Below are 57,671 nucleotides of genomic sequence, written 5' to 3'. Positions count from 1 at the left end.
AGAAGACTCCATCCCGTAGAGGTCGGAGCCGGACCCGGGTAATCGCCAGGCTCATGACGATTACCGGAACAATTCCGGCGGCGACGATCGCCAACGCGCCGGGAGCGGCCTCGGCCAACATTTCGTCGCTGGCGTATTGGTGGACATAAGTGGCCAGGGTTTCGAAATTGAAGGGGCGCAAGATCAAGGTCATCGGAAGTTCCTTCATGCAATCGACGAACACCAGCATCGCCGCGGTGAGCGCGCTGCCTCCGATCAACGGCAGGTGAACCCGGCGGAAAGTTTGCGCCGGAGTTTTACCCAAGGTTCGCGCCGCGCCGTCCATGTTGGGCGTGATTTTTCCCAACCCGGCCTCGAACGCGCCGAAAGAAAGAGATAGGAAACGCGTCGTGTAAGCGTAGATGACGGCGAGGGCCGTGCCGCTGAATATCAATCCGGTCGAAACGCCGAAGGCGCCGCGTGCGAAACTGTCCGCCGAAGCGTCGAGCCAACCGAGGGCGACGACGGTGCCCAGGGCGAGAACGGCGCCGGGAACGCCATAGCCTAGGACGGCCAATCGCGTCAACGCGGAGCTCCAGATCGACGTGTTCAGGCGCATCCCATAGGCCATCAGCGCGCCGAGCGCGACACACGCCAACGCCGCGCCGCCCGATAGGACGAGGCTGTTTAGCGCGGCGCGTAAAAAAGCGTTCCAGGCGATGGCGTCGATTTGCCCGAGGGCATAGCGTCCAAGCACGACGGCGGGAATGATGAAGCCCAAGATGACCGGCGTGGCGCAAAAGAGGCTGGCGCCCCAGGCCCGCCAACCGGATAGCGCGTATTCGGATGACATTTTCTTTTTTGTCGTGGCGCCGTGAAAGCGCCGCCGTCGCCGGCTGCGACGCTCCAAATACAGCAGCGTGGCGACGAACAGCAGAAGAAGACCGGCCAGTTGGGCGGCGCCCGACGGGCTGTTCATGTTCAGCCAAACATCGAAAATACCGGAGGTGAATGTCGCGACGGCGAAATAGTCTACAACACCGTAGTCGTTAAGTGTTTCCATCATCGCCAAACTGACGCCGACGACGATGGCCGGGCGCGCCAGGGGAAGCGCGACGCGGAAAAAACCGCTCCACGGGCCTCGACCCAGAGTGCGGGACGCTTCGAGGACGCAAAGCGATTGTTCGAGAAATGCGGCGCGCGCCAAAAGATAGACGTATGGATAAAGAACCAAGCTCATCGTCGCGATCGCGCCGCCCAGGGAGCGAATTTCAAAAAAAACATAGTCGGCGCGCGTCGTCCATCCGAATAGGGCGCGTAGGGTGCGCTGAACTGGACCCGAATATTCTAGAAGGTCGGTGTAGACATAGGCGACGATATACGCGGGGACCGCCATCGGCAGCAATAGGGCCCATTCGTAGATTCGTTTGAGGGGAAAAACGCACATGCTGGTTAACCAGGCCGCCGCTGTGCCGATAAGGCTCGTGCCCAAACCGACCGCAACCGTCAGGGTCAACGTGGTCCAAATATAGCGCGGCAGGACGGTGCTTGCGAGATGCGTCCAAATGCCCGCCGTTGGCGCGAGCCCCAAGGCGAGCACGGCCGCGATGGGCGTGATGGCGAGAAGGGCGGCGATACCCGTTGCGACGGCCCATGAAATGGGCCGCCGCGGAGGTTTCCAGGACGCCGCGTCGGAGGTGGAGGAAATTGGAGTCAAGACGGCATCCTTCCCACGCCCGTGCGCAAACCGTTCAATGATCGAAATCCACGAGATCCATCATTCGGGTGGCCCGATCGCGGTAGCGGACGATGTTGGTCAAGTTGGCGGTATCGGCCTTGAACCTTCCCCATGAGGCGACCAACGGATCCAAGGCGACGCCGGGTTTTAGGGGATATTCGAAATTTTGCGCCGCGTATATGCGTTGTGCCTGACTGTCACTGAGGAAAGAGATCAGGCGCAGCGCATTTTCTCTGTTTTTCGAGCTTTTGGTGAGGATCGCCGCGCTGATGTTGATATGCGCGCCTCGGCCCAGGGGGCTGTTTTCGGGCGTTCCCGCTTGAGGTTGGTTGGGGAAAACGATGTGAACGGCCTCGGCCCATTGTTTTTGCTCGGGATGTTTTTCGTTGGTGGCCATCTTGCCGAAATAGTAGCTGTTGCCGATGGCGACGTCGCATTCGCCTTCCTTGATCGCGCGAACTTGAGCGCGATCGTTGCCTTGAGGACGGCGCGCCAAATTGGCCTTAAGTCCTTTCAGCCAGCGAAGGGCTTTTTCCTCGCCGACGGCGGAAATTATCGAGGCGAGTAAGGAGACGTTGTACTCATGCTTGCCCGAGCGTGTGCACACACGTCCTTTGAAACGGGCCGTTGCGAGGTCCTCGTAAGTTCGTATTTCGCCGGGTTTGACGCGTGTCTTCGAAGCGTAAATGACGCGCGCGCGCGACGTCAGGCCGACCCAGTAGCCTTCGGGGTCACGATAGGCGGCGGGAATGTTCGCGGTGATGACGTTTTCGGGAATTGCGCGCGCCAGGCCGGCGTCCTTGATTTCTTGCGCGCGCGTGATGTCGGCGCTGAGAACGACGTCGGCGGGACTGTTGACGCCTTCGGCCTTCAAGCGCTGTACAAGCCCTTTCTTGGCGTAGGCCACGTTGACTTTAATGCCCGTTTGCGCGCTGAAAGCGTCGAGCAGGGGTTGCATCAAAAAAGGTTGACGATACGAGTACAAATTAACGATGGGCTCGTTGGCTAGGGCTAACCCCTGGAGCGTCGAGGCGCTTGCGATGAACGCGCAGCCGGCGAGAGCGCGGCGTAGGGAGCGAAGAGCGATCATGAGAAGATATCCTTTGTTATCCGGTTTCGTGTGTATTTGCGCAGACATTCCGATGAAGGTGGCGTCCGTGTGCCCGATGTTTGGCGCGTCCTTCGTTTCCGTAAGGGGGCATCCATTCGACATGCCATGAAAATAATAATTATTATTAACAACGTGAGAAGTCCAGGAGGATTTTGCCGCTAACGTGATTTTTTCCTCAATTTTTGCGCACCGCCTTTTTCCGCCGCTCTTGTGAATTCTTTAACGGGTTGACGTCACAGTGTATAATCTGGGCGCGCGTCGAGAGGGCGTGGAAGCCGAAGGAGGTCCTGTTGTCTTTTCGCTCCAATCTGCTCGCCCGCGCCGGCGCGGGCTTATTTGATATGAAGACGCCCTGCTGTTGTTGCAGCGCGGTGGCGTTCGGGTTTCGGATGGACGGCAGATGAAAATCACCAATGTCACCTCGACGAAAGGAGGCGCCCGTGCGCGGCGGAAAGCTTCGCCGTCCGGCCCTGCGTTCGCCGATCGCCTGCGCGAAACTTCGGAATCGGAAGAAAGTGCGCCGGTTCGCCAATCCGCCCAGGTTGACGGTGTCGAAAGTCTGCTGGCCGTTCAAGAGGTCGAGGACGCCCTGGAGGAAAAAACGCGCAAGGCCAAGGCGCGTAGATACGGCGACGATCTTCTCGAACGCTTGCAGAGGCTGCAGGACGATCTTTTGCGGGGGCGCATTTCCAAGGAAGACCTCGCAACCTTGGCGCAAAAAATTCGCCAGGGTCGAGTCCACGTCACCGATCCCCGCCTCAACGAAATACTCGACGAAATCGAATTGCGCGCCGAGGTCGAGGTCGCCAAATGGAGCCGATGGGGCCGAACGGGCGGCGCATAACCTCTCTTCGAATTTTAATCGCGACCGATCCAGACGGTGGCAGGCGGTCGTTTTATCCTTTTTCATAAAGGCGCCGTCCTCCCTATCGCATGGGTTTGGGCGTTTTTTTGCGACGGTTCAAAAAAGAATCGGACACGGGCCGGTATCTTCCAGGGCGTCGAGAGGGGGTGGTGGTGGACGGAACGTCGGAATTTTTCATAGCGCCGAGGTCAAGCGCCAACACGGATTTTCACACTCCTCTTTATGCGCGTGGCGCTCGAAAGAGATTCACCCCTTGCGGGGAAATTGGGGTTCACTTATATTCCGCCCAAATTTTCCGGCCCTGAATTTTCCGACGATGCGAGGAAAGAACGAGGATGTCGATCACTTTACCGCCCGATTACAAGCCGTCTCAAGACGAAGACTTCATGAGCGCAAAGATGCTGGAGTATTTCCGCAAAAAATTGATTGCCTGGCGCGCAGAGCTCCTCAACGAGTCCAACGAAACCATCCAGCACCTGCAACAGGGTGGAATCATCGAACCCGATATCGCCGACCGCGCCTCCGTCGAAACCGACCGGGCGTTGGAATTGCGCACACGCGACCGTGCGCGAAAATTGATTGCGAAGATCGACGAGGCGCTTGAACGGGTGGACAACGGGTCTTATGGGTATTGCATGGACACCGGCGAGCCGATCAGCATTTCCCGTCTCGAAGCGCGCCCGATCGCGACCTTGAGCATTGACGCCCAGGAACGTCATGAGCGAATGGAAAAAACCCACCGCGACGATTGACGAGGATCCCGTTCCAACGCCCATGTGGGCGTGGGATAAGCTAAAAAAAGGCCGGAGCTTTGCTCCGGCCTTGAGTTTTTCCGGCTATCGGGGATGTCCCCGAAAACACCGGAACGGGAATTTTCACGGGGCTTAGAAGGGGAACAGGATGTCCCACAATTGCATGCCCCAACGCGGTTGTTGAAGATTGCTGAGCGACCCCCGGCCGCCATAGGCGACGCGCATCTCGGCGATGCGGTCGTTGGTGATGGTGTTGTCCGATTCGATATCCTCGGGGCGCACGACGCCGCTCAGGCGCAGTTCGCGCAGTTCGGAATTGACCATCAATTCCTGACGTCCCAGGATCACCAGCGCGCCGTTGGGCAAAATTTGCGTCACCACGGCGGCGAAGGTTAGGTTGATTTTTTCGCTGCGGTCGATCTTGCCGTCGCCCGAGGTCGTATGGTTGTTGCCGGCGTTGAGCATGGCGGCGGGGTTGACCCCTTTGGGAAGAATTTGCGAAAACTTGCCTTCCAACCCCAGCAAATTGGTGACGTTGGCGCTTTCCTTGTCGTTGCGTGCGCGGGTCGTTTTGTTGGCCAGCGAGGCCTTGTCGTCCAACGACAGCTTGACGGTGAGGATGTCGCCGACTTTTTTCGCCCGATCGTCCTTGAAAAACGCCGTCGCCCCCGAACGCCACAGCGAGTTGGGGTTGTTGGGCAGGATTTCACCCTTGGGCATGGGCAAGCTAACCGGGCGATAGCCGGGCATCGCCTTGGGATTGGTGATTTGCGACAGCTTCGGCCCGTCGCCGACCTCGGAAAGACGGGTCAAGGTGTTGCATGCCTGAAGGGCGCCCAAGGCGGCGATGATGACCGTGGCCCGAACCAAAGGCGCAGCGCGGCGCGCGAGAGGGCTGGGAAAAATGCGTTTCATGGCGAAACTCCTATCTTAAAGCGATCGTCGGCGCCGGTGTGATGGTGACCGAAACGGTGCCGCTGGCGCTGACCGTGGCGTCGATTATGGTGTTGCTGTGCGTGTTGGCGACGCGGATGGCGTCGCCCAGGCTGCCCGCTTCGAGGGCGCGGCCCTTGGCCGTCAAGGTCATCGAATGCATGTGCAGGATCATGGTGACCAGACTGCCCTTGGGCACCAGAACGGGGCGGCGCACGTCGGTGCCGCGAACTGGAAGCCGGGCGCGAATGCCGCGCCGGGCGGCCATGCCGATCAGACCGCCGGCGTCGGTCAACACGTTGCGTTGCAGGCGGTTGGTTTCGACTTGAATCCAGGAAATGTCGTCTTTGCGTATGATGTCGCCCGGGCGAAGGCTGCGGTTTAAGACCGGAATATCGGCGACCCGGACCATGCGCCCGACGACGCGTACCCGAGGGGCGGAAGGATCGCCCGCGGGCGCCGAGACGAAGGCGCTGAAGCGGTTATTCATGGGATCGAAATTGAGGTCCTCGACGGCGACGCTGGGCGCGTCTTCCTGGGGAATATACAGTTTCAGGGCGCTGTTGGAAACTTCGAGCTTGAGATCGGGGTCGGCCCCGGCGCCGATTAGCGACGAAAGCAAATAATCCTCGATTTCGGAACGGGAGATGACGCGGCTCGCCCGTTCGACGATGACCCGGTCGCGCATGCTCATCGGACGCCAATGCACGCCATAGATCTGCGCCGCACGCGCCAGCCATTGAACATCGTAGATCGCCTTGCGGCCCGGATTGGGGGCATAGGCGATCACCTTGTCGGCGTTCGGGCCGGCATTGGTGAACAGATCGCCAACGCGGATGACATTGTCTTTGACGATGACGTTGTCGCGGATCAAGGCGGGCGCCGCGGGGACGGACGCAGGGCCGGACGGGGCGGTGGATGGAACGCCGACACCGGCCGTCTGCCCGAAGGCCGCGAGCGGTCCCAGGATGAAAAGCGCCGCACCCAAAATGACGGTGGAGATTTTCATCACGGTTCTCCTTAGCGTAGACTGGTCAAGGTGCCCATCATGTCGTCCGAGGTCTGAATCACCTTGGAGTTCATTTCATAGGCGCGCTGGGCGGAAATCAGATTGGAGATTTCCTCCACGGCATTGACGTTGGAGGTTTCCAGGAAACCCTGCAGGATCGAGCCATAACCCGACGACGCCGGAGTGCCGATGGTGGCATTGCCCGATGCCGGGGTTTCCAGGTACAGGTTCGAGCCGATCGCCTGAAGGCCCGGTTCGTTGGCGAAGTTGGCGGTTTGGATTTGGCCGACGTTTTGTAACGCGACTTGGCCTTCAATTTTGGCCAGAACCTCGCCCGAGGCGTTGATGCTGACATCGACCGCGTTGCTGGGCACCGTCAGGTTGGGTTGCAGCAGGTAGCCGTCGTGGGTGACGATCTGGCCCTGGGCGTTCAACTGGAAGGTGCCGTCCCGGGTGTAGGCGGTGTCGCCGTTGGGCATCTGGACCTGGAAAAAACCCTTGCCCTGAATGGCGAGGTCGAACGTGTTGTCGGTCGCCGTCAGGTTGCCTTGTTCGTGGATGCGGTAGACCGCCGCCAATTTCACGCCGAGGCCGATTTGCACCCCCGACGGAACGATGGTTCCGGCGTCCGACGAGGTCGAACCGGCGCGGCGCAGGTTTTGGTACAACAGATCCTGAAACTCGGTGCGTCGGCGCATGTACGCGGTGGTGTTCATGTTGGCCAGGTTGTTGGACACCACTTCGACGTTGCGTTGCTGGGCTTCCATGCCGGTGGCGGCGATACTTAAGGATCTCATCGGTTCCGTTCCTTGCTTCTGTCTTTCGCGTGCGGTCGAACCGCGCGTCACGAAGATGTTGGGTTAACGGCCGGGCGCTACGGCCATCGGCGCGTTACGCCACCTGCTGGTTGGCCATGTCCTGGATCATTTTGCGAATACGGTCGTCTTCGCGCGAGATCATCTTGTTGACACTTTCGTAGGCGCGTTGAACCTGGATCATGCGCGTCATTTCGACAATCGGCTGGACGTTCGATTGTTCCAGCATGCCCTGTTCGACCCGAGCCTGGGTGGCGGGGGTCGGCGGTTGCGTCGCACTGAACATTTGTCCGGGCTCGCGTTTCAGCATCCGAGGGTTGGCGAACGAAGCCAGGGCCAATTTTCCCAGAGGTCCGTTCTCCGTGGAGACCGAACCATCGGTGGCGATGGTGATATGGGCGTCTTGAGGGCTGAAGAAAATCGGCTGTCCGCCTTCCGCCAGCACGGGATCGCCTTGATTGGTGACCAGCTGTCCGCCGTTGTCGATGGTGAAGCTTCCGTTGCGGGTGTAGCGTTCTCCGGCGGCGGTGCGGATCGTGAAATAACCGTCGCCGTGGAGCGCAAGGTCCAAGGCGTTGCCGGTTTTTTGAAACGCGCCTTCGGAGAAATCGTTGTAGGTCGCGACATCACGCACAAAGGATAGTTTTCGTTCGCCGCGAAAGCCGTTGTCGCTCTGGTTGCGCTCCAGATGTTCGACAAACATCATTTTTTCGCTCTTGAACCCCGTGGTGTTCATATTGGCGATATTGTTGGCGATCGTGTCCAGCTTTCGGCGTAAGACGCTTTGGCTCGACAAAGCGATCATTGATGTCGTTTCCATGTTTCCCGTTCCCGATCTTGCGTCGTTTTTTCAGTGTTGTTTTTTTAGCGATTTTTTTGATCATCGGTTTTTCCGGTCGTAAAGTTTGATTAAGGCCGGATAATGTTCGATGACGGGTTCAAATATGCATAAGGCATGCCACAAATTTATGTGTTGAATATCATGATGTTGTGATGTTTTTGAAGATGAGGAATAGGAAGCGATCATTGGTGAGGGGCATCCTTTGCCCGGCAGCTTTTTCCGGGACGCCGGCGATCGGGTCTTTTTGCGCGCAGGACCTCAAGGGATTGAAAAAAAAGACTTCAACCAGTTATTAACCATCCGGCGATATCGTGGTCAGGGTCGGTTTGTCCGTGCATCCCCGTGCGGGTGCTGATAAAAATCGAAACACGCCTATATTTCATAGGCGCACGCTGGACGGGGGCGCACGCTGGACGGGGGGCGCATGCCAGATGGGCCTCCGCACGTACCGCGCTTTTGAACTTTTTCGGGTGAGACCATGGCCGACGACGAACTGGACGAAGACATCGAAGGCGACATTCCTGAGGATGATGAAGGCGAGCGCGACGGCGCGGAGGGGGCGCGTAAAAAAAAGCGCCTCCTGATTATTATCGTGGCGGTGCTCTTGTTGGTGATCGGGGGGGTGACGGCGGCGTATTTTACCGGCCTGTTGCAGCCGGTCATCGATATGCTGGGCGGATCGAAGACGCAATCGAAGCAAGACGCCCCGCCTAAGGTGGCCGGCGACGTGACGTTCATGGACCTCGATGAGATTTTGGTGAACCTCAACACCGGGGGACGAAAATCGACGTTCCTGAAAATCAGGGTCACCTTGGAATTGAACAACGCCAAGGATTTACCGCGCATTCAAGAGCTCATGCCCCGCGTGATCGACAATTTTCAGGTCTATCTGCGCGAGCTGCGGATTGAAGATTTAAAGGGATCGGAAGGCATGTATCGATTGCGCGAGGAATTGCTGAAAAGGGTCAACGCCGCGATTGCGCCGGCCAAGGTCAACGACGTTTTGTTTAAGGAAATGCTCGTTCAGTAGGGCTGCCTCGGGCAGTAGAGGCCCCTCGGGCAGTAGAGGCTCTCGGGGGTAAGTTCATGCCTCCTCTTTCTTTCCTCGCTGTGGGGCGAGAAAAGGTAAGGCCGCGGATGGAAAGATGGATATGGGTCGATATCGATGACAGCTCCGGGTGATGAAGAAGTCGATCAGGACGCCATGGCCGCCGCGTGGGAATCGGCTATGGGCGGTGACGACGGCGGTGACGGCGGCGGTGGCGACGGCGATGACGGCGACGATCTGGCCGCGGAATGGGCGGCGATGCTCGAAGGCGACAGCGGCGGCGATGGCGGCGGCGGCGGCGGCGGCGGGGCGTCAACCGCGCGGGAGTCGACGCGCGTCCTCAATCAGGATGAAATCGACTCTCTTCTTGGGTTTGACGACGATCTAGACGACACCGATCACCGTTCGGGTATTCAAGCGATCTTGAATAGCGCCCTGGTGTCCTATGAGCGTTTACCCATGCTTGAGGTCGTGTTCGACCGGCTGGTGCGCTTGATGTCCACCTCGCTGCGCAATTTTACCTCCGACAACGTCGAGGTGTCCCTCGACAACATCTCGTCCATCCGTTTCGGCGATTATCTCAATTCCATTCCCCTGCCGGCGATGCTCAGCGTGTTCAAGGCCGAGGAATGGGATAACTACGGCCTGTTGACGGTCGATTCTTCGCTGATTTACTCGATCGTCGATGTGTTGCTGGGCGGGCGGCGCGGCACCGCGGCGATGCGTATCGAAGGGCGGCCCTACACCACGATCGAGCGTTCCTTGGTCGAACGCATGGTCCATGTCATGCTCTCCGATTTATCGGGGTCGTTCGAACCGCTCTCTCCGGTGACGTTCCGTTTCGATCGACTGGAGACCAACCCGCGATTCGCCACCATTTCACGGCCCTCCAACGCCGCCATTGTCGCGCGATTGCGCATTGACATGGAAGACCGAGGGGGCCAAATGGAATTATTGCTCCCCTATGCGACGCTAGAGCCGGTTCGCGAATTGTTGTTGCAGATGTTCATGGGAGAGAAATTTGGCCGCGATTCGATTTGGGAAACCCACCTCGCCGAAGAACTGTGGATGACCGACGTCGAACTGGAGGCCGTTTTAGATACCCAGACCATGAGTCTGGGCGAGGTCTTTGATCTCAAGGTTGGATCGCACATCATGCTGGGGGCCGGACCGGAATCTTCGGTGGCCCTGCAATGCGGCGATGTGACGATGTATACCGGGAAAATGGGGCGCAAGGGTGATCAAATCGCCATACGTATCGAAGGACGATATGAAAAACCCAAGAGTTAGAAGACGTCCGTGCAATGGGCCGCTTGTCGGGGAAGAGCACCCGCCACGCCCCGATCCGGCCCACCGCTCCGGTGAGCGGTTTTTCGTCGTGGGCCGAAAATGAGGGTACTATGCCGTTTTCCTTGATATTGGATGTTACCGTGGCGGTTCTCCTGGTGGTGACGATCGGCTATGCGATCGTGTTGAATGGGAAACTGTCACGACTGCGCAATGATCGTGTCGAATTGGAGTCGCTGGGCGAAACGTTCTCGGCGTCCGTTTTGCGCACGGAACAGGGACTTCGTCGCCTGAAACAGACGGCCGAAGATTTGCAGGATAATATTACGAAGGCCGAGTCCCTGCGTGAGGATTTGGCGTATTTGATAGATCGCGGCGGCGTGGCGGCGGACCTTCTGGTGGAGCAGGTCCGCCAGTCTCGCGGCGCGCCAGGGGGTGAAAAGGTCGAAGGGGCTGAAAAGACCGCAAAAAGGGCGTCTTCCGGGGGGGGATTCGCCGTGCGTGAAGACGGCGGCGACGCTGCGTGGCGAAAACGAGATCGAGATCGAGACAAAGCGAGCGATAAAACGGACGACACGGCGAGAGAGGCAAGCTCCGATGCCGAACGGGAGTTGCTCAAGGCGTTGCGTTCCGTGCGTTAGGATGCGCGGAAATTATGGCCGTCGAGGAATCTCGATTGTCGGTTGTGGTTAAGGTTGCGAGGTGCGTGACATGTCGAAAATACGGTTTCTTCCGGTGATGATTTTTGCCGCGGCCCTTATGTTGACGGTGCGCGTAGGCAACATCTGGAACGATGTCGGCGGCCTCTTGAGCGGCGGCGTTAGCGTTACGCCCGCCGCGGCGCAAACCCCGGCGGGACAGCCCCCGGCGGGACAAAACGCGCCGCCCGCGCCGGCCACGCCCGGGGCGGGCGCGCCGCCGGTCGATCCCTTGGCTAAACCCTTGCCGGCGCCGGTCCGCGATAAGCAGGCGATCGCCGCGCGCATGCTCAGCGACGATCCCACGTTGCTGACTCAATCGGAAATTGATTTGTTACAAAAATTAGCGGCCCGGCGCGAAGCTTTGGACAAGCGCGCGCAGGAAATTCAGATGCGCGCGGGACTGCTGAAAGCCGCCGAAAAAAGGATTGATAAGAAAGTTACTGATTTCAAAATCTTGAAGTCTACGATTGAGGGCCTAATTAAGAAATACGACGAACAGCAAACAACCAAGCTGCAGAGTTTGGTTAAAATATACGAAAACATGAAGCCTAAGGACGCGGCGCGAATTTTCGAAAAGTTGGATATGGATACTCTATTGTTGGTCGCGGAGCGTATGAAGGAGCGGAAATTGGCGCCGGTTATGGCAAAAATGAACCCGGATAAGGCGCGCGAAGTCACGGTGCAGTTGGCGCGATTGCGCAATCTCCCCGTTCCGGGCCGCCCCCCGGGGGGGTGAGCCGACGGGGTTTTGAACCAAGATCGGACTCGGGCGAGGAATGATAAAGAATGATTAAGGCTTGCGAAGTTTAGCATGCTGAATTACCTAATGAATTAACATAAATTACGCGGCGTGACGATCGACGGGTATTGAGTGATTTTTTTTTTGAGACCGTAAGGACGGTCAATGACGGAGTGTTAGGATGGCTGTCGACAAAAATATGAATGTGCTTATCGTGGACGATTACAAGACGATGCTCCGCATTATCCGTAATCTTCTGCGCCAACTCGGCTTTGAAAACGTCGAGGAGGCGACGGATGGCACCATGGCCTTCGAAAAGATGAAGGACGGAAATTTCGGCCTTGTCATCTCTGACTGGAACATGGAGCCGATGACCGGTATTGAACTTCTGCGCAAGGTACGCGCCGATGACAAATTCAAGCATACGCCGTTTATCATGGTGACTGCGGAAAGCAAATCGGAGAACGTGATCGCGGCGAAGGAAGCCGGGGTTTCCAACTATATCGTGAAACCTTTCAACGCCGACACGCTGAAGTCGAAGATGGTCAGCGTTCTCGGAGAATTCTAGGGGGGAGCATGGCCGCGGGGAAAAAAAAGGCCAAGGCGAAGGATGCGTCCGGGGACGGCTCTCCGGATTTGGCGGCGCCGTCATCGGTCTCGACCGTCGGTCGTGGCGATGGGGTTTTTTTGAATATTGATGTCGAGCGTCAGAAAATCCTGTTCGATGAACTGGAGGACCTGGCCTTATATATCCGTACGGCAAAGCAGGAAATCGCCCGGCTGCGCCCCGACGAGGTCACGGAAGAATATCTTCCCGCCGCGACCGACGAACTGGACGCTATCGTTAAAGCCACCGCCGAGGCCACCAATACGATCATGGATGCGGTGGAGGTTGTCGAAAACGTGATGGGGGAAGTAGCCGACGACCCCTCCAAGCGCTTGATGGAAGCGACGACGCACATATACGAAGCGTGTAGCTTCCAAGACATCACGGGACAAAGAATTGGTAAGGTCGTCACCACCTTGAAGCATATCGAGGAAAAAATAGATGCCCTGGTCGAGGCTTTCGGCGATGAAATTAGCCTGATTAAGAAAAACATGCCGGAAGAGAAGAGCGCCGACGGACTCGTAACGGACAAAGATCTTCTCGAGGGCCCACAGCTTGGCGACGCCGCCAAAAGCCAGTCCGAGATCGATGATCTTTTGGCCGGCTTTGATTAGGTCATGGACGATTTTGACGCGAGCGCGCAACCCGACCCGGATAGCGGGGATAACACCGTCGCCCTTTTCCTCGGTCTTTATCTCGTCGTTCTCGCTTTCTTTATCCTGCTGGTCACCATCTCCACCCTGGAGGAGACCAAAACGCGTCGGGTGATGAACAGCCTGTCCTCCACCTTCACGACCCTGATTCCCCCGACCGCGGATCTTCAAGCTTTTCAGGCTAAGGATGGCGACGTTCTTGCCGGTCAGCAATTTCAGCAACAGGTCACCGGAATTTTCGCCACCGCCATGCAGGTGACGAAGGTCGAAATTGTGCAGCCGGGGCGGATCATGCGCATGAGCATGGCCGCCAACAGTCTTTTTTTCGACGGTCAGGCGAAGATACGTCCGGCCGTTTTGCCTTTGCTCGACCGGACCGTGGCCGCCCTATCCGCCCGCCCTCCGGGCGTGCGCTTCGATATGGAATTCGTGATTGACACCCCCTATGCCGGAGCGAACAAAACCATGCCGATTACCGAAACGCTGCCCTCGGCGCGCGCCGGCGCGTTCGCCCGCGAAATGTTGTCGCGTGGGGCGCCGCCCGACAGTATCGCCGTGGGCATGAAGCCGAGTACGGGGAACGATGTGACGATCTGGTTTTACACGCGCGATATCGCAGCGAGCAGGTTGAAGTTCCCCGTGCAGAAAAAGGACGCGAAAAAACCCTGAGCGTGACGTTCATGTCGAACGGGCGACTCCATGCTCCATGGGGGCATGGGGGATGCTTGTTGCGGCCTGGTATAAGGGTGTCATACGATCAGAATTAAGGTATCACGGCTTTAGGAATAAACCGGAGCATGGGTGCTTCGAGAAGGCCGCAGGACGACATTGGGCGCGTGAGCTATGGACGAAGACGATATCGGATACGATGGAGCCCCGAAAAACGCCTGGATGCTAACGTTCGCCGATCTGGTGTCGTTGATGCTGACGTTTTTCGTTTTGCTGTTTTCCATGTCGTCGGTCAAGGTCGATAAATGGGACGCCATGATCGACACCATGACCCAGTCTCTCAACCCCGATAAGGTCAAGACGGTGGCGGCGGCGACGTCACAGTTCAATATCGGAACGATTTTCCGTAAACGTGCGACCAATTTGGATTATTTGGCGGGCGTCCTCGACGAGGCCATGGCCCAAGATAAGTTGTTGTCCAAGGCGCAACTGATGCGCCTGGACGACCGCTTGGTCATCACGTTGCCGAGCGATCTTTTGTTCCCCGCGGGCAAGGCCTTGATGCCCGCCGAGGCCCGTCGCGCCCTATTCGACTTGGGAGGCGTGCTGCGTAATATCTCCAATCAGATCGGCGTTAACGGCCATTCCGATCCGGCCCCACCGGCCCGGGGCGGGGAATATACCTCCAACTGGGAACTGTCGCTTGCTCGCGCCGCCGCGGTGGCCAACGCCCTCAGGCGTTCGGGGTATAGTGAGGATATCGTGGCTTTTGGCTATTCGGATAGTCGTTATAACCAATTGCCCAAGCTGCCCGACGCCGAGCGACGTAAACTCGCGCGTCGCGTGGATATCGTTATTTTCCCGACCGTTGGTGAAGGCTGATGGCGCGCGTCGCCGCGCCGCCGCCACGTCCGGGCCTTTTCGCGGCGCGGGGTTTCAGGGTGTTTTTGGCGTTTTTGGCGTGTTGGGGCGTCTTGACCACCGGCATGGGGGTCGCGCATGCCGAGACGGTGCGCGTCCGCGCCGACGCCCATGACGGTTACGGTCGGATCACGTTCGTCTGGCCGCAACCGGTCGGTCATACCGTGCGGCGCACTGGTAATGATGTCGTGGTCCAGTTTTCCCGCAAAATCGAAGGCGACCTGACGCCGATCGTCCGGCGTTTGGGGAAATATGTCCGCAGCGCTCGGATCAATAGCGACGGATTTTCCGTAACCCTGGCTTTGACGCGCGCCTTCGCTCACCGCGATTTCGATTCGGCGAATATGATCGTCGTCGATCTTATCGACGGTTCGGCCCAGTCTCGAACGCCGACAGGACAAGGCTCGGCGGCGGCGAAGACCACGGCGCTCAAGGTGCGCACCGGCATTCATCCGGGATACAGCCGGATCGTGTTCGATTGGCCGAGGACGGTAGCGCATCGGGTCGAGGTCAACGGCGGTCGGGCGCGCATTGTTTTCGGCGCTCCGGCGACGATTGCGCTGGGGCCTCTTCAGGGTGGGCGCTTACCTTATGTATTGGGGGCGGAGAGCCGGCCGACGGCCGACGGCGTCACGGTTGACCTCAAGGTGCCGCCGGGGGCCACGGTGAAATCGTTTGTCGTGGGAACGAAGATCGTCGTCGATGTTCTAAAGCCGAACGGCGCGGCCACGACCCCAACATCGGTCCAGTCCCCGGCGCAACCTCCGGCGCGGCTCACCCCGCCCCGCCCCCCGCCCCGCCCCCGCCCCCGCCCCCGCCCCGCCCCGCGCAGAGCGCAGAGCCGCCGTCGCCCGCCGCCGCGCCCCGCACCCCGTTGCGGGGCCGGTCGCCCTGACGCCGCCGCAACAGACCCCGCCCGCGGCGGGTGGGCAGGCGGCGAACGGACAAAGCGCACCGTCGCTGTTTTCCCAAGGAGAGGCGCCGGCGATCGAATTCAAGGCGCGTGCGATCAAAGACAGCGCGAATTCGGTGACTTTGCGCTTCGATTGGACGGAGCCGGTCGGCGCCGCCGTTTTTCGCCGGGCGGGAAATGTTTGGGCTGTTTTCGACAAGCCGGTCAAGTTCAACGTCGCCGATCTGAAGGCCGCGGGCGGCAATATTATCAAGGACATCGCGCAAGTGCCGTCGAGCCGGGGCGCGGTGCTGCGGATGAACCTCGTCCAGGGGGTCAATCCGGCGCTGAGCCGGGAGGGTTTCTCCTGGATGATGACCTTCAAGAAACAAACTATTCCGCCGCCGACATTGATCGAAAGCGCGGCGCAACCCAATTCACCGCTTGGCGCGCGGATATTTCTCAGCGTTCCCGGTTCGGGGACGCCGGTCGCGTTTACCGATTCCACGGTCGGCGATACCCTGGTGGCGATTCCGGTTATTCCATTGGGGCATGGCGTCGGGCGGGCATACAGCTATCCCCAGGTGCGTTTGTTGCCGACGGTGCAGGGTATCGTTGTTCAGCCTCTCGTCGATGATTTGCGCATCCGTTCACTGCGTCAGGGCGTTGAATTGACCAGCGTGTCCAGTTTGTATCTTTCCCCGGTTACCCCGGAACAAGCGGCCGGGTTGAAGTTGGGCGCGATTGATGCGAAGCCGCTCAGCAAGGTTCTCGACCTCTCCCGCTGGGGACGCCCCGACGATGTGGCGGTGCTCAAGACGAAACACAAATTGCTCGCCGACGTTTCCGCCGCACCGACGCCCCAGAGCCTAGAGAAGGCGCGCCTTAATCTGGCGCGGTTTTTCTTCGCTAACGGCTTTAACCCCGAGGCGCTCGGTATCGTCGAGTTGGTCGCCCAGACGCGGCCGAAGATCGCCGATGAACCTAACTTTCTCCTTCTACGCGGGGCGATCAGGGTCATGATGGGGCGCGATCGAGAAGCCCAGGCCGACCTCGACAACCCGCTCCTCAAAGGCATTGACGAGGCGACATTTTGGCGCGCCGCGCTGCTGGCCGGCGAAGACCATTTGGCCGTCGCCGCGCCCGACCTACGCCATACCGGGGCGCTCGTTAAATCGTACCCCAAGGCCCTTAAAATGCCGCTCGGCACATTGGTGAGCGAGGCTGATGTCGAAATGGGCGACGCCAAACAGGCGGCGCAGTATCTTGAGGCGCTCAACGCCGACAAGCCGTCGAAAATCGAAAAGGCGCGCCTGGATTATGTCGATGGCAAACTGAAGGAACTGTCGGGTAAGTTTGACGCCGCGGTGAAGGAATGGGAAAAGGTCGAGGAAAGCCGCAACCGCCCGGCGCGCGCCCAGGCCGCCGTGGCGCGCACCGAACTGTTGTTGCGTGAAAAAAAGTACACCACCCAACAGGCGATCGACGAACTTGAAAAACTGCGTTTCGCCTGGCGCGGCGATGATTTCGAATTTCGCCTCTTGCGCCGCTTGGGGAACCTGTATTTGAGCATCGGAAAATACCGCCAGGGACTGCGCACCTTGCGCCAAGCGGTCACCCATTTTCGCGACAATCCCGAGGCCGCCGCGGTAACCAAAAAGATGGCCGAGGTCTTCGACCAACTGTATTTGGGCGGGCGCGCCGACGCTCTGGCCCCGGTGACGGCGATCGCTCTTTATGATGAATTTCGCGAGCTGACGCCGCCCGGCGCACGCGGCGACGAAATGATCCGCAAATTAGCGGACCGCCTGGTCGGGGTCGATCTGCTCGACCGCGCCGCGGCGCTGCTGGAGAGCCAAGTGGATTTTCGCCTCAGCGGCGCGCAGCTGGAGCGGGTCGGTGCGCGTTTGGCGCTGATTTACATTATGAACAAGGAATATGACAAAGCCCTCGCGGCGCTGAAAAAATCGGCGAATACGGCGGGGAGCGCCGAGTTGGGCCTGGAGCGCACCCGGTTGCAAGCCCACGCGTTGATGGGGCTGGGCCGGACCCAGGAGGCCTTGAATCTTTTGAAGGATGACAAAAGTTTCCGTGCCGATCAGTTGCGCATGGAGATTTACTGGCGAACCAAGGATTGGAAGGGCGCCGCGCGGGCGATCAAAAATCTGGTCCGCCTTTCCGGGGCGAAACCGCGCAAGCCGTTGAACGAGGAGCAAAGCCGCTATGTTCTGGCATTGGCCGTCGCCGAGACCCTGAGTTCCAACGAGCGGGCGGTGGCCATTTTGCGCGCCGATTTCGGCTCTGTCATGGCGAAAACGCCGTTTAAGGACGCGTTCTCGTTGATCACCTCGCCGCCCAATCAGGGCCTGATCGATTATCGGCGGATGAACGCCATGGTCGGTACCGTCGATAGTTTTCAGGGATTCTTGAATTCCTATCTTGAGCGCTTGAAGAAGGGCGACCTGAGCGCGATCTTCTAATTCACGCGCGATGTTCTTACGTATTCCCGGTCCATCGTTTTTTTACTTGATTGGAGAACGCGAAAGCCTTAAGTACCGCGCTCTGTGTTGACAAAAATCCGGGACATGTCCCACTGATTTGGAAGGGGAGGTATCATGCTTCGCTCTACCCTGGCCGAATTGGCGCCTGAGTGCACGCAATCGGCGTGCGGAACGGAAGATTTCGCCAAAAACAATGCGGTGGAAACCCACGGCGACGCCGGCGCGCATTTGTATTCCGTGGTTGACAATACCAAGGACTATTTCGTCGAGAAGGACGGCATGCGCTTCGCCGGCACCCATATTCTCGTCGAATTGTGGGGCGGCAGCAGACTCGACGATCCCGAATTGATCGATGAAACCTTGCGCCGGGGCGCGGTGGACGCCGGGGCCAGCATCCTGCACTCGCACATGCATCATTTTACCCCCAACGGCGGGGTTTCCGGGGTCGTGGTTCTGGCGGAATCGCACATCTCGATCCACACTTGGCCCGAGCGCGATTACGCCGCGATCGACGTCTTCATGTGCGGCGCATGCAATCCCCATGACGCCCTGGAGGCGATTCGCCAGGTCTTCACGCCCGAGAAATTGGACGTCACCGAATATCGCCGGGGAATTATCGAGTGAGACGCTTTGACGAGACCTTGCACCGGGGATACCGTCAGTCCTTCGATATTCAGAGCGTTCTTTTCGAAGATAAAACGGAGCATCAACACCTGTTGATCTTCGAAACCCCCGAGCTTGGCCGCGTGATGACCCTGGACGGCATCGTCCAGGTCACCGAGCGGGATGAATTCGTCTATCACGAGATGATGGCGCACGTTCCCCTGTTCGCCCTGGCCGCACCCAAGGAAGTCTTGATCATCGGTGGCGGCGACGGCGGCGTGCTGCGCGAGGCGCTGCGCCACCGGGGCCTCGAACGCGTCACCATGGTCGAACTGGATCGCACGGTGATCGACCTCAGCCGCGAATACATGCCGGCCATTAGCGCCGGCGCCTTCGACGATGCGCGCACCGACCTGGTGATCGGCGACGGTCTGGATTATGTCGCCACGAGCCAACGGCGCTTCGACGTCATCATCGTCGATTCGACTGATCCCATCGGCCCCGGCGAGGTGCTGTTCACCGAGAAATTCTACGCCGATTGCAAACGTTGCCTGAAGCCGAGCGGCATCGTGGCGACGCAAAACGGCGTGCCCTTTTTCCAGCCCGACGAGGTTACCCACACCTACCGGCGCATGGGACGCGCGTTTGCGGCCCCGGGATTTTACGTCATCGCCATGCCGACCTACGTCGGCGGCTTCATGACCCTGGGGTGGGGGTGCGATGAACCAGAGCGGGCCGACACTCCGCTGGAAACCCTGACGGCGCGTTTCCGGGACGCGGGACTAACCATGCGCTACTATACGCCGGAACTCCATCGCGCCGCCTTCGCCCTGCCGCAGTACGTCCGCGACCTGATGGTGTGATCTCTCCGCCGCGCTTAAACGGGGTTGTCGCAGAGCGCGAAGACCCGTAAACGGTGGCCATCGGGATCGCCGGCGACGAACGTCAGGCCGAAGTTGAGAACCGTCGGGGTCTGCGCTAAAGAACCTTTCCCGCGCCCTTGTGACGCTCGAACGCTACCTATGCCTCGTGCGGGTCGGTCGGCATCTCTCCAGGTCTCGGCGGCGCGAAAGCGGATCGTGCGGGGGAGGCGCGCGCGGCGAAAGCCTTGGCGTCGAGCGAAAGGCGCCCACCGGCGTCAACGGAAGAAAAAGCCGGACCGCCCCCTTTGTCGGGCGGTCCGGCGGAAAGAAATCCCGGACGGTGGCGTCGCCACCATCCGGGGCGCCGTTAGGCCGGGGGCGATCACGCCTATCCCTTGATGGGGATTTTCTTCGCTTGGGTTTTCGGTTTGTCCAATTTGGCCATCGTGATGGTCAGGACGCCCTTCGCGAAGCTGGCGCTGACGTGATCCTGATCGGCGTTGTCGGGGATCGGGAAGGTGCGCAGCACCGATCCGTAGTGACGTTCCAGAAGATGATAATCATCGCGGTCTTCCCGGGTTTCGCTTTTCTTTTCTCCGGCGATGCGCAGGACCCCGTCATCGACGGTGACCTCGACGTCGGACCCGTCCATGCCGGGCAGCTCGGCGGTGATGCGATACTCATGCTCCCGCTCGACGATGTCGGTGTGGGGGAGCATCTTGTCGCCGCTGGAGAACACGTCGCCGATCTTGTGCAGGGGGTCGGTCTCGAACGCCTTGCGCGAGAAGGGGCCGAAGGAAAACCCCGTGAAGAAGTTATCGAACAGGTGATCGACTTCCTCGCGTAACGTCAACAGGGGGTGTTGAACTTTCTTTCCCTCGGAGGGTCGGGTGACCTTCACCGTTTCCTCGGGGGCAGTCTTCTTGACGGGAGTGGACATAACGAACCTCCTTTCGTGCAAAAGGGAAAATGCGCGGCGAAAGCTCCGCGCCGGGTCCGAAATTTTGACTTCTCTACAGGTCGAATTCTAACAAATTCAGCGGTCACATGCGACCGCTATCGCGGAAAGTCCGCCATGCATTGTGCGCAATGGTTGTGGATGTCTCGGGGGGCGGTCAACCGCCGTAACTGCGCACCAGACTGCCGACGATCAGGTACCAGCCATCGACCAGGACGAAAAAAATGAGCTTGAACGGCAACGCCACGATGACCGGCGGCAACATCATCATCCCCATCGCCATCAGGATCGAGGCGACCACCATGTCGATGACGAGAAATGGGATGAAGATCAGAAATCCGATTTCGAACGCCCGGCGCAGTTCGCTGATCATGAACGCCGGGACGAGCACGCGCAGCGGCGGGTTTTCGCCGACCTGCTGGTCGCTGAGCCCCGCCATATCGATGAATAGCGCCAAATCCTGCTCGCGGACGTGTTTTTTCATGAACGTTTCGAAGGGAATGACGGTGCGGTTGAAGGCCTCGGTTTGGTCGATGTCGCCGTTGATCAAGGGCTGAACCCCGGTATCCCATGCGGTTTGGAAGGTCGGCATCATGATGAAGGCGGTGAGGAACATCGCCAGGCTGACCAGAACTTGGTTGGGGGGGGTCTGCTGGGTTCCCAGCGCGGTGCGCAGGAACGACAGCACGATGATGATCCGGGTGAACGAGGTCACCATGATCAAGATGCCGGGGGCTAGGCTGAGGACGGTGAGCAGCAGGATCAGCTGGATGATGTAGCTGGTGGTCGAGCCTCCGGCGTTGGGGCCAAGGTTCAAATTGAGGCTCTGCGCCCAGGCGTCGGCGGGCGCGACGAGCGCGCCCAGCACAAGCGCGGCCCCGCCCATGGCGGCGAGGAGCAAAAGCGGTAAGGCGCGGCGCGCATTCACGATAACGGCCCTCCCGCGTTCGCGGCGTTCCGGGCGTCGTTGGGCAGGGAGGTTTGCCCCGTTCCGGAGGCGGCGACGCTCGGCGATGGGGCGGGCGCGCTTTCCAGAACGGTTTCCGTGCTTGCGCCCAGCAAAACGAGATGTTCGCGATCGTCTCGGCGGACCAGGACCAAACGACGTTTGGAGTCGAGGGGCAGCACTTCGAGAAGTTTCAGCCGCCGGGCGCGCCGTGCGACGACGGGGGCGGCCCCGGCGAAACCGTACCGACGCGCCAATCCGGCCAGCCCTACGATCAGGGCGACGACGAAAACCAGGGCGAGGGCGAAACGAAGGTAGTTTGTCGGTTCCATGAAAACTCGATATTAGCCGGCGACGCCAAGGGAGGCGTCATTATTGGTTCAGGTGTGCGTGTCGTCAACATCGACGCTGGGTTTGGGGTCGGGTTCGGGTTCGGGTTCGGGATGGTCTCCGGCGTCCGTATCGTCATCGCCGGGTGGGGCGTTTTTCTCGGCGGGTTGCGCGTGCGGTCGTCCGTAGGCCTGAGTGTAAGCCTGGGCCGCCTCGCGGTGGGGCAACGCCGATAGCGCCGCGCCGAATTGCGCCTCCAGTTTGCTTTGTGCGTCGTCAACTTCGCCGAGCAGGCCTTCGAGGACGCCGCGCGCCGCGTCCCGGCTATTCTCGGGGAGCGCTTTGGCCTGCTCGCACAAGTTTCTGATCTTAACCTCGATCTGGGTCAGGTCAACGAGACGCCCCTCGGCCATCAGGCGGCGTGACGTGGCGAGCAGCATGCGCACTTTTTCGGCGGCCTCGTCAAAATCAGTGGGTTTGTCAAAAGATGAAGGGGGGTGTGGTTCCGTCATTGTTCGTCCTTGCGCCGAGGAGAGGTTTTCCCTTCGTCGTCGTTTTGCCGCGCGCCGTCGATGTTCCCGGCGGCGTCCCGTGCGCTCGGCCCCCCCTCCAATTCGTCGAGACGATCGTTGGCGCGGTACACATACACCAGAATTTCGGCGACCGCGGCGAAGGCTTCCAGGGGAATTTCGCTGTCGATGTCGATCACGCTCAGGATCTGGGCGAGATCGGCGTCCTTACGCACCTTGATTCCGCGATCGAAGGCGATTTGTAGAATTTGCTCGGCGATATGCCCGCGTCCCCCGGCGACCACTTTGGGCGCGCGCGCGTCCCCGGGGTCGTATTTCAAAGCGACCGCGATGGCGTCTTTCAGCGCGCCCGCGGATGCATCGGCGCGCACATCCTCGGGCGCACCCTTGGGCGCATCTTGGCGGGGGGGCGTGCGATCGTTCGGCCTGCTCAACGGTTCCATCCATTCCCCGAGATTGTTTCGCGCCTTCTGTTCCGAGCGCCTATGGTACAAATTACATGGGGTCCTTTAATATTCGTTTAATGATCGATGGGTAATGACCGATGGGGCGATGGCCCGGCGTAAAAATAAAGACTCATTTTGAATCAACGCGTTACTTTGAAACAGTTTTTTGAAGGCGTGATTCAATGAATCTTAAGATTTGCCGGTCACCATAACACACTTAGTATTGAGCGCGCCGCCCGTGGAGTACGTCGAGGTGGAGTGCGACTGCGGAAAAGTGGGAAGCCTGGCGAAAAGGGCCCGTGGGGCGCGTGCGATTTTGGATCGGTGGAGGTCATGGATTTTAACAAGTTCACCCTGTTCGGCGCGATCAAGGGGCGCATGGACTGGCTTGCCCGCCGTCAGGAGTTGTTGTCGCAAAACATCGCCAACGCCGACACGCCGGGATACAAGCCCCACGACCTGAAGCCGTTCAGCTTCAAGGATATGGTGCAGCGTCAGCAGTTGCCCCCGCTTAATATGGAGGTGACCAATAACCAACATCTGGGCGGCGAGCGTAAGGCCGTATCCCCTTTTCGCGAGGTCGTCGATACAAAGCCTTATGAAACCGCCCCCGACGGCAACGCCGTGGTGTTGGAAGAACAGATGGCCAAGGTCAACGAAACGGCGATCCAGCATCGCCTGACCACGGAGCTTTATCGCAAAAACCTGGGGCTTATTCGTATCGCTATCGGCAAGGGCCGTTAGGCGGCGCGCGGTGGCGTAAGGGCCGCGTGAAGTCGCCGAGGAATGGACATTGAGCATGGATGATCTTCTGAAAACACTGCGCATTTCGTCATCGGGCATGAAGGCCCAGGGCACGCGGTTGCGCGTTATCTCGGAAAATATCGCCAATGCGTCGTCGCTGCCCAAGGGACCGGGCGAATTGCCGTATCGCCGCAAAATTGTGACATTCCGCAATCAATTGGACCGCGCCACCGGAATCGACACCGTGCGTGTCGATAGGGTGACGCGGGACCGTTCCGATTTCGGGCGACGCTATGATCCGTCCCATCCCGCGGCCGACGCCAACGGTTATGTGTTGACGCCGAACGTCAATTCCCTGATCGAAATGATGGACATGCGCGAGGCGCAGCGGTCCTACGAGGCCAATTTGAATGTTTTAAAAACGTCCAAGGGGATGTTGCAGGAAACGATTGGGTTGCTGCGTTAATCGCGCCGCCTGAAAAAAGGAGAACGTCATGGCCGTAACCGGAGCCGGAACGATCGCCAACGCGATTAACGCATACACGCAAACGGCGCGCTCGGCGTCATCGGGGACGTCGGGACCGTCGGGGGGGATTTCTCCGTCGGCGGACAAGCCCAAGGACGGCACTTTCGCCTCTCTGGTCAAAGGCGCGATCGATCAGGCCGTCCAGATCGGACAAAAAGGCGAGCAAGCCTCGATCGCGGCGATCCGCGACCGCGCCGACGTCACCCAGGTTGTCACTGCCGTTTCGGAAGCCGAATTGACCTTGCAGACCGTCGTCTCGGTGCGCGATAAGGTGGTCGATGCGTACAAGGAAATTTTGCGCATGCCGATCTGATCCGGCGCCAACCCGTGCGCCGTGCGCGCCCGACCACAAGGGGCCGGCTCAAGTCACTGGTCCAAGTCGTTGGCCCAAGTCGTTGGCCCAAGTCGTCGGCCCAAGTCGTCGGTTGGGGGGGGCGTTCCTCGTTCTCTGGCGGTCGCTTTTTTTTTAGCTCTTTCACCACAAACGGGCGGGGCGATATGTTAAAACGCCGAAATTGAGGGCTGAGGTTGGGCCATGAATGAAGTTGACGTTCTCGAAATCGCCCGCGAGGGCATGTGGGTCGTGATTCAAACGGCGGGTCCGATCATGTTGGCGGGGTTGCTGATCGGCCTTGTGATCGCGCTGTTTCAGGCCTTGACCACGATTCAAGAAATGACCTTGACCTTCGTTCCCAAAATTCTGGTGATTTTTCTCGCCTTGATCATTTTCATGCCGTTCATGATGACCACCGTGATCGAGTTCGCCCAACGCTTGTACGGCCGTATCGCGACATTGGGTTGACGGGGGGGCGATGCTCCAGGAACTCCTCAACACCAACATTTTTGATTTTCTGCTGATCTTTACCCGCGTCGGCTCGGCGATGGGCGTGATGCCGGGTTTTTCCGCACCTTACGTCAGTCTGCGCGCGCGGCTGATTTTGGCGTTAACCGTCAGTTTCGCCATGATGCCGATGATCGCCCCCCATCTGCCGGCGATGCCCGCGGCCCCGGCCAACTTGGCCCTGCTGCTGGGTGGGGAGGCCATCGTCGGCCTGTTCCTGGGGCTGATCCCTTTTATTTTGATGGCGGCGCTGCAAACGGCGGGAACGGTGTTTTCGTTCGTCTCCTCGCTCAGCAACGCCTTTGTCGTCGATCCCGTGGTCGAACAGCAAAGTTCTATTTTATCGTCTTTCATGGGAATTACCGCGATCACGCTGATTTTCGTCACCAACCTTCATTATTGGATGCTTAGCGCCATCGTCGATAGCTACACGTTGTTCGTGCCCGGGCAGGTTTTACCCTGGGGAGACATGGCGCAAACCATGGGTCGGGTGACGATGGATAGTTTCGCCTTGGGCATACAGTTGTCCTCGCCGTTGCTGGTGGCGGGGCTGGCCTATTATATCGGTTTGGGGTTGTTGGGCCGTTTGATGCCGCAGTTGCCGGTATTCTTTTTCGGCCTGCCCGTTCAGGTAACGATGCAGATTTCATTGTTAATGATCACGATCTCGGGGATTATGCTTGTCTTCCTGCGGCACTTCCAGGATGGCCTCACGCGGTTTCTTTCCCCGTGAGCGCGGAGACCCCGAAGCATGGCGTCGGTGCGCGGCGTATCGCGGTTAGAGGCGGGTAATGGCAGAAGAAGACGATTCGCAAAAAACCGAAGACCCGACGGACCGAAAACTGTCCAACGCCCGGGAGAAGGGGCAGGTCGGCTCGTCCCAGGAAGTCAAAAGTGCGATGATCATCCTGGGTGGGGCGTTGTCCCTGGCCGTTTTGGCGCCCTGGATGGCGCGCAACGTCAAAGACGTGATCACGGTGTTTATCGCCCAGCCCGACGCCTTTTCGGTCAATCTATTCGATTTGCGCACGCTCATGACGAACGTTCTCGAGCGCCTGGGGTGGATTGTCGCGCCGGTATTCGGCGGCCTGTTTGTCCTGGCGATTTTCGCCAGCGTGGCGCAAACCGGACTGCTGATCGCGCCGTCGAAACTGGCGCCGGAACTGTCTAAAATTTCCCTTTTAAAGGGCGCGACGCGGATGTTTTCGACCCGCTCCCTGGTCGAGTTCGTCAAGGGTGTGATCAAACTGATCATCGTTTCGCTGGTGGCGTTCGGATTGACCATCCCGCTCATGCAGGACGTCAGGCTGATGGCGGACTACGACATGGTGGCGATCTTGGATCGCATTCATAAGATTTCCGTTATGCTTGCGGTCGGCACCCTGGGGGTCATGGTGGCGATTTCGGTGCTCGATTTTTTCTATCAAAAGTTTGAATTCACCAAAAGCATGAAAATGTCCAAGCAGGAGGTGAAGGACGAACACAAGCAAAGCGAGGGCGATCCTCAGATCAAGGCGCGGATCAGGCGGATTCGCGCCGAGCGGGCCAATCAACGCATGATGTCCGCCGTGCCCGAGGCCGACGTGGTGGTGACCAACCCGACCCATTACGCGGTGGCGATGTCCTACTCCATGGAGTCCATGAGCGCCCCCAGGGTGGTCGCGAAGGGGGTCGATACGCTGGCCTTTAGAATTCGTGATGTGGCCAAGGCGAACGACGTGCCGGTGGTCGAAAATCCACCGCTCGCGCGCGCCCTGTACGCGGCCGTCGAACTTGACGAAGAAATCCCGGCGGAGCATTACAATGCGGTGGCCGAGGTGATCGGTTATGTCATGCGGCTAAAAGGGAAAATACCGAGTGCCTGAACAACCGACCTTTCCCGCGCCTCCGATTGCGGACCAACAAGGCGACGGCGTGCGTGACGCGGACCCGCGGCGTTCGGGCGTGGTCGGTGACGGGGCCGGTGACGGGGCCGGGATCGGCGATGGACCCGCGACGGATTCCCAGACTGTTCCCCGAACCGCCTCTGATGATCTTCCCGAAGGACTTCGCGGCGCCTCCGAAGAAAAACGCCCGCCGCGAAGCGTCCCGCCGATCCTGACGCCCCGGCGCAGGGCGGGTTTTTTTCGCGCGCCGGCCCCGTATCTCCTGATTTTCGTTTTGGCCGCCGTGGCGGCGGGTGGGTTCGGTTTTTTCGTTCCCGCCGGCGGGCCGCTCGGCGATCCCGTGAGATGGCTCGCCGGCGCGGCCCTGCTCGGCTTGGCGGGCCTGTTTGGCGTTGCTTACGGGCTTTATAATCAACGCCGGGAGGGAGACCTGTCCGGGCTTTTTCTCGAAGCGGTGTCATCCTCTCCCGAGGGCGTAATGCTGGCGCGGATCGGCGGAGCGACGACGTTCGCCAACCCGGCGTTTGTCGATCTATGCCGGCGTCTCGGCGGGGCGACCTCCATGGCCACTATTCAAGACGCGCTGGACGGTGGCGACGCCGTGATCGAGGAATTTTCCCACTTCATGCGCGCCGCCTACGACGGGGTTCCGGGGCATGTCGAAGTCCCCCTTAAAGGCGCGGACGGCGAACGCTTATGGTATCACATCGACGCGCGCGTCTTCGCCGAGCGGCGCGACCACGTGGCGTGGAGCGTGCGCGACGTGACCGCGCGCCGCGAGTTGGAGGAAGTCCGCCGCCGCGAGGGTGAATTGCTCGCCGATTTGTTGGACAATCTTCCGGTCGGTTTTTTCTCCGTCGATGGGGCGGGGAAAATGATTTTCGCGAATATGGTGTTGGCGCAGTGGCTGGGACAGTCCTTCGAGGAAATGCGCAGGCAAGGACGATCTTTTTCCGATTACGTCATCGCCTCGGGGGGGTACGATGCGGATGAGGAGGGCGCCGAGACCGAAAGCGGGGGCGACGTCGCCCACGGCGAGGTGACGCTGCTCAGTAAAATGGGCGACAATTTCAAGGCCTTTTTACTCCAAAACGCACGGGCGGACGATGCGGGCGACATGCTCTACAGCCGCTCGGTGGTGCTGCGCGACGTCACCTGGACCGGCGCGGGGGATAACCGCGACGATCGCGATGTCCGCCGCGCCGCGCAAAAAGTGCGCTGGCTGTTCGATGAGGCCCCGGTGGGGATCGTGTTGATCGATCTATCGGGCAATGTCACCGAGGCCAATCGCGCCTTTTTGAATTTGATCGGAAAACACCGCGATGACGTTTGCGGGCGGGCCTTTTCCGAACGCTTGGCGATGGAGGATCGTAACGACGTCGCCGGGCAATTGTCCAAGGTGGTGATGGGAATCTCGCGCGCGGCGCATCTCGAAGTGCACATGCCGGCTTCGGCCAACCGCGAGGTGGTGGCCTCGCTATACGCCTCGAAGATGGAGGACGCGGCGGGCGACGTCTCGGGCCTGGTCCTGCATTTCATCGACACCACCGAACAAAAACACCTGGAGGTGCAATTCACCCAGTCGCAGAAAATGCAGGCGATCGGACAACTCGCGGGGGGGGTCGCGCACGATTTCAACAATCTTCTGACGGCGATGATCGGATTTTCCGATCTGCTGTTGACCCGCCATGGGCCGGACGATCCATCCTTCGCCGATGTTATGCAAATTCGTAACAACGCCTTGCGGGCGACAGGCTTGGTACGCCATTTGTTGGCCTTTTCGCGCAAACAGACCTTGAAACCCCAGATGATCGACCTCAGCGAGGTGCTGGCCGAACTGTCCAATACCTTGCTCGATCGTCTGCTTGGCCCGACCATCGATTTACAGTTCGAGCATAGCCGCGACCTGTGGCCGGTGCGCGCCGACAAGGGGCAGTTCGAACAGGTTATCATCAACCTCGCCGTCAACGCTCGCGACGCCATGCCGGGTGGGGGGACGCTGACCGTACGCACCGCCAACCGATCCTTGGGCGAGGCCATTCAGCGTGGTCACGAGGTGGTCCCCCCCGGCGAGTATGTCGTGGTCGATGTGATGGATACCGGAGTCGGCATCGCTAAGGAAAACATGGAACGCATTTTCGAGCCGTTCTTCACCACCAAGGACGTCGGCGAGGGCACCGGGCTGGGGTTGTCCACGGTGTACGGCATCGTTCATCAGACGGGAGGCTTTTTGCTGCTCGACAGCGCCCCCGGCGAAGGCACGGTGTTTTCGATTTACCTGCCGCGCGCCAGGGATGATGCGCCGGCGCTCGATCGTTATCGTGCGGGGACGACGAGCGGGACCGGAGGGCAAGGCGCGCGCGACGGCGACGATGAAAAGGCCGGCGCGGCCGGAGAAAGCCTCCCCTCCACCCCGGTCGAACCCGACCTGACCGGCTCGGCGACGGTGTTGCTGGTCGAGGATGAGGACGCGGTGCGCATGTTCGCGGCCCAGGCCCTCAGGAATAAAGGCTACCACGTGATCGACACCGAAAACGGCGAGGCTGCGCTGGACGCCATCAACGTCGCCGAACGCCCGCTCGACCTCATTATTTCGGATGTCGTGATGCCGGGCATGGATGGCCCGACGCTGGTCCAGCTGGTGCGCCAGGAACTGCCCGACATCAAGGTCATACTCATTTCCGGTTATGCCGAGGATGTCACCCCCGGCGGCATCACGGCTCAGGGCGACATCCATTTCCTGGCCAAGCCGTTCACGCTGAAGGCTCTGGCGGGCAAGGTCAAGGACGTCCTCGACGGCGCCTGACCGCCGTCGTGGCGAACGTGCGCCGCGTCGGAGGGCAGCTTTTTCCCACATTGAATTCATCTTACGAGGGGGGCGCAAAAAAATCATGAACCAAAACGGAACATACCCATAAAAATTATTGTATATCAATAAGTTAAAATATGCGCTTGCGCATAAGAACAAAACGTGTACATTTATGAGCGTTGCATCCATCATACCCTTATGGAATAAGTGAGGCCGGATCATGTCACAAAGCGCGCTACGACTCGTTGAAAAGGACACCATGGATAAGAATAAGGCTCTGGAAGCCGCCGTTGGGCAAATTGAACGGGCCTTTGGCAAGGGGTCGGTCATGCGATTGGGACAGCGTGAAACGGTCGAGGCGGACGCCATCTCGACCGGATCCTTGGGACTGGATATCGCCCTGGGCATCGGTGGATTGCCGCGTGGGCGCATTATCGAAATTTACGGCCCGGAAAGCTCGGGCAAGACCACGCTCGCTCTGCACGCGGTGGCCGAAGCACAGAAAAAAGGCGGCACCTGCGCCTTTATCGACGCCGAACACGCACTCGATCCGTCTTACGCCGTCAAATTGGGGGTAGATATCAACGATTTGCTGATTTCCCAACCCGACGGTGGCGAGCAGGCGCTGGAAATCGCCGATACCCTGGTGCGTTCGGGGGCGATCGACATCCTGGTCGTCGATAGCGTCGCCGCGCTGGTGCCCCGCGCCGAATTGGAAGGGGAGATGGGCGACCATCACGTCGGTCTGCAGGCGCGCCTGATGAGCCAGGCCTTGCGCAAGCTGACCGGGTCGGTGTCGCGGTCGAACACGATGATTATCTTCATCAATCAGATACGCATGAAGATCGGCGTCATGTTCGGCAACCCGGAAACCACCACGGGGGGCAACGCCCTCAAGTTCTATTCCTCGGTGCGTCTGGAAATCCGCCGTATCGGCGCGCTTAAGGATCGCGATGAAATCGTCGGCAACCAAACCCGGGTCAAGGTGGTCAAGAACAAGCTGGCGCCGCCGTTCAAGGTTGTCGAGTTCGATATCATGTACGGTGAAGGCGTCTCCAAGATGGGCGAATTGCTCGACTTTGGCGTCAAGGCGGGATTGGTCGAGAAATCCGGCTCGTGGTTTTCTTATTCCTCCGAGAGAATCGGTCAGGGTCGGGAAAACGCCAAGACCTATCTGCGCGAGCATCCCGAGATGGCCCAAGAGATCGAGACTAAAATCCGCGCCAACGCCGGCTTGATCGCCGACGAAATGATGATCGGCTCCCCCGACGGCGATGGCGACACCCCGCCCGAGGCATAACCGTCCCGTCACCCGCTCGCGGACTTTACCGATCGCGCCCGCGGACGACGGTACACGAATGACATTATAAAGTCCCTCCGGCGCAAAGCCCCTCCGGCGCGTCGGGGGGCTTTTTGTCTCGTCGCCCATCTCCTATCCCTCATCCCCAGCCTCCAGCCCCCATCCCTCATTCCCCATCCCCATCCTCCATCCCCATCCCCTGGTCCGTGGGTCTGTCGGGGCGCCGAGGCCGCGAAGGACATCCGAACCGCGAAAGGGCGCGATCCTTGTGCGCCGTCCTTGTGCGCCGTCCTTGCGATGGTGGGGCGCTGCATCTGGACAGGGTACGGGGTTCGCTGTAAAAGCGTGGGTTCACACCCCGTGTGCGTATTTATGCGCGCGCGTCGACGTGCGCCCGTAATCCAGACGTTTAGAAGTGACCGGTCACCCCCATGAAGACAGTTAACGATATTCGCGACACCTTCCTCGATTATTTCGCCGCCAATGGACATGCCAAGGTCGCGTCCGGTCCTCTGGTGCCGCACAACGACCCGACGTTGATGTTCACCAACGCCGGGATGGTGCAGTTCAAGAACGTCTTCACGGGCGCCGAGACCCGCCCCTACACGCGCGCCGCGACATCGCAAAAATGCGTGCGTGCGGGGGGCAAGCACAACGATTTGGAAAATGTCGGGTATACCGCGCGGCACCATACCTTTTTCGAAATGCTGGGAAATTTTTCGTTCGGCGATTATTTCAAGGACACCGCGATCGAATTGGCGTGGACCTTGATCACCAAGGAATTCGCCCTGCCCAAGGACAAACTGCTGGTCACCGTTTACGCCGATGACGATCAGGCCTTCGATCTGTGGAAGAAAATCGCGGGCCTGCCCGAGGACCGCATCATCCGCATCGCGACCTCGGATAACTTCTGGGCGATGGGCGATACCGGCCCGTGCGGCCCCTGTTCGGAGATTTTCTACGATCATGGCGATCACATCCCCGGCGGCCCCCCGGGAAGCCCCGACGAGGACGGCGACCGCTTCATCGAAATATGGAACCTGGTCTTCATGCAGTACGAGCAGAAGACTCCCGACGAGCGGGTCGATTTGCCCCGTCCGTCGATCGACACCGGAATGGGGTTGGAGCGCATCGCCGCGGTGATGCAGGGCACCCACGACAACTACGAAATCGATTTGATGCGCGGTCTGATTCGCGCCTCGGCCGAGGCTTCGGGCACCGCGCCGGACGGCCCGCACAAGGTTTCCCACCGGGTCATCGCCGATCACCTGCGCGCCACCGCCTTTTTGATCGCCGACGGGGTGCTGCCCTCGAACGAGGGGCGCGGCTACGTGCTGCGCCGGATCATGCGCCGCGCCATGCGCCATGCCCACTTGATCGGCGCCAGCGAGCCGCTGATCTGGCGTTTGGTGCCGACCCTGATCGGTGAAATGGGCCGAGCCTATCCCGAACTGGTGCGCGCCAAGGCGCTGATCAGCGAAACTCTGAAATTGGAAGAAACGCGCTTCAAGAAAACCTTGGATCGTGGTCTGCGCCTGCTCGATGAAGAAACCGCCGCTCTCGGCGATAAGGGGGTTCTGGACGGCGAAACGGCGTTCAAGTTGTACGACACCTATGGCTTTCCCCTCGACTTGACCCAGGACGCGCTGCGTTCGCGCGGCCTGGCGGTCGATGAGGCCGGGTTCAACGCCGCCATGGCGCGCCAACGCGCCGAGGCGCGCAAGGCCTGGGCGGGGTCCGGCGCGGCGGCGACCGACCGCATCTGGTTCGATTTGCGCGAAGACGTCGGGGCCAGCGAGTTTCTCGGCTACCTTAAGGAAGAGGCCCAGGGCCGGGTCACCGCCCTGGTTCGCGGCGGTGAACGGGTGACGGCGGGCGCGGCGGGCGAAGAGCTCCAGGTGCTCGTCAACCAGACGCCGTTCTACGGTGAATCGGGCGGCCAGATGGGCGATCGCGGCGTGATCGAGACCGCCGCCGGCGCCGTGTTGGAGGTTCTTGACACCAAAAAGGTCTTGGGCGATGTGCACGTTCACGTCGTGCGGGTCGGCAAAGGCGTGGTCAATGTCGGCGATGAGGTCACCTTGCGGGTCGATCATGCGTACCGCGGCGCCCTGCGCGCCAACCATTCGGCGACTCATTTGCTGCACGCCGCCTTGCGCGGCGCCCTGGGCGAACATGTCACCCAAAAGGGGTCGTTGGTCGCCGCCGAGCGCCTGCGTTTCGATGTGAGCCACCCGATGGCGATCACGCCCGATGTCCTGGCCGAGGTCGAGGCCGCGGTGAACGCCCAGATTCGCGCCAACACGGCGGTGACGACCCGCCTGATGGCTCCCGACGCGGCGGTCGAGGCGGGCGCGATGGCGTTGTTCGGCGAAAAATACGGCGACGAAGTGCGGGTGGTCTCGATGGGCTCGAAAAATCCCGAAGGTGCGCCCGGCGATGATGACTTTTCCGTCGAGCTGTGCGGCGGCACCCACGTCGGGCGGACCGGCGATATCGGCGTCTTCAAGATGGTCTCCGAAAGCGCCGTGGCCGCCGGGGTGCGTCGCATCGAGGCGTTGACCGGCGAGGGCGCGCTGGCCTATTTGGACGACCACGAAAAGGCGCTCGGTCAGGCGGCGGCTTTGCTGAAAAGCCAGCCCGCCGAGGTTCCCGCGCGGATACGCGCCTTGATGGACGAGCGTAAGAAGTTGGAACGCGAACTGCTCGAAACCCGCCGCCGGATGGCGTCCGGCGGCGGGCGCGCCCCGGCCAAGACGGTCGGTGATATCGCCTTCGCGCCGCGCATCATGGAAGGCGTGCCCGCCAAGGACCTCAAGGGCATGGCCGACGAAATTTTGAGCCAGATAGGCTCGGGCGTCGCCGCGCTGGGCTCGAACGTCGAAGGCAAGGCGTCTCTGGTGGTGGCGGTCAGCGCGGATATCAAGGACAAGGTCAGCGCCGTCGATCTGGTGCGCGCCGGGGCGGCGGCGGTCGGCGGCAAAGGCGGCGGCGGTCGGCCCGACATGGCGCAGGCCGGCGGCCCCGACGGGGACAAACTCGACCGGGCGATGGCGGCGATCGAAAACGCCCTCGGCGCGGTGGTTTCGTCCGCGCCTTAAGTGTGTCGCTTTCGTGCGGAGGCGGGGGCGCCATCGAAATATTTTCCGGGCGTCGCGCCCATCGCCTTCTTAAAGATGGCGATGAAGGCGCTCGGGCTGTCGTAGCCGAGATCGAGGGCGATCGTCGTCACCGGTTGCTTGTGCGCGAGCCGTCTCAATGCTTCGAGCAGGCGGGCCTGTTGGCGCCATTGGGCGAAATTCATGCCGGTCTGGCGGGGAAAAAGGCGCGCCAGGGTGCGCGTGCTGGCCCCCGATACGCGCGCCCATTGCGCCAACGTCCGTTTGTCCGCGGGGTTTGCGATTAGGGCGTCGGCGATTATCTTGAGCCGGGGGTCGCTGGGCGCGGGAAGATGTAGGGGTTGGGTTTTCAATATCCGAATTTGATCGACGATAACGCCGACGATGCGTCCGTCCGGGCCGGTCTCTTCGTACAAAGTCGGCATTTGCGCACCGTGGGCGAGCAGGGTGCGCAGCAGATCCGGAACGGCGACCACGCAACAGGAGGGCAACGCCAATTGACGGGCAAGGGCGGGAACGAGGAACAGATTGTTCATGACCGCCCGGCTCGACGCCCGAACGCTATGTTCGACGTCGGGGGCGACCCACACCGCGCGCGATGGCGGGGCGACCCAAATCCCGCTTGGCGTGGCGACCGTGACCACGCCTTCGGCGGCGTATACCAGTTGGGCGCGGGCGTGGGCGTGGGTGGGCACGCTTTGTCCGCGCTCCAGGGTGGTCACGCGCACCACGACGGGGCGGGGGATGTCGTCGGCGTCCAGTTGAACGCCCGGAATGGCGTTGATGCGCGTAGATGGCTCTTTTTCGATATTTTTTGTCATAATTTTGAATATTAGCCGCTTTCAATCTTTGTTAAAAGTGGAAGGACAGCAAAATGCCGCGGTGGGTGTTCCGTCGCGGCGCAAGCGCAGGAAAACGTATCGATGTCGTTGCAAAACCAAACCCCACCGCCGTCCGTCGCACGGACTTGGCGCACCCCGGAAATGTTGTTGTTGGTGTTGTCGGTCGCGATGCCGCTTAGTTTCGCGACATGGATGGCGCTGCTGAACAACTTCGCCGTTCACCGGGCGTCATTTGGCGGGATCGAGATCGGCACCCTACAGAGTCTGCGCGAAATTCCCGGTTTTCTGGCGTTCAGCGCGGTGTTCGTGTTGCTGTTTCTGCGCGAACAGCCGTTTGCCTATTTGGCTATGATGTTGCTGGGGTTGGGGACTGCGCTGACCGGTTTTTTCCCCTCGGTAATCGGCCTTTACGTGACCACGGTCATCATGTCTACGGGCTTTCATTATTTCGAGACCATGCGCCAATCGCTGTCCTTGCAGTGGCTCAGCAAGGGGCGCGCGCCGGTCGCCATGGGGCGAATGATTTCGATGGGCGCGATGGCTTCGCTCGGGGTGTTCGCCGTGCTGTGGCTAGGCCTCGAAGTGTTCGCCATCGACATGAAGTGGCTGTATGTGATCGGTGGGTCGCTGACGATCCTGACGGTCATCGCCTGCTGGATCGCCTTTCCTCGCTTCGAGGGACAAACCATTCAAAACAAGCACCTTGTCCTGCGCAAGGCCTATTGGCTGTATTATTTACTGACCTTTATGTCGGGGGCGCGGCGGCAGATTTTTATCGTTTTCGCCGGGTTTTTAATGGTCCAGAAATTCGGCCTGGACGCCGCCCATATCGCCTTGCTGATGCTGATTAACAATGCGATCAGCATGTGGTTCGCCCCGTTTGTCGGGCGCATGATCGGGCGTTTTGGCGAACGCCAAGTGCTCAGCAGCGAATACATCGGCTTGATCGTGGTATTTTTGTCCTATGCGGTCGTTGACAACGTCTGGGTCGCGGGGGGGCTGTATGTTGTCGATAACCTGTTTTTTTCGATGATGATCGCCAGCAAAACCTATTTTCAGAAGATCGCCGATCCGGCGGACGTGGCTTCGACCTCGGGTGTCAGCTTTACTATCAATCATATCGCCGCGGTGGTGATTCCGATCAGCTTCGGGGTGTTGTGGACGCTGTCGCCGTCATATGTGTTTTACGCCGGGGCGGTAATCGCGGTGTTGTCCCTGGGCTTGGCGCGACTGGTGCCCAGTCATCCGTCGGCGGAAAATATCTCGGTGCTGGGCCGCAGCGCGCCCCAGGCCGCGCAATGACGCAATGACAACGGCCGCGCCAACAACGGGCGCGGCGCGTGACGGCGACACGGCGTCGAAAATCATGAGGGCGCTTTATGGCTTGGCGGCGGGTTTGACGTCGGCCATGACCTGCATGCGGATGATTTTGTCGGGGTTGACGACCATGCCGTTCGCCGCCGGGTTGCCGCGTTTGATCATATCGACGAAGCGCATGCCCTGAACCACTTGTCCCCATACCGTGTACTGGCCGTCCAAATTAGCGGCCCGCGAATAGACGATGAAAAATTGGCTATCGGCGCTGTCGATCGAACGGGCGCGGGCCATCGACACCGTGCCGCGAACATGCGGCGCGTCGGAAAATTCGGCCTTCAGCTTTTGCCCCGATCCCCCGGTGCCGTCTCCCCTAGGGTCGCCGGTCTGAGCCATGAAGCCCGCGATCACCCGATGGAAGGTCAGCCCGTCGTAAAACCCTTGGCGAACCAGTTCTTTGATGCGCGCCACATGGTGCGGGGCGAGGTCGGGGCGCATCTGAATGACGACCCGGCCGTCCTTGAGGTCCATGTACAGGGTGTTTTCGGGGTCGAGCTTGAGGGTGGCGGCGGACGCCGGGACGCAAACCCCGACGGCGGCGACGAATAATCCCACGATGGGCAACAACACGGTAAATTTACGGATCACTGTGCGGATCATGATGTTCTCTTTTATAGCGGAGGAAGGAAACGGGAAAAGAGCCTATCACGCCGGTCCGCCTCGACCAAGCGCGGGTGCGCAGAATTAGGTCGTGGGGGTGATGTCCGGGACGTCTCTTAATCGAATAGGGCGTCGATCTCGGCCTGGCTGATCGCCCGTTCGGGGTCCTGCGGGCCGTGGAGAAGTTTTTCGTCCTCGGTCTTTTCGACGCCGACGACTTTAACTTTATCGATTTCGTTCTTGCCCCATAATTCGGCCAGGGCGCCGACCCGGTCTTCGACATAGGTAATCGACCGGGCGACCTTGGTCACGCGCTGGCTGGTTAGATCTTGGAACGAGCAGGCCTCAATGATCTTCATGTGATTTTCGGAAATCTGCGCGAGGACCTTCAGCGCGGTTGGGTCGCTCACCAATTGCTTGCATGCGTTCGCCAACTCTTCGTTCTTCTCCGCACAGCTCATAATCGTATCCGACGCCTCATCCGTGGCTCGGATGACCGCATCCAGCTGTTCGGACATGGTCTCGAAATGGTGATCCTCGTCGGCCGGGCGTGAGATGTGGGCGATTTCCTTGCGGACCCGCTGAATATATTGAAAGAGACCGGACAGTTCGGCTTTTAAAAGCGCGGATTCCTTGTTTTGATCTTGGGGCGTATTGGACGGGGACATACGCTTTTCGCACCTTTCTTCATCGGGATGTTAACGCTGAATTTCTAGATATATCGGAATTATGGTCCACAATTGCAAACATGATCTGAACGGACTCGCCGAGGACGATCATAGAGCGAAGTCGGAGGGGGAAAAAATCTTTATTTTCTATAGGCTATCCAATCTAGGGCCCTGCGTCGCCCCTGCGTCGCCCCTGCGTCGTATCGTCTTCGCCGTTCAGTCGCCCTTGCGGTGGGGGGCGAGGCGACTGAGCGCTATGGCGCGCAGGCGGTCGCGGTCTTCGGCGTCGATTTCATTGAGCATTTTTGCCTGATCGCGTTGAATTTTCAAGGCCGAGCGAATCAAGGCGCGGCGGTCGGACGTCAGGGTGCGTTTTGCGTTTTCCAGTTTTTCGTCTAGGTGGGCATGGGCGTCGTCGGTTGCGGGTGGGCGCGGCGGGGCGGTGGGAACGCGAGGGGGCGGCGTCGATAGCGAAGGCGTCGAAGACGTGCGCGCCGAGGTTTTACGCGGTTTAATTTTTCCCGTGCCGACTTATCCATGAATAACGAGAGTAAGGCGTTGGAAACGGTTTTTTTCATCATGGCGGACTGACTTCCGGTCGCGGTGGCTATGCTTGAGAGACGAAAGGCAGCGTACCATGTTTGCGCCGTTGTGAACACGATGCCCATGGTGACGCCCATAGTGACGCCCACAGTGACGGGGAAAATGGCGACGGGAGAATGGCGACGGAGCGGGAAAACGCCATTTCGTCCCTTGCCATCGCTTGGGGTTGGATTACGATGAGCGGCTATTTTGTCGCCTTCGGATTTTTTTGTCAGGGAAACGCGATGCAATCGCCCGATGCCGTCCTTAAGGGGATGTTCGCGGCCTGTTTGGCGGCGGCCGACCCCGGGCGCGTTTTGCCGCCGCACTTGCCCGTCCCGCCGCACGGACGCACGTTGGTCGTCGGCGCGGGAAAGGCCGCCGCGAGCATGGCCTTGGCGTTGGAACGTCATTGGCCGCGCCGCGATGCCTTGGGGCTGCCCGATGTCGAAGGTCTCGTGGTGACGCGCTATGGTCATGGTGCGCCGTGCCGACGGATCGAAGTCGTCGAGGCCGCCCACCCGGTGCCCGATGCCGCCGGCGAAGCGGCGGCGCGGCGGATGTTGGCGATGGTGTCGGGGCTCGGCGCCGACGATCTGGTGATCTGTTTGATTTCGGGAGGTGGTTCGGCCTTGCTGACGCTGCCCGCCCCGGGGGTGAGCCTTGAGGATAAACGCGCGGTGAACGCCGACCTGTTGACCAGCGGCGCGTCGATCGACGAGATGAATTGCGTGCGCAAGCATCTGTCCGCGATCAAGGGCGGACGCTTGGCCGCAGCGGCGCATCCGGCGCGGGTCGTCACCCTGGCGATCTCCGACGTTCCCGGGGACGATCCGGCGGTGATCGCGTCGGGTCCCACGGTGGGCGATCCGACCACCTTCGCCGAGGCGCGCCGCCTGTTGGGCCAATACGGCATCACGCCGCCCGAGGCGGTCGCCCGCCACCTGGACGCCGCCGAGGACGAAACCCCCGCGCCGGACGACCCGCGTCTGGAAGGGGGGCAAACGATCCTTGTCGCGACACCTCTACGGGCGTTGAAGGCGGCGGCGGATTTCGCCCGTGCCGACGGTTATCGGGTCGCGATCCTGGGCGACGCCCTGGAAGGTGAGGCGCGCACCCTAGGCCAGGATCACGCGGCATTGGCATGCGCCCAGGTCGCGGCGGGCGGGCGCGGACGAATTTTGCTGTCGGGTGGGGAAACCACGGTGCGGGTCACGGGTGGCGGGCGCGGTGGGCGCAATGTCGAATATTTGTTATCCCTTGCGATCGCCTTGGATGGCCTGGACGGCGTATCGGCGATGGCCTGCGACACCGACGGCATTGACGGCACCGAGGACAACGCCGGGGCGATCGTCCGCCCCGACACTCTGGGCCGGGCGCGGGCCCTGGGGCTGGACCCGCGGGCGATGCTCGACGACAACGACGCCTACGGTTTCTTCGCGGCCTTGGGCGATTTGGTGATCAGCGGGCCGACACGGACCAACGTGAACGACTTTCGCGCCGTTTTGATCGCCCCCTAGTTGTTCCATTATCGGTGAACACACGCTATCGTCAGCGTGTTTTTTTGCCGCTGCCGTGCCTTTTTCAAAACTGTGACAGACACGTTAAGAATGCGAAAAGGCTCTATTTTTTCTGGATTTAACCCCTCGACAGGAATATCGTCGTCACCATGAGAAGAAAACGCAACGCCAAGATTATCGCGACACTCGGTCCCGGACGTTCAAGCGAGAAAGAAATTTCCGAACTGTTCGTCGCCGGCGCCGATGTCTTCCGCCTTAACTTTTCCCACGGCGCGCATGCGGAGCATAAGGCCCGCCATGACGTTATTCGTCGCCTGGAAAAGGTCCACGGCCGCCCGATTTGCATTTTGATGGACCTGCAAGGTCCCAAATTGCGTGTCGGCGAGTTCGAGGGCGGCGGCGCGGAGCTTGTCGCCGGACAGCCGTTTCGCCTGGAATTGTCCGAGGTTCTCGGCAACGACGTCTGTGCGTCGCTTCCCCATCCCGAAATTTTCGCCGCCTTGAAGCCGGAAATGGATTTGTTGCTCGACGACGGCAAAATCCGCCTACGGGTGGTGCGTTGCGGCGACGATTATGCCGAAACCGAAGTCGTCACCGGCGGCCCGCTGTCCAACCACAAAGGTGTCAACGTTCCCAGCGCCATGCTCGATCTGTCGCCGCTGACGCCCAAGGACCTGAAGGATCTGGAATACGGCCTTGAATTGGGGGTCGATTGGGTGGCGCTGTCGTTTGTTCAGCGCCCCTCGGACGTCGAGGAAATCCAGGCTCTGGTCAAAGGGCGCGCCGGCGTCATGGCGAAATTGGAAAAACCGTCGGCGATCGATTTTCTGGATGAAATCGTCGAACTGTCGGACGCCGTCATGGTGGCGCGCGGCGATCTTGGGGTGGAACTGCCGCCCGAGGATGTGCCGATCATCCAAAAACGTATCATCGCCTCGTGCCGACGCCGCGGCAAGCCCGTGGTGGTGGCGACGCAAATGCTCGATTCCATGGTCAACGCGCCGACGCCGACCCGGGCCGAGGCCTCGGACGTGGCGACAGCCATTTACGATTGCGCCGACGCGGTGATGTTGTCGGCGGAAACGGCGGTGGGTAAGTACCCCGTCGAATCGGTGTCGATCATGGACCGGATCATCTGCCGGGTCGAATTGGACCCGTTGTATCGGCGCATGGTGGATTCCGAACGCCAAGCCCCGGAACATACCGTCGCCGACGCCATTTCCGCCGCCGCGCGTCAGTGCGCCGAGACCGTCTCGGCGGTCGCCATCGTGACCTTCTCGTCAACGGGATCGACCACCCTTAGGGTGGCGCGCGAACGCCCGGCGGTGCCGATTTTGGGGCTGACCCCGTTCGCGCCCGTCGCGCGCAAGTTGTGCCTCGCCTGGGGGGTCCACGCGGTACGGACCAAGGACGCCCAAAGTTTCAGCGAAATGGTCGGAAAGTCGATCCGAATTTCCCGCCGCGAGGAGATCGCCATCTCCGGTGACGCCATCGTCGTCGTCGCGGGAATTCCCTTCGGTACGCCGGGCGGCACCAATATTTTGCGCGTCGCCAAGGTGGACTGATTCCCTTCCGAACAGGGTTCTTCAACACCATGACGGCGCCGTGCCGGCGCCCCTCCGGGAGGCCGTTTGTACCTTTTACTGTTCAATATCGTCGCCCCGGTGATGCTTTGCGCCCTGCTGGGCTATCGTTGGGCGCGCAGCGGCAAGATCTACGACACCGCGATGATCACCAATCTGGTGGTGACCATCGGCACGCCGGCGCTGGTTTTTCGTTCGTTGGTTAATATCCACGGCGATCTGGCGACGCTGGGCCATGTCGCGCTGGCCTCGGCGCTGGCGTTGGCGTCGTTCGCCGTCGTCGCCATGATCGTGTTGCGTCTGGCCGGGCTCAGCTATCGGGCCTTCCTGCCGGCGATGACCTTTCCCAACACCGGCAACATGGGTCTGCCGCTGGCGCTGCTCGCCTTCGGCGACGCCGGGCTGGCGTTCGCGGTCGCCTATTTCGCGATTTGCGTCGTTTTTCAGTTCACCTTCGGCATCGTTATTTCGTCGGGCAGCGCTTCGCCCCGCGCGTTGATGCGCATCCCCACCCTGTACGCCGTCGCCCTGGCGCTCGTTTTCTTGATCTCGGGGATCAGGCCGCCGGCGTGGCTGGCGGACACGGCGAATATCTTAGGCGGCATGACGATCCCTCTCATGTTGATCACCCTGGGGGTGTCCCTGGCGCGCATGGAGGTGGGCGATTTGAAGCGGAGCGCCTTTCTCGCGGCGCTGCGCCTGGGCATGGGCTTCGGGTTGGGATTGGCGGCGGCGGAAATCATGGGCTTGCATGGGGTGGCGCGCGGCGTGGTGATCTTGCAATCGTCGATGCCGGTCGCCGTGTTTAATTATCTGTTCGCCCAACGCTATAATAATCAGCCCGCGGCGGTGGCGGGCGGCGTGGTGTTGTCCACGCTGCTTTCTTTCGCCACCTTGCCGGTGCTGCTGTGGTATCTGATTTAACCGGCGCGACCGCCGTGGAGGCCTGCCCCCTTGTCGAGATATCGGGATATTCTGTCGATCATCGTGCTTGCCGCGATCTGGAGTTCATCGTTCGCGGCGATTAAAATCGGCGTTAGCGACCTGCCGCCGTCGAGCCTGGTCGCGGCGCGGGTGATGATCGCGGCGGCGGTCCTTTACGCCTACATGCGCGTGCGGGGCGGACGCCTGCCTAGCGCGGTGGGGCTTTGGGGCGGCTTTTTCCTGTTCGCGCTGTTCGGCAACACGATCCCGTTTTCCCTGATCAGTTGGGGCGAACAGGGCATCGACAGCGCCCTGGCGGCGATCTTGATGGCCAATGTGCCTCTGTTCACCCTGTTGCTCAGTCATTTCTTCATCGACGATGAGCCGATGACGGTAAAGAAGGTGTTCGGCGTGATGCTGGGATTTGCCGGGGTGCTGGTCCTGATCGGTCCCGATGCCTTGACCGGGATGAAAGGAACGCTGTCGAGTCAACTGGCGGTGGCGGGCGGCGCGCTGTGTTACGCCATCGCCTCGCTGATCGCCAAGCGCTTGGCGAAGATATCGCCGGTCGATCGCAGCGCCGGGGTGATGATCGCCTCCAGCGTGCAAATCGTGCCGTTGGCGCTGTATTTCGATCATCCCTGGACCCTTGCTCCCGATACTCCGGCGCTGGCGGCGGTCGTCTATCTGGGGATTTTTCCCACCGCGCTGGCGTCGATCCTATTGTTTCAAGTGATCGATCGGCGCGGCGCGTCTTACCTGGCGTTGTCCAATTACCTAATCCCGGCGATGGGCGTGATGTGGGGGGCGGTGTTGCTTGGCGAGACGCTGCACCTGCGTCAACTTTTCGCCCTCGGTTTGATTTTGGTCGGGATCGCGGTGTCCAGCGCCCGCGCCAATGCGGTGAGCGCCTCCCCCGGGAAGGTCCCCTAAGGTCGGGATAGGATATCCATCAGCGTTTTTTGTAAAGGGCGTCAAGTTCCTGTGCATACATATCCTTGACCGCGTAGCGGCGGATTTTCAAGGTCGGCGTCATCTGGCCGTTGTCGATGGTGAACGGGCAGGGGGCGATGAGGAAGCGGTGGATTCTTTCGACCTTCGACAGCGCCGTATTGACACGCTCGATGGTGGCGGCGATCGCGGCGCGTAATTGTGCGTCGTGGGCTAGGGCGCAAAGATCTTCGGGCTTTCCGTGCGTCGCCACCCATTCCTTCAGCCAGTCCAGGTCGGGGACGATCAGGGCCACCAGATGGGGACGTTTATCACCGTAGACCATCGCCTGGGCGATTTCCGGCTCTAGGGTTAACAGGCCCTCGATGCGTTGCGGCGCGATATTGTCGCCGCCCGAATTAACGATGATGTCCCGCTTACGATCGGTGATCACCAAATGCCCGTCAGCGTCCAGGTGACCGACGTCGCCGGTGTGTAGCCAACCGTCCTTGAGGACCTTGGCGGAGGTTTTTTCGTCATGCCAGTAGCCGTGCATAACCAGTTCGCCCTTGACCAGGATTTCGCCGTCGGCGGCGATCTTCACTTCGGTGTTGGGCAACAGGGGGCCGACCGTATTGAGTTTGCAGTCTTTCGGCGTATTAACGCTGACCACGGGTCCCGTTTCGGTTTGGCCATAGCCTTGTAAGATGCGAATGCCGATGGCGGTAAAGAAAAGGCCAATGTCGGGATTGAGCGGCGCGCCGCCGGAAACGAACGCCTTCAGGCGGCCGCCGAAACCTTTGCGGACTTTATTGCGCACGAGGCGTTCAAGCACCCAGTCCTGCACCCTTTCGAAAAAGGTCAAGGATGACGGGTCGATGAAACGTTTTTGACCCAGGGCTAGGGTTTTTAGGAACAACCGAGATTTGGTCGCGGTCCTGTCGGCGTTGATATTGTGCATGATCTTGGCGTGCATGGTTTCGTACAATCTGGGCACCGCCATGATAATGGTCGGATGGGCGTCCTTCATGTCCGTCGCCAGTTGAGCGGCGCTTTGGGCGTAATAGATTTGCGCGCCCAGGAAAATCGGGAAAAATTGCCCGGCGGTGTGTTCGTATGAATGGGACAGCGGAAGGAAGGATAGAAAAACTTCCGAATCCAACCCCAATTGGGCGAGCACCTTTTGCGCGCCGTAAAGGTTGTGCAAGATCGCGCCGTGGTGATGCATTACCCCCTTTGGCGTGCCGCCGGTGCCGGAGGTGTAGATGATGCAGGCGGTGTCGTTTCGGCTCAGCCCCCGAGCGGCCTTGGCGACATCGAAGGAATCTTGCCGCCCTTGGGCGATGGCGTCGTCCCAAGCGGTGATCTCGATATCCAGGCTCTGTTGGCGCTCCAGCGGGCCGATGGTGATGGCGAAACGGACCGAGCTCGATCTGTGAGCCGCCGCCAGGGCGCGCGCGCTCAACTTTCGCGTGGATACGATGATCCCCGCCGCTTGGCTGTTGTCGATGATGTGGCGATGATCATCTACGGTGTTGGTGGTGTACGCGGGCACCGTGATCGCGCCCGCCGCCATGATGGCGAGATCGGCGATCAGCCATTCGGGACGATTTTCCGAAACCAGGACGATGCGATCGCCGGGTTGAACGCCGTGCAGCCTGAGCGCCCGCGCCAGCGCGCCGATGCGTTCGGCGACTTCGCGCCAAGTCAGAGGATGGAATCGACTGTTCGTTTGCGTTCTCGCCCAAAGGAAAGGCCGGTCGCGGTTTTTCTCGGCCTGCTCGAAAAACATCGTCAAAAGATTGGGCCAGTCTCGGCGATCCATGCTCATCCTTAAAATCTAGTGTTGACGGTTGTCAGGCGGGCGCTATCCCCTTATATCGCGTGCAGACCCTTGGAGGAAGATCATGAACGAAAATGTTGCCGCTTCGCCGCATCCCTTGCCGCGATGGGACCTGAACGACCTGTACGCCGATCCCGACGCGCCGCAGTTGGGGCGCGATCTTGAGGACGCCGGCGCGGCGGCCGCGGCCTTCGCCGAGCGCTATAAAGGGAAACTCGCATCCCTGGACGGCGCCGATTTCGGTCGAGCGATCGGCGAATATGAAGTCCTGAGCGAAAGCCTCCACAAAGTGTTGTGTTACGGGCAGCTTCTGTTCGCGGTCAATGTCGGGGACGGCGAGATCGGTCGCTTTTACCAAACGGTACAGGAACGGATCAGCGATATTTTTACACAGACGCTGTTCTTCACTCTTGAAATCAATCGTCTGAGCGACGGGGAGTTGGACGCCAAGTTGAGCGATACGCAGTGCGCCCGCTATCGTTCGTGGTTGCGCGACGTGCGCGCCTTTCGCGAACATCAGCTTTCCGACGACCTCGAAAAGCTGCTCCATGAAAAAGCGGTGACCGGACGCGCCGCTTGGGTGCGTCTGTTCGAGGAGACCTTCGCCGACATGCGCTTCGCCCTGGACGGCGCCGAGGCGACCTTGTCGGAGGCGCTCAACGCGTTGTCCGATCATGACGGCGCGAAGCGCGAAAAGGCGGCGAAGGCGTTGGGCGGGCGGCTGGGCGAGAATGCGCGATTGTTCTCTCTGATCACCAACACCTTGGCGAAGGACAAGGCCATCGAGGACGAATGGCGCGGCTATCCCCGTCCGGTCAGCGAACGCAATTTGCACAACCAGGTCGAGGACGTCGTCGTCGATGCTCTGGTCGGCAGCGTGAAGACGGCTTTTCCCGATTTATCCCATCGCTACTACGCGCTGAAGGCGCGCTGGTTTGGCGTCGAGCGTCTGGATTACTGGGACCGCAACGCGCCCTTGCCCGATGATGACGCTCGAAAATATTCCTGGGACGAGGCGAAAACCACGGTGCTGGACGCTTACGCCGGGTTTGATCCACAGATGGCCGAAATCGCCGAACGCTTCTTCACCCATAACTGGATCGACGCCGCCCCGCACGCCGGCAAGGATTCGGGGGCGTTTTCACATCCCACCGTGCCCTCGGTGCATCCTTATATCCTCATGAATTTTCACGGCAAGGCGCGCGACGTGATGACCCTCGCCCACGAGCTGGGCCACGGCGTCCATCAGGTGCTGGCGGCGGAGCAAGGTCTTTTGATGGCCGACACACCGCTGACGACCGCCGAAACGGCGTCGGTCTTCGGCGAGATGCTGACCTTCCAATCCCTGCTCAAGGGGGCGGAGGACCCCGCCCGGCGGCGCTTCTTGTTGGCGGGCAAGGTCGAGGACATGCTCAACACCGTGGTCCGTCAGATCGCTTTTCACGAGTTCGAGCGTCGGGTTCACGACGAGCGGCGCGGCGGTGAGGTCGCGGTCGAGCGTTTGGGCGATATTTGGATCGACATCCAGCGCGAAAGCTTGGGTCCGGCGCTGCGTTTCGATGACGATTACCGCCATTACTGGACATATATTCCCCATTTTATCCATACTCCGTTTTACGTTTACGCCTATGCCTTCGGCGATTGCTTGGTGAACGCGCTCTACGACGCGTTCGCCAAGGGACACGACGGATTTCAACAGAAATACCTGGAAATGTTGAAGGCCGGGGGCACGAAACGTCACAGGGAATTGCTCGCTCCGTTCGGGCTTGACGCATCGGACCCGGCGTTCTGGAAGCGGGGACTGGACATCGTATCCGGCTTTATCGACGAACTGGAAACTATCGGTTAGTATGGCGCGGCGCGGGCATGCACGGAAGATGCTGAAGACGCTCACGGGACGTGGGGCGCCGTGCGGGCGCAAATTCTCGTAAATCCTCAAGGGGCGGATGAGCCGGCAATGAAAAAACCCTCGCAGCGCGATAGTTCCGAGCCGCTCTCCGAGCCCCCCTCCGAGCCGCCGATGCCGATGGTCAATGCGGACGTCGCGAAACGTTCCAGCGCGACGACGAAGACGTTGGTGCGCACCTTCGTCGATTTCATGATGTCCAACAATATGCTGACCAAGCAGATCAAGACCGAAAACTTCGATCGCAACATTACCGCCCTGGTGCGCGAAATCGACGTCATCTTGCGCAACGGGTTCGAACAGCACGGCTTCGACGTCATGGCCGACGTGCGCGCCGCGTACGAGGCGAAGGCGGGGCAAAAACCCAAGGAAACCGGAAACCGCCATAAGTTCCTGCTGCGCCTGATCGCGGGTCGCTTTTCGCACCTGTTCGCGGCGCCTAAGGCGGCGATTTTCCCGCGCAACATCGTCGCCGGATTCGACGATTATTTGCAAAAATTGCTGGGCGACATGCTCTACGACGAGTTGAACCAGGAAGCTCAGCTTGTCCTCAGCAACCACGCCACCGACGACGATCAGGAAATCTGGAAAAAAATCGGCGAGACCGAACGCGACCGGCGTTTCGCCTATAATATCTTGATCCGTATTTTGCTGCGATTTTCCGATTTTACCTGGGCGCGCAAGAACTTCATTTCCATCGTCAACAACGTCACCGAACGTCAGTCGGGGTTCATTTTCGACGAGGATCATTTCTGTTTGATGTTCAACGCCCTGTTTTCCGATATCTTCCAGATTATTTGGAACGATCAACAGAGTCTGAAGCTAGACTTCATGTTCGGCAACGGTACGGTGGACAGCATCGACCGCATTCGCGACGAGTTCCGCGCCTATCAGAAAAGCCTCGGCGCGCGCGAAGAGGCGCGGCGATAAAAGGGCGCGCCTCAGGAAGAGGGGCGTGTTTACGTATCATATTGAATTCAAACTATTTTTATTTCACCACACCACTTTTGACCGACAAGTTCACGCGCGGATGTCGTAACGTGTGATGCGCCGCGTCGGGTGGGGCGGTGTATTGAAGTCGATGAAGTGGGGTTCAATTTTTTTAGGCTCGCCGAAGTGGGGGCAATGAATTGAGTCCTTTCGGAGAATCATAACTCTATAAAATTTTACATAAACTTTAAGTAAATAGGAACTTGATCCCACCTTTATTGTGTGACTATCCTGTGCCCATAAGTAGAATGGGTGCATGCTTTATGCCGTATATCGCGAATGACGCCGAAGTTGTTGACACCGGTTTCGGATGCCTGTCGATGTTGCTCCGGTTCCATGGCCTGGCCGTGGAACCGGAGCAATTAAAGCATCAGTTCGGTAAATCCGGAGAACATTTCGATGATGCCTGCATCCTGCGTACCGCCCGGGACTTGGGGCTAAAGGCGAGGGCGATCCAGGCCGATTGGGGGCGCCTTTCGCGCCTTCAACTGCCCGCCATCGCGCGCCATAAAGACGGCCATTATTTCATCATCGGCAAGGCGGCCGACGATGAAGTCCTGGTCCACGATCCACTTGAGGCGCGGCCCTTGACGTGGAAGCGACGCATCCTCGAAGACGCCTGGGATGGCGATTTGATCTGCATGCAGCGCCAAGCCCGCGCGGGTGAGAGTGGGCGTAAATTCGACATCACATGGTTTTTCCCCTCCATCATCAAGTACCGTCACATACTCCGCGACGTGTTTGTGGCGACATTTTTCGTCCAGTTGTTCGCCCTGATCACACCGTTGTTCTTTCTGGTGGTTATCGACAAGGTTCTGGTCCACCACGGGCTGTCCACGTTGGATGTCCTGGTTTTTGCCTTAGTGGTGGTCTCGCTGTTCGATATCGCCATCGGCGGCCTGCGCACGTACATGTTTTCCCACACCACGAACCGCATCGACGTCGAATTGGGCGCGAAACTTTTTCGTCATTTATTGCATCTGCCGATACCTTTTTTCGAGGCTCGCCAGATCGGGCATATCGAGGCGCAAATGCGCCAGATGGAAAGCGTGCGCGGATTTTTGACCGGGCCCCCGCTCACCACCTTGATCGACGCGTTGTTCGTGTTCGTGTTTCTGGGGCTGATGTATTACTACAGCCCGCAGCTCACCTTTATCGTTCTGGCGGCGGTGCCGGCTTACGGCGCAATTTCCTTCTTCATTACGCCGCTGTTGCAACACCGATTACAGGAGAAATACCAAAGAGGCGCCGAAAACCAAGCCTTTTTGGTGGAAAGCGTCGGCGGGATCGAAACCCTCAAGGCGATGGCGATGGAGCCTCGGATCCAGGAGCGTTGGGAGGAACAACTCGCGGCCTATGTCAAATCGGCGTTCCGCGTGACGACACTATCGAATGCCTCGAACCAAGGTGCGCAACTGGTGCAAAAAATCGCCGTCGCTCTGACGTTATGGTTCGGCGCAAAACTGGTGATCGGCGGCGAATTGACCGTGGGACAACTGGTCGCCTTCAACATGCTGTCCGGGCGCGTCCACGGCCCGATTTTGCGTTTGGTTCAGTTGTGGCAACAGTTCCAGCAATTTCGTATCTCGCTCGCTAAAATCGGCGACATCCTCAACACCCAGCCGGAACCCGCGCATAACCCGACCCGCGCCAGTTTGCCCCGTATCAAAGGCGATATTGGGTTCGATGCGGTGAGCTTTCGTTATCTGCCCGATCGCCCTCGGGTCCTCGACAAAATTGACTTAAAAATTCCGGCGGGACAGGTAGTGGGGATTATCGGCCCGTCCGGTTCGGGCAAAAGCACGCTGACCAAGCTGCTGCAACACTTTTACGTTCCCGAAAGCGGCCGCGTCAGCATCGACGGCGTCGATCTTGCCGCGGTGGATACCGCCTGGCTGCGTCGTCAGGTGGGCGTGGTCCTGCAAGACAGCACCTTGTTCAATCGCTCGGTACGCGACAACATCGCCCTGGCCGATTCCGCCATGCCCATCGAAGCCGTGATCCGCGCCGCCACGCTGGCCGGTGCGCACGAGTTCGTCGCCGAATTGCCCGATGGCTACGATACTCTGGTCGGCGAGCGTGGCGGCCGGTTGTCCGGTGGGCAACGCCAGCGTATCGCCATTGCGCGCGCTCTCGCCACCGACCCGCGCATTTTGATCTTGGACGAGGCGACCAGCGCGCTCGATTTCGAGTCCGAAACCATGGTGCTCGACAACCTTCGAAATATTACCGAGGGTCGTACGGTCATCATCATCACCCATCGCATCGCCATGTTGAGAGATGCCGACCGGATCATCACCATGGAAAACGGCCGCCCGGTCGAGGACGGCACCCACGACCAGCTCGTCCAACTCGGCGGGCGCTACGCGGCGCTGTACCGTCATCAGGGGAGGGCTTATGGTCAAGGCTGAACTTCCCCTCATCGCGGACGCGAAGCTTAAATGGGCGCGCTTTAAGGAAAGCGCCGCGCACCACCTCGACGCTTGGCGCACCGCCTGGGCGCGCGACAAGGCGGATACCGCACCACGGCGCAGCCGTGCCGATGCCGAATTTTTGCCCGCCGCGTTGGAAATCATGGAAACGCCGCCATCGCCCCTTGGCCGTGCGGTGTTGTGGGCCATCATGGCTTTTTTCGCCATTACCGTCGCCTGGGCCGTCTTCGCCAAGGTGAATATTAACGCCACCGCCTCGGGCAAGCTTATCCCGGCGGGGCGCGTCAAACTCATCCAACCCCTGGAGGCCGGCACGGTCAGCGCCATTTTGGTCAAGGAGGGACAAAAAGTCCACGAAGGCGATCTGTTGATCGAACTGGACGCCACCGAGATCGAGGCCGCGCGCGAGCAGGTCGAGCATGAAATGCTGGTCGCCGAGATCGAACGCGCGCGCTGGCGCGCCGCGCTCGACAACCCGGCAAACCCGGTGGCCGTCTTTGACCCGCCCCACGACCTGGATGCGGCGAAACGAAAAACCTACACCCACCTGCTGCGCAGTCAAAGCGATGCCTTTCAGGACCACCTGCTCGCTATCGACGACCAAATCAAGGCCGCGAGGGCGCGCCTTGCGTCGGTGCGCGACAATCTTGAGCGCATGCGACAGACCGCGCCCCTGGTGCGGCGCGAGTACGTCGCTAAAAAAACCCTTGTGGACAAGGGCGTCGCCGCCCCGCTAAGCCTTGTTCCGCTGCAACGCCAGATGATCGATTTCAAAAAAGGAATCTCGGGTGAACGCAGAAAGGTTACCGAAACGCAGGCCACCATCGCCGCCGCGCGCGAACAGCGCAAGGAAGCCGTCTCGAACTACCAAAACAATGCGTTAAGTCAGTTTACCCTGGCCGACAGGCGGATCGACAATTTCAAACAAGAACTGGTGAAGCTCGAACGCCGCCGTACTCGACAGGCCCTGATTTCGCCGGTGGACGGCGTCGTACAGCAGTTAAAAACCAATACCATCGGCGGCGTGGTGACGCCTGCGGAAGTCTTGATGGTGATCGTACCCGATACGCACCGGTTGGAGGCCGATGTCATGATCCCCAACAGGGATATCGGCTTCGTCGAAAAGGGGCAAAAGGCGGTGGTGAAGCTGGAAACCTTCCTGTTCACCCGCTATGGCGCGATCAACGGCAGGGTCAGGACCATATCCAGCGATGCCGTCGCCGACAAACGTCTGGGGCTCGCCTATCCTGCCCGCATCACGTTGGATCGCACGTCGATGACGGTGGATGGGCGCGAGGTGCAACTGACCCCCGGCATGGCGGCGACGGTGGAGGTCACCACCGGACGGCGGCGCGTCATCGCATTCGTTCTCGCCCCCCTGTTGCGCTACGCCAAGGAAAGTTTCCATGAACGCTGAGGAATATCGGCAATCATAGACTAATACAAAAAAGATTATTATGCGGTTAGGTTGATTTAAGGTTGACAGAGGAATGCAAAAAATGGAGTCATTATCGCTACGAACAGTCGCAAGGACGGGGGCTACACCGTTCGGCAATTCGCTCTTGATGGACCACCCCCGCACAAAGGGGATGGGCATCGGAACACACCCCATCGCCGCAGCGCGCATTGGCGCGGCGCGCGTTGACGGGGCGGGGAGCGATCGATCATGATGAAAACCAACGCCGACGAAAAATCCACTCCATCCCCAACATCCCCCCGATCTTCGGCGCAGGACCTCGCCCGGCAGGCCGAACCGGCCCCCGTGCGGGATGCGGGCACGGGGCTGACCGACGGCGTGGAAACGGCCGAAACCGCCGCGCCTTCCGCCGCCACCGCCGGGCCGCCCTCCTCGGGCCAAGCTCCGGCCATCCCCAACATCCCCCCGGCAATGGCCGAGGTCCTGGGGCAGATAACCTGGCTGATGCTCAACTCCACGCAACACCGCCACCTGTTCCTGACCGATTACGAATGGCTGATTCTGCCCGCCGTTCTGCGCAAGCAGTTCCGCCTTATCCGCCAGGACGAAAAGTCGGTGGCCGTGGTGCTGTGGGCCTACCTGAACGAAGAGACCGAACGGCGCTTCCTCGGCGGCACGCGCAAGCTCGCCCCCAACGAATGGGGCGCGGGCGAAACGCCGTGGATCGTCGATGTCATCGCTCCCTTCGGCGGCCACGAACAGGCCATCCAGGGCGTTGTCGATAGTGTGTTTATGGGGCGCGACGTCAAGGTCCTGGCCATCGACCCCGCGACCAAGAGCCTGACGGCGCGCACCGTTAGCGGCCAACATCGGGCGGCGGAATAAGGGGTATGAGCATGGACGCACAAACCGCGGCACGCATCGCGACACAACCCCCGCCAGGACCCAAGGGCGGGGAAGACGACGGCGGGAAAACCCGGGGTCGAAACGTCGCCATCCGCCTTGCCGCCGACATGCGCGATGTCGAATGCATGATCGAACTTGGCCGCGTAGCGCATCGCGAAAGCCGCTTCGCGGACCTTGAATACGCGCCGGATAAATTGATGCAATCCGCCCTGGGCGCCATGACCGAAGAGGGCCGCAAGCGCATGTGCCTTTTGATGGCGGAATATCGCGGCGATCTACTAGGCATGATCGTGGCGACGGTCGGCTCGCACTGGTTTTCGTCCGAATTGGGGGCGTCGGCGATGGTTTATTATGTCCACCCTGACCATCGCGGTTCCATGGCGGCGATCAAGCTGCTCCACGGTTTTCGGCGCTGGGCGCAAAACCGCCGCGTCAGGCGCATCAACATCAACGTCACCTCCGGCGTGGGTATGGCCCGTACCGATAAGTTGATGCGCCGCCTGGGTTTCGAGTTTACGGGTGGAAATTATGTGTTGGAGATGGGGAGCCTAAGGTGATCGTTATTTTGCGTAACATCACAGTAAATTTCTTTGCGGGGATGTTTTTTGTAATTTTGAGCGGAATTTTGATGCACAGTGAAGTCAATGCTATGAGTTTACTTCCTAACCTATCCGAGGGCTTAAGCTTATACGCTCCTGTTCTTTCAAGAGACGGACGGGTCATCGTTTTCACCTATCAGGTTGGAACGAAATATCCCAGTCTAGGAGTCTACCAGGTCGATGCAGACAAACTGGCGCCCATTGCATTGCCCGGTGGTTTTGCATGGATAAGCCCGGTTATATCCCAGGATGGGCGCTACATCGCCGCCGTGACAGACTGTTTGCACAACTGCCCATCAGGAGAGGAAGGCCACCAAGTCGTTCTTCTTGATCTATCGCAACCTACTGTGAACTTCACATTTTTGACCAAGGGGAAAAAATATCGTGGAAATCCCATGTTTTCACCGGATGGAAAAAGGCTCATTTTTGTGACGGGGCGAATATTGCCCACCGATAGAGGAGACCTAGTTACGGATTATGGTTTCTCTATGGTGCCTATTTCGGGGGGGAGCGAAATCAAAATCGCATCGACGGAAGAAGGAAAGAACCGGTTTTATGCAATTGACCGTCCATACTTTCTAAGTAAAACGCATATTATTTTTTCCGCTATCCCATTCTATCCGGATGGCCCCATTGCCACCAAAGCAGCAGCGCTTGGAAAAACAATAAGCGAACCTGTCGGTATAAGTTTGTATTTTGCAAAAAAAGATAATGAGTACGATCTGTTACCTGAAAACAAACATCATACGATGGGCGGCCTGACTGCTTCATTGAAGGGAGATATTGTTTTTACCGATCTCTCCGAGGGCGAGCCAGAGACGACCGATGGTGCCTTTAACTATGAATTGTTTATGTCCCATATGGGAAAAGTCACTCAACTTACGCACATAAAATCATTTATAAGCGCGCCTTTCATATCCGGCGACGGTTCAACCGTAGTGTTCCTGGAAGACAAGGGCAGGAACGGAGCAAGGGATATCGTGATCTATGATACGGCAAGTGGCCAACTCACAAAGACGGGCATACGAGGAAAAATTTTAAAACACCTAAAGGTTGAAAAACGCTAACGCCAGAAGAAACGTGAAGTAACCACGGCTCTGGGGGGCACGGCTTCATCATCATAGGGAGAAAATGCAGTGCCGACCGCAAAAACTGATACTGTTTTCGATGGCCTTAACTCACTTCTTCGTGCCGGAAATTGGATTGGCAAAGGATGGGGGGCTGGCCATGTAACTCCGGATGGCTATCATTTTACTGCGAAGGACTTGAGCGTCGTGGCTCTGTCAACATTTGACAATGCCGCAAAAAAACATGACATTAGCTACGATAATGCATCTATCCTTTTGGATAAAAATTTAAAAAACCCGAGCGTGTCTGATGTGGACGCCTACGCTATTAATCAAGATCAAATCGCGAGAGCGGACATACAAATCTCAGTTGATGCTTTGCACACAACTGCATTAACCCCTTGGGGGAACACGCTCCGATTTGGAGCTTTGGGGTATTTTTCTGTTACTGGTGTTTTGCATAGCACAGCAGGGGTATCTCTTCATGCTGTTAGCGCTCTAGATAACGCGGTATCAGCCGTGGGCGATGCGCTCAATACGATCGGTCATGCGTTTGGGGGCATCCTTGATTCCATCGGTGATCTGTTCTCTGGTGGAACAACAATTCACGGCGTTCCTAGTGGCGCAGCCCTCTCAGCGGGGACGGATAGCGTCGTTGTCAATGAGTGGAGCGCCACTCAGTCGACCCATCCGGGGGATTCCACGACGACGTACGATGATGGACAAGGCGGGTTTTTCCATGATTTAGGTCGGGCCCTCGACAGTATTTTTGAGCACATTAGTCACGCGTTTGACGGAGATCATGAAGGCAGACCCGGAGCTTCGAGCAAAAGCAGTAAACCCATCATTTTGGACCTGAACGGCGATGGTGTAGTGTCTTTGGTGGCATTGGATCAATCCACGGCCTTTTTCGACATCAACGGCGACGGTTATCGCGAACAGACGGCCTGGGCCGGTGGCGGCGATGGCTTCCTGGTCTACGACAAAAATAACGATGGGCTGATCAATCACGTCGATGAAGTCAGCTTCAAGGGGTATGTCGAAACCGCGCGCACCGATCTGGAAGGATTGGCGCATTTTGACACCAATGGCGACGGCGTTCTGGACGGACGCGACGCCGAATGGGCCAAGTTCGGCGTTTGGCGCGACGCCAATCAAGACGGCGTATCCGACCCGGGCGAGGTGGTGAGCCTTGATAAAGCGGGCATCACGTCGATCGGCTTGAGTTCCGATCGGGTGCAGCGCAGCGAAGGCGGTAATACCGTGTTCGGCATCGGGCAATTCACCTGGGCCGATGGCGCAAGCGGAAAATTCGCCGACGCGGCGCTGGCTTATTCCCAACAGGCCGTTCGCGAGGAAGCCGACGGTGCTTTGACCATACGCAACGGCGATGGATCGCGGGTCCGCTTCTTGGCCGACAGCCCGGCGGGCGTGACCCTTGATCTGGGGGCGGAAGGTTTAGTCGGTGTCATCGCCACTGGTGGCGCCGATCACCTTTCGGCTGGGGCGGCGCAGGATGTGTCCCTGTTTGGCATGGGGGGCAACGACGTTCTTACGGGCGGCGATGGAAACGACTTTTTAGTTGGCGGTGCGGGCGCGGATTCCCTGTCCGGCGGGGGCGGCGACGACACCCTGGTAATCGATGCCAACGATGTCCACGTCGATGGCGGCGACGGTGTGGACAGCGTGTTCGTCGAAGGAACGGCGGGCGTAACCCTAGACCTTGGCGCCGACCACGTCGAATTGGCGTTCGGCGGCGCGGGTAACGATGTCTTCAGAACAAGCGGAAGTATCGGCGTTCTCATGTCTGGTGGGACGGGCAACGATATCCTTACGGGCGGGCAAGGCAACGACGTGTTAATCGGCGGCGCCGGAGCCGATGAAATTCGCGGCGGCGCGGGCGACGATACGATCTTTTTCGATGCCGCCGATACGGTCGTCGATGGCGGCGCGGGTTTCGATGTCGCCTTTGTCGAGGGGACAAACGGGGTTATCTTTGACTTGGCGCAGCACCATATCGAAGCCGCGTTCGGTGGCGTGGGTAACGATACCCTGTACACCAGCGGCGCGCAGGGCGTTTTGATCGGCGGTGGAGCGGGCGATGATACCATCACCGGCAGCCAAGCCGCCGACACCCTGATGGGCGGTGACGGCAACGATACGGTTTATGGCCTTGGCGGCAACGACGTGCTGACGGGCGACGCGGGGAACGACGCGCTTTATGGCGGCGCGGGCAATGACGTTTTGGAAGGCGGCGCGGGCGCCGATGTCTTGCGCGGTGGGGCGGGGGTGGATTGGCTGTCCTACGCCGGTTCCGACGCCGGGGTGAACATCAACTTGACCACGGGCTACGCCGGCGGCGGAGATGCTACGGGCGACGTGTACAGCAACATGGAAAACATCATCGGGTCGCGCTTCGGCGACAAACTGGTCGGCGATGGTGGAGCCAATACAATCTATGGCGGTGCTGGTAGCGATATCATCGAAGGCGGAGCAGGCGATGATACGCTGAACGGCGGTGCGGGCGTGGACATGGTAGTCGGCGGGCTGGGCAACGACACTTATGTCTTTAACCGCGGTGACGGCGGCGAAGTGCTTTACGATTACGCCACCACGACGCAAACCTCGCGAACGCAGCATACCGCGTACCGAAATGGTCTCTCTGCTACTTATTGGCAAACCACCGTAACGACAGTTCTGGCCAACGCGGGTAACGACACTTTGGCGTTCGGCAATAACATTTCGGTGTGGGATGTCGTCTTGGATTACAACGGCACGGACCTGACATTGGCCGTGTTGGACCGGTCCAACCCCAATGCGACGTTCGGGGCCGCGACGGACTGGGTCTATATCAAGGGGTGGAACGACACCCGGACACGGATTGAGACCTTTACCTTCGCCGACGGCACCGTGCTCGATATGAGCGCCGTGGCGATCCCGACCGGTGTACACACGCCCCTGATGGAACTGTTCGCGATCATTGGTACCGAAGGCAACGATGTGCTTGACGGCACGGCGGGCCATAACCTGATGTACGGGCGGGGCGGCGATGACGTCATATCCGGCCATGGCGGCAACGATGAAATTTACGGTGAGGGCGGCAACGACCACCTCAACGGTGGCGCGGGCGACGACATGCTGGACGGAGGCGCCGGTAACGACGTGTTGGATGGCGGCAGCGGCGCGGACGTGTTGATCGGCGGCGCGGGAACGGACACCGCGACCTACGAAAACGCCGCCGCCGGAATGACGGTGGATCTGGCGACGGGCACGGCATCCGATGGCGATACCCTTAGCGGCATCGAAAACCTAATCGGATCGCAATTTGCCGATACCCTCTCCGGCGACGTCGGCGCCAATGTGATCGAAGGGCGTGGCGGCGACGATGTCATCGACGGGCGCGCCGGCAACGATACCCTGCGCGGTGAAGGCGGCAACGACACCCTGATTGGCGGCGCGGGCGACGATATTCTGGACGGCGGCGCGGGCAATGACACCCTCGACGGGGGTGCAGGCAACGACACCC

At 59.8% G+C, this 57,671-nt stretch carries 51 protein-coding genes (2 of these 51 running past the window's edge); 35 read left to right on the top strand and 16 right to left on the bottom strand.

Annotated features, from left to right (window positions below; translation table 11 throughout):
• A protein-coding gene (locus tag P3M64_RS06040) for an ABC transporter permease (protein ID WP_132938750.1) crosses the window boundary here: on the bottom strand, positions 1 to 1,696 show its 5' portion. 8 nt of this gene lie to the left of the window's left edge; the window shows 1,696 of its 1,704 coding nt (coding positions 1-1,696); it begins with the start codon at positions 1,694 to 1,696; its stop codon lies beyond the left edge, outside the window.
• 34 nt (positions 1,697 to 1,730) lie between these two features.
• Entirely contained in the window at positions 1,731 to 2,807 is a 1,077-nt protein-coding gene (locus tag P3M64_RS06035) for an extracellular solute-binding protein (protein ID WP_132938751.1), read from the bottom strand.
• A gap of 421 nt (positions 2,808 to 3,228) precedes the next feature.
• Between P3M64_RS06035 and P3M64_RS06030 the strand changes: the two genes are divergently transcribed.
• Both P3M64_RS06030 and dksA read left to right on the top strand, forming a co-directional pair.
• Positions 3,229 to 3,672: a flagellar assembly protein FliX gene (locus P3M64_RS06030; RefSeq protein WP_132938752.1), complete on the top strand. Its 444-nt coding sequence runs from the start codon at positions 3,229 to 3,231 to the stop codon at positions 3,670 to 3,672.
• 356 nt (positions 3,673 to 4,028) lie between these two features.
• Positions 4,029 to 4,445: an RNA polymerase-binding protein DksA gene (dksA, locus tag P3M64_RS06025; RefSeq protein WP_132938753.1), complete on the top strand. Its 417-nt coding sequence runs from the start codon at positions 4,029 to 4,031 to the stop codon at positions 4,443 to 4,445.
• A 132-nt stretch (positions 4,446 to 4,577) separates the two neighbouring features.
• On the opposite strand, the gene flgH is transcribed toward dksA, so the two are convergent.
• The 4 genes from flgH to flgF all read right to left on the bottom strand — a co-directional run bounded on the left by flgH (position 4,578) and on the right by flgF (position 8,007).
• Positions 4,578 to 5,360: a flagellar basal body L-ring protein FlgH gene (gene flgH, locus P3M64_RS06020; RefSeq protein ID WP_132938754.1), complete on the bottom strand. Its 783-nt coding sequence runs from the start codon at positions 5,358 to 5,360 to the stop codon at positions 4,578 to 4,580.
• Between the two features lie 10 nt (positions 5,361 to 5,370).
• Entirely contained in the window at positions 5,371 to 6,387 is a 1,017-nt protein-coding gene (flgA, locus tag P3M64_RS06015) for a flagellar basal body P-ring formation chaperone FlgA (RefSeq protein WP_132938755.1), read from the bottom strand.
• Positions 6,388 to 6,398: 11 nt separating this feature from the next.
• Complete coding sequence (gene flgG / locus P3M64_RS06010; protein WP_132938756.1) at positions 6,399 to 7,184, bottom strand: flagellar basal-body rod protein FlgG; 786 nt, start codon at positions 7,182 to 7,184, stop codon at positions 6,399 to 6,401.
• Between the two features lie 94 nt (positions 7,185 to 7,278).
• Entirely contained in the window at positions 7,279 to 8,007 is a 729-nt protein-coding gene (gene flgF / locus P3M64_RS06005; protein WP_243644747.1) for a flagellar basal-body rod protein FlgF, read from the bottom strand.
• Between the two features lie 514 nt (positions 8,008 to 8,521).
• Between flgF and P3M64_RS06000 the strand changes: the two genes are divergently transcribed.
• From P3M64_RS06000 to P3M64_RS05965, 8 genes are all read left to right on the top strand, one after another.
• Positions 8,522 to 9,073, top strand: a complete 552-nt coding sequence (locus P3M64_RS06000) for a flagellar basal body-associated FliL family protein (RefSeq protein WP_207893137.1) — start codon at positions 8,522 to 8,524, stop codon at positions 9,071 to 9,073.
• A 135-nt stretch (positions 9,074 to 9,208) separates the two neighbouring features.
• Complete coding sequence (gene fliM, locus P3M64_RS05995) at positions 9,209 to 10,381, top strand: flagellar motor switch protein FliM (protein WP_132938758.1); 1,173 nt, start codon at positions 9,209 to 9,211, stop codon at positions 10,379 to 10,381.
• A 110-nt stretch (positions 10,382 to 10,491) separates the two neighbouring features.
• Complete coding sequence (locus tag P3M64_RS05990; RefSeq protein ID WP_132938759.1) at positions 10,492 to 11,019, top strand: DUF6468 domain-containing protein; 528 nt, start codon at positions 10,492 to 10,494, stop codon at positions 11,017 to 11,019.
• A gap of 70 nt (positions 11,020 to 11,089) precedes the next feature.
• A complete protein-coding gene (locus P3M64_RS05985) occupies positions 11,090 to 11,815 on the top strand; it encodes a MotE family protein (RefSeq protein WP_132938760.1) in 726 nt (241 codons plus the stop codon).
• 184 nt (positions 11,816 to 11,999) lie between these two features.
• Positions 12,000 to 12,386 carry a chemotaxis response regulator CheY gene (locus P3M64_RS05980; protein ID WP_132938761.1) on the top strand — a complete coding sequence of 129 codons (387 nt, stop codon included), beginning with the start codon at positions 12,000 to 12,002 and terminating at the stop codon, positions 12,384 to 12,386.
• A gap of 8 nt (positions 12,387 to 12,394) precedes the next feature.
• A complete protein-coding gene (locus P3M64_RS05975) occupies positions 12,395 to 13,039 on the top strand; it encodes a protein phosphatase CheZ (RefSeq protein ID WP_132938762.1) in 645 nt (214 codons plus the stop codon).
• A gap of 3 nt (positions 13,040 to 13,042) precedes the next feature.
• Positions 13,043 to 13,747, top strand: coding sequence for a flagellar motor protein MotB (locus P3M64_RS05970; RefSeq protein WP_132938763.1), 705 nt, complete (start codon positions 13,043 to 13,045; stop codon positions 13,745 to 13,747).
• Positions 13,748 to 13,921: 174 nt separating this feature from the next.
• On the top strand, positions 13,922 to 14,629 hold the full coding sequence (locus P3M64_RS05965) for an OmpA/MotB family protein (RefSeq protein ID WP_132938764.1): 708 nt from the start codon (positions 13,922 to 13,924) through the stop codon (positions 14,627 to 14,629).
• Positions 14,630 to 15,257: 628 nt separating this feature from the next.
• On the opposite strand, the gene P3M64_RS05960 is transcribed toward P3M64_RS05965, so the two are convergent.
• A complete protein-coding gene (locus P3M64_RS05960) occupies positions 15,258 to 15,446 on the bottom strand; it encodes a hypothetical protein (protein WP_276157066.1) in 189 nt (62 codons plus the stop codon).
• Between the two features lie 251 nt (positions 15,447 to 15,697).
• Between P3M64_RS05960 and P3M64_RS05955 the strand changes: the two genes are divergently transcribed.
• The 3 genes from P3M64_RS05955 (at position 15,698) to speE (ending at position 19,527) form a co-directional block, all read left to right on the top strand.
• Complete coding sequence (locus tag P3M64_RS05955) at positions 15,698 to 18,040, top strand: tetratricopeptide repeat protein (RefSeq protein ID WP_276157065.1); 2,343 nt, start codon at positions 15,698 to 15,700, stop codon at positions 18,038 to 18,040.
• A 135-nt stretch (positions 18,041 to 18,175) separates the two neighbouring features.
• Complete coding sequence (gene speD / locus P3M64_RS05950) at positions 18,176 to 18,685, top strand: adenosylmethionine decarboxylase (protein WP_132938766.1); 510 nt, start codon at positions 18,176 to 18,178, stop codon at positions 18,683 to 18,685.
• Complete coding sequence (gene speE / locus P3M64_RS05945) at positions 18,682 to 19,527, top strand: polyamine aminopropyltransferase (protein WP_132938767.1); 846 nt, start codon at positions 18,682 to 18,684, stop codon at positions 19,525 to 19,527. Before speD ends, speE begins: the two co-directional genes overlap by 4 nt.
• Positions 19,528 to 19,915: 388 nt before the next feature.
• Here speE and P3M64_RS05940 read toward each other — a convergent pair whose 3' ends face one another.
• From P3M64_RS05940 to P3M64_RS05920, 5 genes are all read right to left on the bottom strand, one after another.
• Complete coding sequence (locus P3M64_RS05940) at positions 19,916 to 20,467, bottom strand: Hsp20/alpha crystallin family protein (protein WP_132938768.1); 552 nt, start codon at positions 20,465 to 20,467, stop codon at positions 19,916 to 19,918.
• 175 nt (positions 20,468 to 20,642) lie between these two features.
• The gene (fliP, locus tag P3M64_RS05935; RefSeq protein WP_132938900.1) at positions 20,643 to 21,371 is read right to left on the bottom strand and encodes a flagellar type III secretion system pore protein FliP; all 729 of its coding nucleotides are present in this window, start codon (positions 21,369 to 21,371) and stop codon (positions 20,643 to 20,645) included.
• A 38-nt stretch (positions 21,372 to 21,409) separates the two neighbouring features.
• Complete coding sequence (locus P3M64_RS05930) at positions 21,410 to 21,763, bottom strand: FliO/MopB family protein (protein ID WP_132938769.1); 354 nt, start codon at positions 21,761 to 21,763, stop codon at positions 21,410 to 21,412.
• A gap of 48 nt (positions 21,764 to 21,811) precedes the next feature.
• Positions 21,812 to 22,273, bottom strand: coding sequence for a hypothetical protein (locus tag P3M64_RS05925; RefSeq protein ID WP_132938770.1), 462 nt, complete (start codon positions 22,271 to 22,273; stop codon positions 21,812 to 21,814).
• A complete protein-coding gene (locus tag P3M64_RS05920; RefSeq protein WP_322111139.1) occupies positions 22,270 to 22,725 on the bottom strand; it encodes an EscU/YscU/HrcU family type III secretion system export apparatus switch protein in 456 nt (151 codons plus the stop codon). The genes P3M64_RS05925 and P3M64_RS05920 overlap by 4 nt, the downstream gene beginning before the upstream one ends.
• Before the next feature lie 345 nt (positions 22,726 to 23,070).
• Here P3M64_RS05920 and flgB point away from each other — a divergent pair, with 345 nt between their 5' ends.
• The 9 genes from flgB to alaS all read left to right on the top strand — a co-directional run bounded on the left by flgB (position 23,071) and on the right by alaS (position 33,944).
• The gene (gene flgB, locus P3M64_RS05915; protein ID WP_132938772.1) at positions 23,071 to 23,481 is read left to right on the top strand and encodes a flagellar basal body rod protein FlgB; all 411 of its coding nucleotides are present in this window, start codon (positions 23,071 to 23,073) and stop codon (positions 23,479 to 23,481) included.
• 55 nt (positions 23,482 to 23,536) lie between these two features.
• A complete protein-coding gene (gene flgC / locus P3M64_RS05910) occupies positions 23,537 to 23,947 on the top strand; it encodes a flagellar basal body rod protein FlgC (RefSeq protein ID WP_132938773.1) in 411 nt (136 codons plus the stop codon).
• A gap of 28 nt (positions 23,948 to 23,975) precedes the next feature.
• Positions 23,976 to 24,320 (top strand): flagellar hook-basal body complex protein FliE, encoded by a 345-nt coding sequence (locus tag P3M64_RS05905; RefSeq protein ID WP_132938774.1) that lies wholly within the window; start codon positions 23,976 to 23,978, stop codon positions 24,318 to 24,320.
• Between the two features lie 222 nt (positions 24,321 to 24,542).
• A complete protein-coding gene (gene fliQ, locus P3M64_RS05900) occupies positions 24,543 to 24,809 on the top strand; it encodes a flagellar biosynthesis protein FliQ (RefSeq protein WP_132938775.1) in 267 nt (88 codons plus the stop codon).
• Between the two features lie 10 nt (positions 24,810 to 24,819).
• Positions 24,820 to 25,581, top strand: coding sequence for a flagellar biosynthetic protein FliR (locus tag P3M64_RS05895; RefSeq protein ID WP_132938776.1), 762 nt, complete (start codon positions 24,820 to 24,822; stop codon positions 25,579 to 25,581).
• 58 nt (positions 25,582 to 25,639) lie between these two features.
• Positions 25,640 to 26,713, top strand: a complete 1,074-nt coding sequence (gene flhB / locus P3M64_RS05890; protein ID WP_132938777.1) for a flagellar biosynthesis protein FlhB — start codon at positions 25,640 to 25,642, stop codon at positions 26,711 to 26,713.
• On the top strand, positions 26,706 to 29,540 hold the full coding sequence (locus tag P3M64_RS05885; RefSeq protein WP_132938778.1) for a PAS domain-containing hybrid sensor histidine kinase/response regulator: 2,835 nt from the start codon (positions 26,706 to 26,708) through the stop codon (positions 29,538 to 29,540). The genes flhB and P3M64_RS05885 overlap by 8 nt, the downstream gene beginning before the upstream one ends.
• A gap of 223 nt (positions 29,541 to 29,763) precedes the next feature.
• A complete protein-coding gene (gene recA / locus P3M64_RS05880; RefSeq protein ID WP_132938779.1) occupies positions 29,764 to 30,843 on the top strand; it encodes a recombinase RecA in 1,080 nt (359 codons plus the stop codon).
• 431 nt (positions 30,844 to 31,274) lie between these two features.
• A complete protein-coding gene (gene alaS, locus P3M64_RS05875) occupies positions 31,275 to 33,944 on the top strand; it encodes an alanine--tRNA ligase (RefSeq protein ID WP_132938780.1) in 2,670 nt (889 codons plus the stop codon).
• On the opposite strand, the gene P3M64_RS05870 is transcribed toward alaS, so the two are convergent.
• Entirely contained in the window at positions 33,941 to 34,783 is an 843-nt protein-coding gene (locus tag P3M64_RS05870) for an AraC family transcriptional regulator (RefSeq protein WP_132938781.1), read from the bottom strand. The genes alaS and P3M64_RS05870 overlap by 4 nt on opposite strands.
• 102 nt (positions 34,784 to 34,885) lie before the next feature.
• Here P3M64_RS05870 and P3M64_RS05865 point away from each other — a divergent pair, with 102 nt between their 5' ends.
• Entirely contained in the window at positions 34,886 to 36,106 is a 1,221-nt protein-coding gene (locus P3M64_RS05865) for an MFS transporter (RefSeq protein ID WP_132938782.1), read from the top strand.
• A 75-nt stretch (positions 36,107 to 36,181) separates the two neighbouring features.
• Here P3M64_RS05865 and P3M64_RS05860 read toward each other — a convergent pair whose 3' ends face one another.
• Entirely contained in the window at positions 36,182 to 36,649 is a 468-nt protein-coding gene (locus P3M64_RS05860; RefSeq protein ID WP_243644762.1) for a peptidylprolyl isomerase, read from the bottom strand.
• Positions 36,650 to 36,894: 245 nt separating this feature from the next.
• On the bottom strand, positions 36,895 to 37,446 hold the full coding sequence (locus P3M64_RS05855) for a hypothetical protein (protein WP_132938784.1): 552 nt from the start codon (positions 37,444 to 37,446) through the stop codon (positions 36,895 to 36,897).
• An 827-nt stretch (positions 37,447 to 38,273) separates the two neighbouring features.
• On the opposite strand from P3M64_RS05855, the gene P3M64_RS05850 reads away from it, so the two are divergent.
• The 4 genes from P3M64_RS05850 to P3M64_RS05835 all read left to right on the top strand — a co-directional run bounded on the left by P3M64_RS05850 (position 38,274) and on the right by P3M64_RS05835 (position 42,988).
• Entirely contained in the window at positions 38,274 to 39,548 is a 1,275-nt protein-coding gene (locus P3M64_RS05850) for a glycerate kinase type-2 family protein (RefSeq protein ID WP_132938901.1), read from the top strand.
• Between the two features lie 149 nt (positions 39,549 to 39,697).
• Positions 39,698 to 41,113 carry a pyruvate kinase gene (gene pyk / locus P3M64_RS05845; protein ID WP_132938786.1) on the top strand — a complete coding sequence of 472 codons (1,416 nt, stop codon included), beginning with the start codon at positions 39,698 to 39,700 and terminating at the stop codon, positions 41,111 to 41,113.
• A gap of 66 nt (positions 41,114 to 41,179) precedes the next feature.
• On the top strand, positions 41,180 to 42,055 hold the full coding sequence (locus P3M64_RS05840; RefSeq protein WP_243644748.1) for an AEC family transporter: 876 nt from the start codon (positions 41,180 to 41,182) through the stop codon (positions 42,053 to 42,055).
• 30 nt (positions 42,056 to 42,085) lie between these two features.
• On the top strand, positions 42,086 to 42,988 hold the full coding sequence (locus P3M64_RS05835; protein ID WP_132938787.1) for a DMT family transporter: 903 nt from the start codon (positions 42,086 to 42,088) through the stop codon (positions 42,986 to 42,988).
• Between the two features lie 19 nt (positions 42,989 to 43,007).
• On the opposite strand, the gene P3M64_RS05830 is transcribed toward P3M64_RS05835, so the two are convergent.
• Positions 43,008 to 44,810: an AMP-dependent synthetase/ligase gene (locus P3M64_RS05830; RefSeq protein ID WP_132938788.1), complete on the bottom strand. Its 1,803-nt coding sequence runs from the start codon at positions 44,808 to 44,810 to the stop codon at positions 43,008 to 43,010.
• Positions 44,811 to 44,892: 82 nt separating this feature from the next.
• Between P3M64_RS05830 and P3M64_RS05825 the strand changes: the two genes are divergently transcribed.
• The 8 genes from P3M64_RS05825 to P3M64_RS05790 all read left to right on the top strand — a co-directional run.
• Positions 44,893 to 46,677, top strand: coding sequence for a M3 family oligoendopeptidase (locus P3M64_RS05825; RefSeq protein ID WP_132938789.1), 1,785 nt, complete (start codon positions 44,893 to 44,895; stop codon positions 46,675 to 46,677).
• Between the two features lie 108 nt (positions 46,678 to 46,785).
• The gene (locus P3M64_RS05820) at positions 46,786 to 47,664 is read left to right on the top strand and encodes a hypothetical protein (protein ID WP_132938790.1); all 879 of its coding nucleotides are present in this window, start codon (positions 46,786 to 46,788) and stop codon (positions 47,662 to 47,664) included.
• 323 nt (positions 47,665 to 47,987) lie between these two features.
• The gene (locus P3M64_RS05815; RefSeq protein ID WP_132938791.1) at positions 47,988 to 50,135 is read left to right on the top strand and encodes a type I secretion system permease/ATPase; all 2,148 of its coding nucleotides are present in this window, start codon (positions 47,988 to 47,990) and stop codon (positions 50,133 to 50,135) included.
• Positions 50,122 to 51,573, top strand: a complete 1,452-nt coding sequence (locus P3M64_RS05810; RefSeq protein ID WP_165886279.1) for an HlyD family type I secretion periplasmic adaptor subunit — start codon at positions 50,122 to 50,124, stop codon at positions 51,571 to 51,573. Before P3M64_RS05815 ends, P3M64_RS05810 begins: the two co-directional genes overlap by 14 nt.
• A gap of 249 nt (positions 51,574 to 51,822) precedes the next feature.
• Complete coding sequence (locus P3M64_RS05805) at positions 51,823 to 52,458, top strand: toxin-activating lysine-acyltransferase (RefSeq protein ID WP_132938793.1); 636 nt, start codon at positions 51,823 to 51,825, stop codon at positions 52,456 to 52,458.
• Between the two features lie 11 nt (positions 52,459 to 52,469).
• Positions 52,470 to 53,036, top strand: a complete 567-nt coding sequence (locus P3M64_RS05800; RefSeq protein ID WP_165886280.1) for a GNAT family N-acetyltransferase — start codon at positions 52,470 to 52,472, stop codon at positions 53,034 to 53,036.
• Positions 53,033 to 54,145, top strand: coding sequence for a TolB-like translocation protein (locus P3M64_RS05795; RefSeq protein ID WP_132938795.1), 1,113 nt, complete (start codon positions 53,033 to 53,035; stop codon positions 54,143 to 54,145). The genes P3M64_RS05800 and P3M64_RS05795 overlap by 4 nt, the downstream gene beginning before the upstream one ends.
• Positions 54,146 to 55,027: 882 nt before the next feature.
• Positions 55,028 to 57,671 carry the beginning of a beta strand repeat-containing protein gene (locus P3M64_RS05790; RefSeq protein ID WP_243644749.1) on the top strand. It continues 2,678 nt past the right edge of the window, so 2,644 of the gene's 5,322 nt are visible here — the first part of the coding sequence; its start codon is at positions 55,028 to 55,030; its stop codon lies beyond the right edge, outside the window.

Source organism: Varunaivibrio sulfuroxidans, assembly GCF_029318635.1.
GTDB classification, from domain to species: Bacteria; Pseudomonadota; Alphaproteobacteria; order Rhodospirillales; family Magnetovibrionaceae; genus Varunaivibrio; species Varunaivibrio sulfuroxidans.
This window is presented reverse-complemented; position numbering and strand designations above follow the sequence as displayed.

What these genes read in the sequence shown, in the direction of transcription:
- flgG (WP_132938756.1), bottom strand. Translation starts at nt 7,184, where the DNA reads ATGAGATCCTTAAGTATCGCCGCCACCGGCATGGAAGCCCAGCAACGC.
- P3M64_RS05825 (WP_132938789.1), top strand. Translation starts at nt 44,893, where the DNA reads ATGAACGAAAATGTTGCCGCTTCGCCGCATCCCTTGCCGCGATGGGAC.
- P3M64_RS05975 (WP_132938762.1), top strand. Translation starts at nt 12,395, where the DNA reads ATGGCCGCGGGGAAAAAAAAGGCCAAGGCGAAGGATGCGTCCGGGGAC.
- P3M64_RS05815 (WP_132938791.1), top strand. Translation starts at nt 47,988, where the DNA reads ATGCCGTATATCGCGAATGACGCCGAAGTTGTTGACACCGGTTTCGGA.
- P3M64_RS05810 (WP_165886279.1), top strand. Translation starts at nt 50,122, where the DNA reads ATGGTCAAGGCTGAACTTCCCCTCATCGCGGACGCGAAGCTTAAATGG.
- P3M64_RS05865 (WP_132938782.1), top strand. Translation starts at nt 34,886, where the DNA reads ATGTCGTTGCAAAACCAAACCCCACCGCCGTCCGTCGCACGGACTTGG.
- P3M64_RS05985 (WP_132938760.1), top strand. Translation starts at nt 11,090, where the DNA reads ATGTCGAAAATACGGTTTCTTCCGGTGATGATTTTTGCCGCGGCCCTT.
- speD (WP_132938766.1), top strand. Translation starts at nt 18,176, where the DNA reads ATGCTTCGCTCTACCCTGGCCGAATTGGCGCCTGAGTGCACGCAATCG.
- P3M64_RS05820 (WP_132938790.1), top strand. Translation starts at nt 46,786, where the DNA reads ATGAAAAAACCCTCGCAGCGCGATAGTTCCGAGCCGCTCTCCGAGCCC.
- P3M64_RS05990 (WP_132938759.1), top strand. Translation starts at nt 10,492, where the DNA reads ATGCCGTTTTCCTTGATATTGGATGTTACCGTGGCGGTTCTCCTGGTG.
- fliQ (WP_132938775.1), top strand. Translation starts at nt 24,543, where the DNA reads ATGAATGAAGTTGACGTTCTCGAAATCGCCCGCGAGGGCATGTGGGTC.
- flgH (WP_132938754.1), bottom strand. Translation starts at nt 5,360, where the DNA reads ATGAAACGCATTTTTCCCAGCCCTCTCGCGCGCCGCGCTGCGCCTTTG.
- P3M64_RS06035 (WP_132938751.1), bottom strand. Translation starts at nt 2,807, where the DNA reads ATGATCGCTCTTCGCTCCCTACGCCGCGCTCTCGCCGGCTGCGCGTTC.
- P3M64_RS05930 (WP_132938769.1), bottom strand. Translation starts at nt 21,763, where the DNA reads ATGGAACCGACAAACTACCTTCGTTTCGCCCTCGCCCTGGTTTTCGTC.
- P3M64_RS05855 (WP_132938784.1), bottom strand. Translation starts at nt 37,446, where the DNA reads ATGTCCCCGTCCAATACGCCCCAAGATCAAAACAAGGAATCCGCGCTT.
- P3M64_RS05800 (WP_165886280.1), top strand. Translation starts at nt 52,470, where the DNA reads ATGGACGCACAAACCGCGGCACGCATCGCGACACAACCCCCGCCAGGA.
- pyk (WP_132938786.1), top strand. Translation starts at nt 39,698, where the DNA reads ATGAGAAGAAAACGCAACGCCAAGATTATCGCGACACTCGGTCCCGGA.
- fliM (WP_132938758.1), top strand. Translation starts at nt 9,209, where the DNA reads ATGACAGCTCCGGGTGATGAAGAAGTCGATCAGGACGCCATGGCCGCC.
- P3M64_RS05870 (WP_132938781.1), bottom strand. Translation starts at nt 34,783, where the DNA reads ATGACAAAAAATATCGAAAAAGAGCCATCTACGCGCATCAACGCCATT.
- P3M64_RS05940 (WP_132938768.1), bottom strand. Translation starts at nt 20,467, where the DNA reads ATGTCCACTCCCGTCAAGAAGACTGCCCCCGAGGAAACGGTGAAGGTC.
- flgF (WP_243644747.1), bottom strand. Translation starts at nt 8,007, where the DNA reads ATGATCGCTTTGTCGAGCCAAAGCGTCTTACGCCGAAAGCTGGACACG.
- P3M64_RS05860 (WP_243644762.1), bottom strand. Translation starts at nt 36,649, where the DNA reads ATGGACCTCAAGGACGGCCGGGTCGTCATTCAGATGCGCCCCGACCTC.
- alaS (WP_132938780.1), top strand. Translation starts at nt 31,275, where the DNA reads ATGAAGACAGTTAACGATATTCGCGACACCTTCCTCGATTATTTCGCC.
- P3M64_RS06030 (WP_132938752.1), top strand. Translation starts at nt 3,229, where the DNA reads ATGAAAATCACCAATGTCACCTCGACGAAAGGAGGCGCCCGTGCGCGG.
- P3M64_RS05805 (WP_132938793.1), top strand. Translation starts at nt 51,823, where the DNA reads ATGATGAAAACCAACGCCGACGAAAAATCCACTCCATCCCCAACATCC.
- dksA (WP_132938753.1), top strand. Translation starts at nt 4,029, where the DNA reads ATGTCGATCACTTTACCGCCCGATTACAAGCCGTCTCAAGACGAAGAC.
- flgA (WP_132938755.1), bottom strand. Translation starts at nt 6,387, where the DNA reads ATGAAAATCTCCACCGTCATTTTGGGTGCGGCGCTTTTCATCCTGGGA.
- P3M64_RS05895 (WP_132938776.1), top strand. Translation starts at nt 24,820, where the DNA reads ATGCTCCAGGAACTCCTCAACACCAACATTTTTGATTTTCTGCTGATC.
- recA (WP_132938779.1), top strand. Translation starts at nt 29,764, where the DNA reads ATGTCACAAAGCGCGCTACGACTCGTTGAAAAGGACACCATGGATAAG.
- P3M64_RS05830 (WP_132938788.1), bottom strand. Translation starts at nt 44,810, where the DNA reads ATGGATCGCCGAGACTGGCCCAATCTTTTGACGATGTTTTTCGAGCAG.
- flhB (WP_132938777.1), top strand. Translation starts at nt 25,640, where the DNA reads ATGGCAGAAGAAGACGATTCGCAAAAAACCGAAGACCCGACGGACCGA.
- P3M64_RS05850 (WP_132938901.1), top strand. Translation starts at nt 38,274, where the DNA reads ATGCAATCGCCCGATGCCGTCCTTAAGGGGATGTTCGCGGCCTGTTTG.
- P3M64_RS05905 (WP_132938774.1), top strand. Translation starts at nt 23,976, where the DNA reads ATGGCCGTAACCGGAGCCGGAACGATCGCCAACGCGATTAACGCATAC.
- P3M64_RS05925 (WP_132938770.1), bottom strand. Translation starts at nt 22,273, where the DNA reads ATGACGGAACCACACCCCCCTTCATCTTTTGACAAACCCACTGATTTT.
- fliP (WP_132938900.1), bottom strand. Translation starts at nt 21,371, where the DNA reads ATGGGCGGGGCCGCGCTTGTGCTGGGCGCGCTCGTCGCGCCCGCCGAC.
- flgC (WP_132938773.1), top strand. Translation starts at nt 23,537, where the DNA reads ATGGATGATCTTCTGAAAACACTGCGCATTTCGTCATCGGGCATGAAG.
- P3M64_RS05970 (WP_132938763.1), top strand. Translation starts at nt 13,043, where the DNA reads ATGGACGATTTTGACGCGAGCGCGCAACCCGACCCGGATAGCGGGGAT.
- P3M64_RS05965 (WP_132938764.1), top strand. Translation starts at nt 13,922, where the DNA reads ATGGACGAAGACGATATCGGATACGATGGAGCCCCGAAAAACGCCTGG.
- flgB (WP_132938772.1), top strand. Translation starts at nt 23,071, where the DNA reads ATGGATTTTAACAAGTTCACCCTGTTCGGCGCGATCAAGGGGCGCATG.
- P3M64_RS06000 (WP_207893137.1), top strand. Translation starts at nt 8,522, where the DNA reads ATGGCCGACGACGAACTGGACGAAGACATCGAAGGCGACATTCCTGAG.
- P3M64_RS05980 (WP_132938761.1), top strand. Translation starts at nt 12,000, where the DNA reads ATGGCTGTCGACAAAAATATGAATGTGCTTATCGTGGACGATTACAAG.